The 57,671-nt window shown below is 65.6% G+C and carries 47 protein-coding genes (2 of these 47 only partly in view); 24 read left to right on the forward strand and 23 right to left on the reverse strand.

Translation table 11 applies throughout. The annotated features are described in order from the left end of the window. Window positions 1–216, forward strand: partial view of an Lrp/AsnC family transcriptional regulator gene (locus tag HGK27_RS22290; RefSeq protein WP_206245095.1) — the 3' end only. 252 nt of this gene lie to the left of the window's left edge; 216 of the gene's 468 nt are visible here — the last part of the coding sequence; its start codon lies off the left edge, out of view; the stop codon is at window positions 214–216. 80 nt (window positions 217–296) lie between these two features. Continuing rightward, on the forward strand, window positions 297–437 hold the full coding sequence (locus HGK27_RS22295) for a hypothetical protein (RefSeq protein WP_206245097.1): 141 nt from the start codon (window positions 297–299) through the stop codon (window positions 435–437). Window positions 438–529: 92 nt separating this feature from the next. Here the strand turns inward: HGK27_RS22295 and HGK27_RS22300 are convergent, their stop codons facing one another. Then, window positions 530–1,312 (reverse strand): MipA/OmpV family protein, encoded by a 783-nt coding sequence (locus HGK27_RS22300; protein ID WP_206245099.1) that lies wholly within the window; start codon window positions 1,310–1,312, stop codon window positions 530–532. Window positions 1,313–1,403: 91 nt separating this feature from the next. Further along, window positions 1,404–1,739 (reverse strand): hypothetical protein, encoded by a 336-nt coding sequence (locus HGK27_RS22305; protein WP_206245100.1) that lies wholly within the window; start codon window positions 1,737–1,739, stop codon window positions 1,404–1,406. A 218-nt stretch (window positions 1,740–1,957) separates the two neighbouring features. Between HGK27_RS22305 and HGK27_RS22310 the strand changes: the two genes are divergently transcribed. From HGK27_RS22310 to HGK27_RS22320, 3 genes are read left to right on the forward strand one after another with little or no spacing between them, the layout of a single operon-like run. Continuing rightward, window positions 1,958–2,536, forward strand: coding sequence for an RNA polymerase sigma factor (locus HGK27_RS22310; RefSeq protein WP_206245102.1), 579 nt, complete (start codon window positions 1,958–1,960; stop codon window positions 2,534–2,536). Next, window positions 2,529–3,521, forward strand: a complete 993-nt coding sequence (locus HGK27_RS22315; protein ID WP_206245104.1) for a FecR family protein — start codon at window positions 2,529–2,531, stop codon at window positions 3,519–3,521. The genes HGK27_RS22310 and HGK27_RS22315 overlap by 8 nt, the downstream gene beginning before the upstream one ends. Next, a complete protein-coding gene (locus tag HGK27_RS22320; RefSeq protein ID WP_206245106.1) occupies window positions 3,505–5,865 on the forward strand; it encodes a TonB-dependent receptor in 2,361 nt (786 codons plus the stop codon). The genes HGK27_RS22315 and HGK27_RS22320 overlap by 17 nt, the downstream gene beginning before the upstream one ends. A gap of 78 nt (window positions 5,866–5,943) precedes the next feature. Here the strand turns inward: HGK27_RS22320 and HGK27_RS22325 are convergent, their stop codons facing one another. Further along, window positions 5,944–6,795 (reverse strand): LysR family transcriptional regulator, encoded by an 852-nt coding sequence (locus HGK27_RS22325; protein WP_206245490.1) that lies wholly within the window; start codon window positions 6,793–6,795, stop codon window positions 5,944–5,946. After that, window positions 6,795–7,700 carry a LysR substrate-binding domain-containing protein gene (locus tag HGK27_RS22330; RefSeq protein ID WP_206245108.1) on the reverse strand — a complete coding sequence of 302 codons (906 nt, stop codon included), beginning with the start codon at window positions 7,698–7,700 and terminating at the stop codon, window positions 6,795–6,797. The genes HGK27_RS22325 and HGK27_RS22330 overlap by 1 nt, the downstream gene beginning before the upstream one ends. A 96-nt stretch (window positions 7,701–7,796) precedes the next feature. On the opposite strand from HGK27_RS22330, the gene HGK27_RS22335 reads away from it, so the two are divergent. After that, complete coding sequence (locus HGK27_RS22335) at window positions 7,797–8,615, forward strand: SDR family NAD(P)-dependent oxidoreductase (RefSeq protein ID WP_206245111.1); 819 nt, start codon at window positions 7,797–7,799, stop codon at window positions 8,613–8,615. 39 nt (window positions 8,616–8,654) lie between these two features. Here the strand turns inward: HGK27_RS22335 and HGK27_RS22340 are convergent, their stop codons facing one another. Both HGK27_RS22340 and HGK27_RS22345 read right to left on the reverse strand, forming a co-directional pair. Further along, a complete protein-coding gene (locus HGK27_RS22340; RefSeq protein ID WP_206245112.1) occupies window positions 8,655–9,221 on the reverse strand; it encodes a YceI family protein in 567 nt (188 codons plus the stop codon). 28 nt (window positions 9,222–9,249) lie between these two features. Continuing rightward, complete coding sequence (locus tag HGK27_RS22345; RefSeq protein ID WP_206245113.1) at window positions 9,250–9,810, reverse strand: cytochrome b; 561 nt, start codon at window positions 9,808–9,810, stop codon at window positions 9,250–9,252. A 428-nt stretch (window positions 9,811–10,238) separates the two neighbouring features. On the opposite strand from HGK27_RS22345, the gene HGK27_RS22350 reads away from it, so the two are divergent. The 8 genes from HGK27_RS22350 (at window position 10,239) to HGK27_RS22385 (ending at window position 21,149) form a co-directional block, all read left to right on the forward strand. Further along, window positions 10,239–13,064: a TonB-dependent receptor plug domain-containing protein gene (locus HGK27_RS22350; RefSeq protein ID WP_206245114.1), complete on the forward strand. Its 2,826-nt coding sequence runs from the start codon at window positions 10,239–10,241 to the stop codon at window positions 13,062–13,064. A 131-nt stretch (window positions 13,065–13,195) separates the two neighbouring features. Further along, window positions 13,196–14,083 carry a LysR family transcriptional regulator gene (locus HGK27_RS22355; protein WP_206245115.1) on the forward strand — a complete coding sequence of 296 codons (888 nt, stop codon included), beginning with the start codon at window positions 13,196–13,198 and terminating at the stop codon, window positions 14,081–14,083. Between the two features lie 2 nt (window positions 14,084–14,085). Continuing rightward, window positions 14,086–15,399 (forward strand): CitMHS family transporter, encoded by a 1,314-nt coding sequence (locus HGK27_RS22360; RefSeq protein ID WP_206245116.1) that lies wholly within the window; start codon window positions 14,086–14,088, stop codon window positions 15,397–15,399. A 14-nt stretch (window positions 15,400–15,413) separates the two neighbouring features. Next, a complete protein-coding gene (locus tag HGK27_RS22365; RefSeq protein WP_206245117.1) occupies window positions 15,414–16,739 on the forward strand; it encodes an acyclic terpene utilization AtuA family protein in 1,326 nt (441 codons plus the stop codon). Further along, complete coding sequence (locus HGK27_RS22370) at window positions 16,739–17,047, forward strand: AtuA-related protein (RefSeq protein WP_206245118.1); 309 nt, start codon at window positions 16,739–16,741, stop codon at window positions 17,045–17,047. The genes HGK27_RS22365 and HGK27_RS22370 overlap by 1 nt, the downstream gene beginning before the upstream one ends. Further along, window positions 17,040–19,016: an alpha/beta hydrolase domain-containing protein gene (locus HGK27_RS22375; RefSeq protein WP_206245119.1), complete on the forward strand. Its 1,977-nt coding sequence runs from the start codon at window positions 17,040–17,042 to the stop codon at window positions 19,014–19,016. Before HGK27_RS22370 ends, HGK27_RS22375 begins: the two co-directional genes overlap by 8 nt. A gap of 85 nt (window positions 19,017–19,101) precedes the next feature. Next, complete coding sequence (locus tag HGK27_RS22380; RefSeq protein ID WP_206245120.1) at window positions 19,102–20,772, forward strand: GH39 family glycosyl hydrolase; 1,671 nt, start codon at window positions 19,102–19,104, stop codon at window positions 20,770–20,772. 197 nt (window positions 20,773–20,969) lie between these two features. Continuing rightward, a complete protein-coding gene (locus HGK27_RS22385) occupies window positions 20,970–21,149 on the forward strand; it encodes a hypothetical protein (RefSeq protein WP_206245121.1) in 180 nt (59 codons plus the stop codon). Window positions 21,150–21,160: 11 nt separating this feature from the next. Here the strand turns inward: HGK27_RS22385 and HGK27_RS22390 are convergent, their stop codons facing one another. Next, window positions 21,161–22,513, reverse strand: coding sequence for a sensor histidine kinase (locus HGK27_RS22390; RefSeq protein ID WP_206245122.1), 1,353 nt, complete (start codon window positions 22,511–22,513; stop codon window positions 21,161–21,163). Between the two features lie 396 nt (window positions 22,514–22,909). Between HGK27_RS22390 and HGK27_RS22395 the strand changes: the two genes are divergently transcribed. After that, a complete protein-coding gene (locus HGK27_RS22395) occupies window positions 22,910–23,584 on the forward strand; it encodes a hypothetical protein (RefSeq protein ID WP_206245123.1) in 675 nt (224 codons plus the stop codon). Between the two features lie 121 nt (window positions 23,585–23,705). Here the strand turns inward: HGK27_RS22395 and HGK27_RS22400 are convergent, their stop codons facing one another. The 4 genes from HGK27_RS22400 to HGK27_RS22415 all read right to left on the reverse strand — a co-directional run bounded on the left by HGK27_RS22400 (window position 23,706) and on the right by HGK27_RS22415 (window position 28,212). Continuing rightward, a complete protein-coding gene (locus HGK27_RS22400; RefSeq protein ID WP_206245124.1) occupies window positions 23,706–24,728 on the reverse strand; it encodes a MucR family transcriptional regulator in 1,023 nt (340 codons plus the stop codon). A gap of 810 nt (window positions 24,729–25,538) precedes the next feature. Next, window positions 25,539–26,132, reverse strand: coding sequence for a response regulator transcription factor (locus tag HGK27_RS22405; RefSeq protein ID WP_206245125.1), 594 nt, complete (start codon window positions 26,130–26,132; stop codon window positions 25,539–25,541). Next, window positions 26,129–27,766: an ATP-binding protein gene (locus HGK27_RS22410; RefSeq protein WP_206245126.1), complete on the reverse strand. Its 1,638-nt coding sequence runs from the start codon at window positions 27,764–27,766 to the stop codon at window positions 26,129–26,131. The genes HGK27_RS22405 and HGK27_RS22410 overlap by 4 nt, the downstream gene beginning before the upstream one ends. Window positions 27,767–27,966: 200 nt before the next feature. After that, complete coding sequence (locus tag HGK27_RS22415) at window positions 27,967–28,212, reverse strand: hypothetical protein (RefSeq protein WP_206245127.1); 246 nt, start codon at window positions 28,210–28,212, stop codon at window positions 27,967–27,969. Between the two features lie 219 nt (window positions 28,213–28,431). Here HGK27_RS22415 and HGK27_RS22420 point away from each other — a divergent pair, with 219 nt between their 5' ends. After that, on the forward strand, window positions 28,432–28,692 hold the full coding sequence (locus HGK27_RS22420) for a GCG_CRPN prefix-to-repeats domain-containing protein (protein WP_206245128.1): 261 nt from the start codon (window positions 28,432–28,434) through the stop codon (window positions 28,690–28,692). Between the two features lie 119 nt (window positions 28,693–28,811). On the opposite strand, the gene HGK27_RS22425 is transcribed toward HGK27_RS22420, so the two are convergent. The 3 genes from HGK27_RS22425 to pdxR form a co-directional block, all read right to left on the reverse strand. Next, a complete protein-coding gene (locus HGK27_RS22425; protein WP_206245129.1) occupies window positions 28,812–31,943 on the reverse strand; it encodes an amidohydrolase family protein in 3,132 nt (1,043 codons plus the stop codon). Beyond that, the gene (locus tag HGK27_RS22430; RefSeq protein WP_206245130.1) at window positions 31,940–32,539 is read right to left on the reverse strand and encodes an FMN-binding negative transcriptional regulator; all 600 of its coding nucleotides are present in this window, start codon (window positions 32,537–32,539) and stop codon (window positions 31,940–31,942) included. The genes HGK27_RS22425 and HGK27_RS22430 overlap by 4 nt, the downstream gene beginning before the upstream one ends. Before the next feature lie 364 nt (window positions 32,540–32,903). Next, complete coding sequence (pdxR, locus tag HGK27_RS22435; RefSeq protein ID WP_206245131.1) at window positions 32,904–34,373, reverse strand: MocR-like pyridoxine biosynthesis transcription factor PdxR; 1,470 nt, start codon at window positions 34,371–34,373, stop codon at window positions 32,904–32,906. Between the two features lie 327 nt (window positions 34,374–34,700). On the opposite strand from pdxR, the gene HGK27_RS22440 reads away from it, so the two are divergent. Further along, complete coding sequence (locus tag HGK27_RS22440; protein ID WP_206245132.1) at window positions 34,701–36,881, forward strand: TonB-dependent receptor; 2,181 nt, start codon at window positions 34,701–34,703, stop codon at window positions 36,879–36,881. A 161-nt stretch (window positions 36,882–37,042) separates the two neighbouring features. After that, window positions 37,043–38,716 (forward strand): amidohydrolase, encoded by a 1,674-nt coding sequence (locus HGK27_RS22445; protein WP_206245133.1) that lies wholly within the window; start codon window positions 37,043–37,045, stop codon window positions 38,714–38,716. Between the two features lie 12 nt (window positions 38,717–38,728). Here HGK27_RS22445 and HGK27_RS22450 read toward each other — a convergent pair whose 3' ends face one another. After that, window positions 38,729–38,998, reverse strand: a complete 270-nt coding sequence (locus HGK27_RS22450; protein WP_206245134.1) for a hypothetical protein — start codon at window positions 38,996–38,998, stop codon at window positions 38,729–38,731. Between the two features lie 104 nt (window positions 38,999–39,102). After that, the gene (locus HGK27_RS22455) at window positions 39,103–40,551 is read right to left on the reverse strand and encodes a glycosyltransferase family 2 protein (protein WP_206245135.1); all 1,449 of its coding nucleotides are present in this window, start codon (window positions 40,549–40,551) and stop codon (window positions 39,103–39,105) included. A 60-nt stretch (window positions 40,552–40,611) separates the two neighbouring features. Here HGK27_RS22455 and HGK27_RS22460 point away from each other — a divergent pair, with 60 nt between their 5' ends. Continuing rightward, window positions 40,612–41,175, forward strand: a complete 564-nt coding sequence (locus HGK27_RS22460) for a cytochrome b (protein ID WP_206245136.1) — start codon at window positions 40,612–40,614, stop codon at window positions 41,173–41,175. 105 nt (window positions 41,176–41,280) lie between these two features. Continuing rightward, window positions 41,281–42,111: an aldo/keto reductase gene (locus HGK27_RS22465; RefSeq protein WP_206245137.1), complete on the forward strand. Its 831-nt coding sequence runs from the start codon at window positions 41,281–41,283 to the stop codon at window positions 42,109–42,111. Window positions 42,112–42,115: 4 nt separating this feature from the next. On the opposite strand, the gene HGK27_RS22470 is transcribed toward HGK27_RS22465, so the two are convergent. Genes HGK27_RS22470 through HGK27_RS22480 form a run of 3 tightly spaced genes read right to left on the reverse strand, consistent with a single transcriptional unit; the run spans window position 42,116 to window position 46,364 of the window. Beyond that, window positions 42,116–43,180, reverse strand: a complete 1,065-nt coding sequence (locus HGK27_RS22470) for a lipocalin-like domain-containing protein (protein WP_206245138.1) — start codon at window positions 43,178–43,180, stop codon at window positions 42,116–42,118. Next, window positions 43,180–45,693 carry an FtsX-like permease family protein gene (locus HGK27_RS22475; protein WP_206245139.1) on the reverse strand — a complete coding sequence of 838 codons (2,514 nt, stop codon included), beginning with the start codon at window positions 45,691–45,693 and terminating at the stop codon, window positions 43,180–43,182. The genes HGK27_RS22470 and HGK27_RS22475 overlap by 1 nt, the downstream gene beginning before the upstream one ends. Further along, window positions 45,690–46,364, reverse strand: coding sequence for an ABC transporter ATP-binding protein (locus HGK27_RS22480; RefSeq protein WP_241127746.1), 675 nt, complete (start codon window positions 46,362–46,364; stop codon window positions 45,690–45,692). The genes HGK27_RS22475 and HGK27_RS22480 overlap by 4 nt, the downstream gene beginning before the upstream one ends. Window positions 46,365–46,648: 284 nt before the next feature. On the opposite strand from HGK27_RS22480, the gene HGK27_RS22485 reads away from it, so the two are divergent. From HGK27_RS22485 to HGK27_RS22500, 4 genes are all read left to right on the forward strand, one after another. Then, on the forward strand, window positions 46,649–48,778 hold the full coding sequence (locus HGK27_RS22485) for a beta-galactosidase (protein ID WP_407674698.1): 2,130 nt from the start codon (window positions 46,649–46,651) through the stop codon (window positions 48,776–48,778). Between the two features lie 154 nt (window positions 48,779–48,932). Next, the gene (locus tag HGK27_RS22490; RefSeq protein ID WP_206245492.1) at window positions 48,933–50,639 is read left to right on the forward strand and encodes an Hsp70 family protein; all 1,707 of its coding nucleotides are present in this window, start codon (window positions 48,933–48,935) and stop codon (window positions 50,637–50,639) included. Next, window positions 50,636–52,375, forward strand: coding sequence for a hypothetical protein (locus HGK27_RS22495; RefSeq protein ID WP_206245141.1), 1,740 nt, complete (start codon window positions 50,636–50,638; stop codon window positions 52,373–52,375). The genes HGK27_RS22490 and HGK27_RS22495 overlap by 4 nt, the downstream gene beginning before the upstream one ends. A 50-nt stretch (window positions 52,376–52,425) precedes the next feature. Continuing rightward, window positions 52,426–52,806 carry a hypothetical protein gene (locus HGK27_RS22500; protein ID WP_206245142.1) on the forward strand — a complete coding sequence of 127 codons (381 nt, stop codon included), beginning with the start codon at window positions 52,426–52,428 and terminating at the stop codon, window positions 52,804–52,806. A 140-nt stretch (window positions 52,807–52,946) separates the two neighbouring features. On the opposite strand, the gene HGK27_RS22505 is transcribed toward HGK27_RS22500, so the two are convergent. From HGK27_RS22505 to HGK27_RS22520, 4 genes are all read right to left on the reverse strand, one after another. Continuing rightward, complete coding sequence (locus HGK27_RS22505; RefSeq protein WP_206245143.1) at window positions 52,947–53,963, reverse strand: extracellular catalytic domain type 2 short-chain-length polyhydroxyalkanoate depolymerase; 1,017 nt, start codon at window positions 53,961–53,963, stop codon at window positions 52,947–52,949. Window positions 53,964–54,227: 264 nt separating this feature from the next. Further along, entirely contained in the window at window positions 54,228–55,664 is a 1,437-nt protein-coding gene (locus HGK27_RS22510; protein ID WP_206245144.1) for an efflux transporter outer membrane subunit, read from the reverse strand. Between the two features lies 1 nt (window position 55,665). Next, on the reverse strand, window positions 55,666–57,207 hold the full coding sequence (locus HGK27_RS22515; protein ID WP_206245145.1) for a DHA2 family efflux MFS transporter permease subunit: 1,542 nt from the start codon (window positions 57,205–57,207) through the stop codon (window positions 55,666–55,668). After that, window positions 57,204–57,671, reverse strand: partial view of an HlyD family secretion protein gene (locus tag HGK27_RS22520; RefSeq protein ID WP_206245146.1) — the end only. Its footprint extends 621 nt past the window's final position; 468 of the gene's 1,089 nt are visible here — the last part of the coding sequence; its start codon lies off the right edge, out of view — the gene reads right to left on this strand; it ends in the stop codon at window positions 57,204–57,206. The genes HGK27_RS22515 and HGK27_RS22520 overlap by 4 nt, the downstream gene beginning before the upstream one ends.

The raw sequence follows: 57,671 nt of genomic DNA on the forward strand, positions 1-57,671 counted from the left end.
TCCCGCTTCGAACATGCCGTGAGACAGTGCCCGGAAGTGCGTGAATGCTTCCTGATGACCGGCGATGTCGATTACTGGCTGCGCCTGCGCATGGACAGCGTGGCCGCCTATGAGGAAATCCATGGCGAGGTTCTTTCACGCCTGCCGGGGGTGACACGGATCAGCTCCAGCTTCGCCATGCGCGATGCGTTGCGGCCCAAACGGGGGCGCAAATAAGACTTCTCCCGGAAGATCAGGCATCGATCCAGCCGGCGCCACGCCTCAACCTGTCGGCCGAAAACAGCCATGTCTCGCGCATGGACGATCACAATGCGGTCTATCATGGCGGCACCTCGCTGGCCTATGCAGGCACGCAGAATATGCGCGGCAGTTCTGTTGGAGACGTCTGGCGCAACGACGGCGGAAAGAGGCGGCTGGAGCACGCGATCGCGTCCTGATTGGGGGGATGACCCGATCGGCGCTCCAGCCTACGCAGACGGCGCTCCGCAGCACGGGGAGGACAGCCCGGCGCATGCGAAGAGCCGGGCGATCAGAAGCGGTAAGCCACGGAGACAAAGCCCGATGGCTGAGTCTTGTGAACCACCAGCGGGCTGCGGCCATCGGCACCCAGCACCGTGGTCACCACGCCCGAGGCGCTCAGAATGATGTTGTCGGTGATGCGATAGCTGGCGGTCAGGCTGCCGCTGGCATCCTTGAAGCCTGCACCGGGGGCATAGGTGTTCAGGCCCGAGGCTGCGGCCTGCACCGTGTCGATCCCGAAATAGCGGTTGTTGAATTTGGCATTGGCCCAGGTCGTGCCCACACTGGGGATGATCGTCAGGCGGCGGGTGACCGAGACGGGATAGGACAGGCTGGCATCGGCAACCAGACCTTTGGTGCCGCCGACAAAGCCCTGCGTCGCCCCCAGAGTCAGCATCACGCCCTTTTCATGGACCGACACGAAACCGCGCGCGCCCGCGCCGAAATTGACCGCGCCGACACCGGCGGGCACATCCTTGGAACGATAGCCCTGCGTGTAGGTGATGCTGGCGCCCACCGTCACCAGATCGGTGTCGATCAGATTGGCACCGATGCCATCGCGCAAATTGGCGAAGAAGCGGCCCTGTTTGATGTCGATGGCGGGCAGAGGCAGGGCGCGGTACTTGTCGCCGCCCTCATAGGCCGGGGCGTAGAGCGCGCCCATGCCGACGATGATATGGTCGGTGTTGCGCACCGTATCGCGCTGGGCAGCAGCATCGACATCCTGTGCCCGCGCCCCGGAAACAGTGAGCAGGGACATAGCGGCGCAAACGGTGGTGATGGCAATCTTCATGCGTGGTCTCTCTGGGGATTGGGCAGGCTTCGCCCTCCACCGGAAGCGTGGATCGGCTGAGGCTTGCAGGGGATGGTAAGGGGGGAGCCGATCAGGCGGCGGTGTGCAGATCCGTCAGCATGCGAACCTCAAGGATCTGGCCGGGGCTGAAGCCGCAGGTCAGCAGGGTGGTGGCGTCATCCTCCACAGGCTGGCCGTGGCGCAGCAGGATGACGAAGCGGCGCAGGCGCTCCAGCCGGGGATTGGCCAGTTGCAGCCACGCGACATCTGGCCGGCTGACATGAAACCAGCGACGGGGGTGCGGCGCACGCCACGTCGGCACACTCCACAGGGGATCGCGCAGGGCCAACGCAACCACGGTCCGTTCCAGCGGCGCCAGCACTGGCGCGGCATGGGAAGCAAGCAGTTCAGGATCGTCGGGGGGCATGGATCTCGTCCTTTCATGGCTGAGACACCGCGGCCTTGCCCGATCCTCACGGAAAATCGCCCCGGCGGAGGAAAAATCACATAAGCTTTTGCAAATAATCAGTTTTAATTCTGATTTTGCAGATTTTCTCCGCTGTTGACGCCGTCCGGAACGGTTTTATCCTCACGCGTACACACGCCTGATGCCCCTTCCCTTCCTCGAAACGCCATAGCTATCCCATGTCCGACAGCGGTCTGTTACAGGCCTTCCTCAACGCCCGTCCCGAGCTGCTGCGCTTCCTGCGGCTGCGCGGCGCCATGCCCGACGAAGCCGAGGATGTGCTCCAGACCGTAGGGCTGAAACTGGCCGGCCAGGAGACAGGCCAGGGAACGGGGCCAATCGATCAGCCACGCGCCTATCTCTACCGCATGGCGACCAACGAATTCCTGCTGCACCGCAGGGGCGACACCAGACGGCGCCTGCGCGACGAAGGCTGGGTCGATGCGCAAAGCGGTTTTGCGCGCGAGGTGGACCCCCAGCCCTCGGCGGAAAGCGCGCTGATCGCCAGCCAGCATCTGCATCTGCTGCAAGGCGTGATCGATGCCATGCCTGAGCGCACGGCCACCATCTTCCGCCTGTTCCGGCTGGAAAGCGTGCCGCAAAAGACCATCGCCGCCGATCTGGGGATCAGCGTCAGCGCGGTGGAGAAGCATCTGGCGCGCGCCTATCTCGACATTCTGAACGCGCGCAAAAAATTTGATGAGGAAAGCGGGCCTGTGCGGCATCCTGCTCATGAACAGGGCCATCACCATGACTGAGACCGCATCCGACCTGACCCGAACCGCCCTGAGCTGGCATATCCGCCTGCGGGATGGCGGCGGTGCGGCCAGTGACGCCGATTGGGATGCCTTCGCCGACTGGCTGGCGCAGCACCCGAGCCACGCCGAGGCCTATGCCGAAATCGAGGCGATGGATCATGCCCTCGATCCTGCCTTGCCCGATCTGCATTTCCCGGTGCCTCAGCCTGCAGAACCGCAGCCGATTGCGGCCAATGACGATGCCCCTTCCCCCTCACGCCGCTGGCGCTGGGCGGCGGGCGCGGGCGGAGCGCTGGCGGCGGGATTGGCTCTGGCGCTGTTCACGGGGTCAAACACGGTGCCGGGCTCCAGCCGCTACCAGATCGCGACCACGCCGGGCGAAAGCCGGACCGTCCAGCTCGATGCGGACACCCAGATCACGCTCAACGGCGACACGCAGATGGTGTTCGACCATAAGGATGCCCGCTTCGCCCGGCTCGATCATGGCGAGGCGCTGTTGGCCGTGAAGCATGATGCCCAGCACCCCTTCACGCTGGAGATGAGCAGCGGCAAGGTGGTCGATGTCGGCACGCTGTTCAATGTGGTGAGCCTGCCCGATCAGACGCGCATCGCCGTGGCCGAGGGTGCCGTCGATTACCGGCCCGAGGGGCAATCCATTCCCCTCCACGCCGGGCAGCAGATGCTGGCGGAAACGGGTACGGCCAAGGTCTCGCCCGTGGACCGTGAGGCGGTCGGTGGCTGGCGGCACCGGCGGCTGAGCTATGACGGCAACCCGCTGGAGCAGGTGGCACAGGATCTGGGGCGGGTGCTGGGCGCCGCCTTCAAGGTGGATGCCGCCATCGCGCGCCAGCCGGTCTTCGGCACGATCGATGTGCAGGACGTGACGCCCGCCCGCATCCCGCTGCTCGCCTCGGCCCTCAATGTACGGGTGGTGAAGAAGGGCAAGATCTGGATTCTGAAGCCCGCCCATGGCCCCACGCCCTGACGGCCTGCGGCGGGGTGTATCGGCCATCCTGCTGTGCGCCCCCCTGCTTCTGGCCAGCCCAGCGGCAAGAGCCGGCAGCTATGAGGTGCCCGCCGGGCCGCTGGGGCAGGTGCTGGCGCGCATCGGCGCGTTGGGCCATGCCACCATTCTGGTCACCGATCCGGTGCTGGGCACCAGGCCCTCGCGCGGGGTGCATGATGCCCATTCGCTGCATGGCGCGCTGCGTCAGGCGATCAAGGGCATCGACGCCCGGGCACAATTCATCGATCCGCACACCATTCGCGTCTCGGCCACCCCGCGCCCTGTTCTGCCGCCTCCTTCCATGGTTGCGCCGATCGCGCTGGCCCAGAGCGACATTCTGGTCACCGCCAGCAAGCAGGCCGTGGGGCTGGACCATTACCCCGGCTCGGCCAAGATCATCGCCACAGACCGGGGCTGGCTGGCGGAAAACGCCGCCTCGGGCACCGGGGCCATCGCGCGGCTGCTGCCCATTCTGGCCTCCACCAATCTGGGCGACGGGCGCGACAAGCTGTTCATCCGCGGCATCGCCGACAGCAGCTTCAACGGCCCCACCCAATCCACCGTGGGCGAGTATCTCGGCGATATCCGCCTGAACTACAATGCGCCCGATCCCAATCTCAACCTCTATGACATGGACCGGGTCGAGGTGCTGGTGGGCCCGCAAGGCACGCTTTATGGTGCAGGCACGCTGGGCGGCATCATCCGCTTCGTACCCAATGCGCCCGACAGCCATGCTATCGCCGCCACCGCCTCGGCAGGGCTGAGCACGACCTGGTCGGGCGCCGTGGGCGAGGATGGGGCAGCGATGGTCAATCTGCCGCTGGCGCATGATAAGGCGGCGGTGCGGATGGTGGCCTATGGCAGCCAGTCGGGCGGCTATATCGACGATCCCTCGCGCGGGCTGAAGAACATCAACCGCAGCTCCAGCTATGGCCAGCGCCTTTCGCTGCGGCTGGACGATCTGGGCGGCTGGCGGCTCGATCTGGGCATGGTGTTCCAGAACCTCTACAGCGCGGACGGGCAATATACGTTGCTGGGCACACCCGAACTGACCCGCAACAGCGCCATCGCCCAGCCGTTCCACAACAATGAGCGGATGGGCTATCTCTCGGCCCGGCGCGCGCTGAGTTGGGCCGATCTCAACGGCAGTCTGGGCTTTGTGAAGCAGGATCTCAGCACGGTCTTCGACGCCACCGGCTATGACGGCACCGCCACCCCGGCCCGCTACACCGAACTGAACGACATCACCCTCTTCACCGGCGAGTTCCGCCTGAGCGGGCACAGCCGCCGCCATCCATGGGTGCTGGGTGCCTCGACCCTCTACAATGCCAGCGCCCTGATGCGCAGGCTGGGGCCCCTCAACGATGAGACTCCCCTGACGACCGTGGTCAACACACGCGGCGAAGGCGCGCTGTTCGGAGAGGTGTCCTTCCCTCTGGGCCGCCGCCTCACCGCCACAGTGGGGGAGCGGCTGACCGTCGCCAGCAGCTCCGGCTTTCTGGTCGATACGCAGGGGGTCTTCTCCAGCCGGGTCACCCATCTGTCGGCGCGGCTGTCGCACACGCTGGCCTTCGACTGGCATCCCGGTGGCCCGGTTTCGGCGTTCTTCCATTACCAGCAGGGCTATCGCCCCGGTGGCCTTTCGGTGGCGGCATCGGGCAATGGCGTGCAGAGCCAGCGCTTCGAAACCGACAATCTGAGCATGGACGAACTGGGCCTGCGTTATGGCAGGCAGGATCATGATCGCCTGTGGCTGCGCGGCGCATTGTTCTTTGCCGATTGGGCCAACATTCAGGCCGATCTGGTGGGCAGCAATGGCCTGATCACCACAGCCAACATCGGCCATGGCTTCATCTATGGACTGGATGGCGAGATCGGCTGGCATCCCGCCCCGTCATGGACGCTGAGCGCCGCTGCCTTTCTCAACGACAGTCGCCTGAGCGATCCGGCCCCCGCCTATGCCTCCAGCCTGTCGCAAACGCTGCCCAATGTCGCGCGGGGCGGCATACGCGGCGAGGCGCGGTGGAACGGGCAATGGCGCGGGCAATGGCCGGTGAGCGCAGGCGCCACGCTGCGCTATATCGGCCGGTCGGTGCTGGGCGTGGGCGCGGATCAGGGGGTGACGCAAGGCGGTTATGTCGTGCTGGGCGCCAATGCCCGCATCCAGATCGGCCGCCTTGGCCTCTCGGTGATGGCCGACAATCTGGGCAATGTTCGGGCCAACACCTTTTCCTTCGGCAATCCTTTCGGCCTTGCCCAAGGCAATCAGATCACGCCGGTGCGGCCCCGCACCATCCGGCTCGGGCTCGATACCAGGTTCTGAAAGAGCCAACAAAGCGGTCATGCCGCCAAGGGGGCCTGCCATTCCGGGATATTGCCCCGATCACGCTTTACACCACCTTCAGTGAGCCAGACGCTGCACCACCAGATCGAGCAGCGCCCTCATTCGCGCCAATCTCCGCAAATCCTTATGATACCCCACGAAAGTGTCGCGCCCCGGCGGCCCTTCGCCGAGATCGATGGCGGCGATGCCGGGCGTGGCATCGCCAAGCAAGCGGGGCAGCACGGCAAGCCCGGCGCCATCGGCGCAAAGACGCGCCTGAACCTGCCGGTTGTTGCTGCGGAAGGCCACCGTCGCCTCGGGCAGTCTCTGCCTTAGCCAGACGGCATCGGCCATCTGCGCAAAGCCGGTGTCCATGGTGATGAGGCGCGCGCCCTGCCCCTCGCCCAGTCCCGCAGGATCGAAACCGGGCGGGGCGTAGACCGCATAGGGAAGATGCAGCAAGCGGCGCGAGATAACCTCCGGCTCATCGAAAGGCTTGATGCGGAACACCATATCGGCCTCCCGCCGCGGCAGGCTGTAAAGCCGCGCATCGGTCAGCAATTCCACGCAAACGCCGGGATGGCGCGCGCCGAACTCGGCCAGCACCGGCGCCAGCAGGCAGGCACCGAACCATTCCGAGCAGGAGAGGCGCAGCATGCCCTCCAACTGCCCCTCGCTGCCATTGAGTTCGCGCTGGAAGGCCAGAGCCTCCTCCTCGATCCGCTCGGCATGGGCCAGCACCAGGCTGCCCTCATCGGTCAGGACAAAACCCTCGGCGGTGCGCTGGAACAGGATATGGCCGACGGCCTCCTCCAGCGCGCGCAGGCGGCGGCCCATGGTCGGTTGCGTCTGGCCCAGAGCGCGCGCCGCCGCGCCCAGTGTGCCCGTTCGGGCGATGGCCAGAAAGACCCGCAGATCGCTCCATTCCATCACGCTGCTGCCCCCGCCTTTTCGATCAGCCCCTCGATCAGATCATGGATCAGGCCGGAGGTCTCATCCCGGCGCCAGAAGATATGCACCGCCAGCGGCGGCAAGCCATCCAGCACCCGGTAAACGCAGTTCTGCCGCGCCGCGCCAAAGACATAATCCGCGCCGATCATCAGCCCCGCACCTTCCCCGGCCATGGTCAGGCCGATCTGGGGCTGGGTGGTTTCATAGACGAAATTGGGCTCGACGCCCTGTTTGCGGAAGCTCTCGATCACCTGATCATAGAGCGGCGGGTTCATGCTGCGCGCAAAGATCATCAGCGCCTCGCGGGCAAGATCCTTCGGCGTCAGGCGCTCCATCGCGGCCAGAGGATGGCCCAGCGGCACGGCCACCAGCCACTGCCCCTCCAGCAAGGGCCTTGTGGCGATGCCCTGCGTGGCATCCTCCTGCCCCAGCAGCACGCCCATGCCGATGTCGATCTCACCGGCCAGCAAAGCCTTCACCTGCTGCGGCGACACCATCTCCCGGCGCAGCACCTTGATCGCCGGATAGAGCTGCCGCAGATCGGCCAGCGCGGGCAGCAGGAAAGGCAGGTTCGTCGCCTCGACCATGGCGATCGTGACGCGGGCATCGCAGTGGCGCGCGACGCGTCGGGTGGTCTCGACCAGCGCATCGATCCTTTGCAGCAGATCCTGAGCACCGGCCAGAAAGGCCTCGCCCGCCTCGGTGATCGCCACATTGCGGCGGTCGCGGATCAGCAATTGCACGCCCAGAATGGCTTCCAGCGCGGAAATCTGCTGGCTGAGCGCGGGCTGGGTGATCGCCAGCCTGACCGCCGCGCGCCCGAAATGCCGCTCCTGCGCCACGGCGGCGAAATAGCGCAGATGTCTGACATCGACCGCGTTCATTAGTGGAACTTATCACAGGCCGCAAACAGGTCAATTGGAGCGCCCCGCCGCCCGGCGGTAATCAGCATGCATCACTCAGCATCAAGGAGAAGGTCCATGGCAAACTGGTTTATCACGGGTATTTCTCGCGGTTTCGGGCGGATTATGGCCGAGGAACTGCTGGCACAGGGGCACACTGTGATCGGCACCACCCGCGATGGCCGCGCCCCGATCCTGCATGACCGGCTAACCGTGTTCAAACTCGATGTGCGCGATGCCGATCAGGCCCGCGCCGTGCTGGAGGAAGCGGTGGCCAGCACCGGCGGCATTGATGTGCTGGTCAACAATGCGGGCTACGGGCTGGTGGGCGCGGTGGAGGAAGTCTCCCCCGCCGAGGCCGAGGCGGTGATCGCCACCAATCTGATCGGCACCCATAATGTGATCCGCGCCGCGCTTCCTTCCATGCGGGCGCAACGGCGCGGCCATATCGTCAATTTTTCCTCGGTGGGGGGCTTTGCGGGGTCCGTCGGTTTCGGGCTCTACAATGCCTCGAAATTCGCGGTGGAGGGGCTGTCCGAGGCTCTGGCGCTGGAACTCAAGCCCTTCGGCATCGGCGTCACCATCGTCGAGCCCGGCTATTTCCGCACCGAATTCCTTTCGGCAGACTCCGCCGTGAAGGCCGCTCACAGCATCGAGGCCTATGCCCAAAGCGCGGGCCAGACCCGCAGCAATGTCTCGGCCCATGACGGGAGTCAGGCGGGCGATCCCGCCAAGGGGGTGCGGGCGATCATCGCGGCGGTCGAAAGCCCTGAACCACCGCTGCGGCTGCCGCTGGGGGCGGATTGCATCGCCCGGATGGAGGCCAAAATCGCTCAGCTTCAGGCCGATATCGCGACATGGCGCGATGTGGCGACGGCCACCGCCTTTGACAGCTGAAGGACAGGCCCGGACCACCGGGGTCCGGGCCTGCGATCCTCAGGGATGGGTCGCGTTGATGCTGACGTTGATCTGCACATTGGCGGCGACCATCTCGGTGCCCTTCCACTGCCCTTGCCCAACGCCGAACATGCCGCGGTTGATCGTCAGGCTGCCCTGCATCTGGGCGCTCTTGCCATTGATCTTCAGCGTGAAGGGCAACACCACGGGATGACGCACACCGCGAATGGTGAGATCACCGATGGCCTGATAGCGCCCGCCGCCCAGATCCTTGAAATTGCTGGCGGTGAAGGTCGCGCGGGGGAAGGCGGCGGTGTTGAACCAGTCTGCGGTGGGCAGGCTCTGGTCGCGGGTGGCCTCGCCGGTGACGGCGCTGCCCATCTCGATGGTGGCGGAAACGCGGGACTGGTTCAGCGCCTTGGGATCGAAGGCGATCTGCGCGTCCCAGCGGCGGAACTCGCCCTTCACGCCCTGATTGTTGACCGCCACGCCAAAGCCGAGATGTGAGCTGGCCTTGTTGACGCTCCAGACCGGGGTTCCGGCATGGGCGGGGGCGCTGATGGCGGTGGCGCCGAGCGCCAGAGCGGCGAAGAGATTGTTACGCATGGGGATTATCCTTGAAGCTGAAGGGGGATCAGTTGGCGCGGCCGAAGCGCGGCAGCATGCGGGAGAGAACCTTGTCACGCGCGACGATCTGATGCTTGAGCGCTGCGCCGATATGCAGCGCCACCAGCCCAGCCGTGCCAAAAGCCAGCGCCTTATGCGCGCCCTCGGAGAGGTGGTTGACCTGCATGCGGGCGTCCACCGGCCAGTCATGCACCGGCAGATGCGGCCAGGGCACGGTGTGGAACAGCAAGGTGGGCAGTTTGAAAGCGCTGGTCGAAACCAGCAGCCAGCCGGTCAGCGGCATGCCGATCATGATGGCATAGAGCAGCCAATGCACCGATGATGCCGCCAGCTTTTCCCATGGTTTCATCGTTTCGGGATAGGGCGGGGCCTGATGCGTCAGGCGCCAGGCCAGCCGCAACACGCTGAGCAGCAGAACCAGAATGCCGATGCTCTTGTGGAGCTGATACTTCTCGAACTGGGCCAGCCCTTCAAGCGTCTGCATCCACCAGCCCAGCGCCAGATTGGTGAGGATCAGGGCGGCGATCAGCCAGTGCAGCAGGATGGCGACAGCGGAATAGCGGGGCATGGACGCTCCTTGAAAGGCAGACGCAATGGCGCGCTCTCACCCTCGCGATGCGGGGGCGGCTGGCCATGTCGGGAAGCGGGATGGAGGGCGGTGGGGTGTCTGAGCCCTCTCCTAGCGGGGCACAGCCGTGCATGGAATTGGCGAAATGTTGCTTCCCGCTATGCGTTTTCGGATAGATCGATGAACGGGCGAGATCGCCGAACGCCAGGCGCCATGGCGGAAAAGCCTGCAAGGTGAAGGCCCTGCCTCACTTATCAACCCGGGTTATAAGAGCATAGGCCAATTGTATTTCACTTGATCTCTGCCACGCGCCATCACGCCGCCAGACAAGAAAACCACCAAGGTGGAGAGGGGGAACAATCCGGCTCGGAACGTATGGGTGCGTTCCGAAAGGGCATCTCTCCGCCAATGGTCTGGAGGAGGTGCGCATGACGGGGGTATACGGAGCAAAACACTGGCTGATGGCAGGCACGGCGCTGACCATCGGCCTCGCGGGACTGCAGGGGCAGGCCTGCGCGCAGGCCACGCCTGCCGCCGATCAGGCGCAGGCCAGCGAGCCCAAGCCGCAGGACATCGTGGTCACCGGCTCCTATCTCGGCAACATCCGGCAGGAGAACCGCGCCTCGCCCATTCTGGCGGTGGACAATGCCGCCATCGAGCGCACTGGTTCGTCGTCCATCGGCGATCTCACGCGGTTTATCCCGCAGAATGTCGGCAGCACGGGCGGTTTGCAGGACCTCTCCAAGGGCGGTGCGGATTCGCGTGACACGCGTTCGGCCAATCTGCGCGGTCTTGGCTCGGGATCGACGCTGGTGCTGCTGAACGGGCGCCGCGTCACGCCTCAGGCGGGCGACGATTACGTCAACCTCAACAGCCTGACGCCCGATATCGCCATCCAGCGCGTGGAGGTGCTGCTGGATGGCGCGTCCTCCACCTATGGCGCGGACGCGGTGGCGGGCGTGTTCAACGTGCTGACCGATACCAAGTTCAAGGGGTTCAAGACCTCGGCCCAGTTCACCAGTATCGACAAGTCGCCAGCCTGGAATGTGCAGGCCATGCTGGGTCTGGGCAGTGACAGGTTCCACACCGTGCTCTCGGCCTCGTACCGCTTTCAGGACAATCTGCAGAATTCGGACCGCGCGGTCACCAACTTCGTCAACAACACCGCCAGCGGCTATCCGGGCAGCTATCTGCTGACGGGCCGCCCGCTGACCTCCACCGGCGGCCATGTCGTGATCGGCGGCAATGACTACACCGCGCTTTACGATGCCAACAAGGCGGCCAATGGCACGCTCAAGGTGGTGGACCCCAATTGCGGCGCTTCAGGCACCAACAGCGTCTATGCGCCCACGGGCAATGCGACCTTCGGCCTTGGCAACTGCCTCTACAATTTCCAGCCCAAGAACCCGATCCGCCCCCGCGCGCGCAGCATCAACATCCACGATGACAGCACCTTCGAGATCAACGACGCCAACACGATCTTCTCGGAAATCAGCTATTACCATCAGGATTCAGAGCGTTTCGGCGTGCCCTCCTATGCCCAGAACGCGGGCAATGCGACGATGCCCGCCTCCAACCCCTACAACCCCTTCGGCGTGGATGTGCTGTTCTATGGCCGCGCCATTGGCGCTCAGGGTTTTCCGGGCGGTTATGACTATCGCGTGATGCGCGATACGGTGAACCAGCAGCATTATGTGCTGGGCGGGCGCGGCAGCCTGATCGGCCGCTGGAAGTATCTGGCGACGCTGACCTATTCGGCCTCGCAGACCATCGCCCGTGACCGTGACACCGATATGAACCTGTTCCAGGCCGCGCTGCGCGGTTACGGCGGGCCCAACTGCAACACCAATTTCCTTGGCGGCGCCAGCGGCGCGGTGGCGGGGCAAGGCAGCTGCCTCTATTACAGCCCCTTGCAGGCCAATCTGGCGCAGATGAACCCCTCGCTGATCTACAATCTGCAGAGCGACGTCTTCACCGATTACAAGCGCCAGTATTACATCGCAGAGGCTGTCGCCAACGGCCCGCTTGCCAGCATCAATGGCCATGAGATCGCCGTGGCCGTGGGCGCGCAATACCGCCGCGAAACCTCCACCACCACCTATTCGGACCTGCTGCTCTCGGGCTATGGCGGCTTCCTTGGCAAGCATCTCAACACCAGCTTCGCGCGTGAGGTGAAGAGCGTCTTTGCCGAAGCCAATTACGAACCCATCGACAGCCTGACCCTCAACGCCGCCGCGCGTTACGAGGATGCGGGCGGCTACAGCAAGCTGGTGCCCAAGGTGGCGGTGAATTTCCGCCCGATAGCGTGGTTCTCGCTGCGTGGTTCCTACAGCAAGGCGTTTCAGGCGCCGACCTTGGCCAATGGCTCGGCCTCGCTGATCGGCACCAATGTGGTCAATGTCACCGATCCGGTCGACGGCACCACCAGCTTCCGCACGATCCAGACCTATGGCAACCCCAATCTGAAGCCGCAGTCCTCCACCGTCTACAACATCGGCGCCACCTTTGTGCCGACGCGGCGGGCGCGGATCTCGCTCGATTACTGGAACTATCAGTTTAACAACCAGATCTCGACACAGAACCCACAGCAGGTGGTCAACACCGCGCCCAACGGCAGCGCGGTGGTGCGCGATCCGCTGACCGGGGCGCTGCAATCGGTGCTGGTCTCCAGCTTCAACGCGCCCAGCGGCACCAAGACGGCGGGTCTCGACCTGCAGGGGCAATATGGCTTCGATGCCGGGCCGGTGAAGCTGACCCTGCGTGACACGCTGACCTGGCTGCTGACCTATGATGTCGACACCGGCGTGCTGCTGCGCGATGGCAGCGGCAATGTGACGGGATCGGTGGTCTACAACGGCGTGGGCTATCGCAATGCCTTCAACCAGTCGCCCACGTCATCGTCCGCCGCGCCGCGCTGGCGCAGCGTGGCCGGGGTGGATGCCAGCTATGGCCGCCACACGCTCTCGCTGACATGGCGCTACACCTCGGGCGTCAAGGATGATTACGGGCAGAATCTGAACACCAGCGGCACCGGCACGGTGTTGCCCAATGTGACGGCGAAAGTGGCATCCTTCTCGGTGTTCGATGCGCAATACAGCCTGAATTTCGGCAAGGGCAACCGCTATGACCTGACGCTGGGGATGATCAACATCTTCGACAAGGCTCCGGGCGCCGCGCTTTACAACGGCTACCTGCCCTCGATCGCCGATCCGTTCGGGCGGCAGATGTACGCCCGCGTTTCGGCCAAGTTCTGATGTTGGCTGGCGAGGCCATGGCATCGGCATCTCCAAAGGGCATCTGCCTGCTGGACGCCGCGCCTGCGCCTCGCCACCATGCGCCTTTCCTCCGGCCCGATGGTCGGCTTCCTCTGGCGCACAGGTTCCGTATGCCCCGCACTCCCAGCCTTTCCGTCTTGCGCCAGTTCCGCATGCTGGCCCAGACCGTCAATTTCAGCCGCGCGGCGGAGATGAGCTGCGTCTCGCAACCGGCCCTCTCGCGCACGATCCGCCTGCTGGAGGAAGACCTTGGCGGCCGCCTGTTCGACCGCAACCGCCGCCATGTCTCGCTGACCCCGGCGGGCGAGGATCTGCTGCGCCTCACCGAACGCCTGATCGCCGATTTCGACGAGGCCTTCGATCAGCTGGGCCAGACGCTGTCCGGCCAGCGCGGGCGGGTGGTGCTGGGCGTGCTGCCTTCCTATGCGGTGGGCGACCTGCCGCAAGTTCTCAGCCGCTTTCGCGATCAGTGGCCGGGGGTGGATGTGACCGTGCGCGAGGGGCTGGCGGGCACCATCTACCAACATTTGCGCGAAAGGCTGATCGATCTGGCCGTGATGACCCCGCCTGAGGACACGGAAGAGGATTTCACCTTCCTGCCCCTGTTCTCAGACCCCTGCGCGCTAGTCTGCCGCGCCGGAGAAGCGCCGCCGCAACCCAATTGGGACAGCTTCACGCAAAGCCCCTTTATCGCCATGGCCCCCTCCAGCAGCGTGCGCCAGATCACCGATGCGGCCTTTGCCCGCGCCGGCCTTGCCCCGCGCCCGCTCTATGAATGCACCCAGCCTGCCACGCTGGGGGCCTTTATCGCGGCAGGTCTGGGGATCAGCGCTCTGCCGCTGTCCTGCCGCCCGATGGTGGGCGCGCATGATCTGGCATGGCATAGGCTGGACGATCCGCAATCGGAGCGGCTGATCGGCATCGCCCATCTTTCGGGCCGCAGCCTGTCACCCGCCGCGCAGAACATGATGGCGGCCCTCTCCGCCGGGGAGGCCTGAGCATGCTGGCACCCACTGTTCTGGCGCTGGGCGCATTGGCCATCGTTGGCGTGATGCTGGCGGTGATCCTCACCAACCGACTGTCACCTCTGGCGGCGATGATCCTGATCCCGGTGGCGGGTGCTCTGCTGCTGGGCCAAGGCGCAGGCGTGCCGGGCTGGATCATCGCGGGGGTGACGAAGATCGCGCCCGTGGCAGGCATGTTCGTCTTTGCCATCCTGTTTTTCGGCGTGGTCAGCGATGCGGGCCTGCTGGCGCCCTTGGTGAACGGCGTGCTGAAGCTGGTGGGGCGGCGCCCCTCGCGTATCACGGTGGGCACCTCGCTGCTCGCGCTGCTGATCCATCTCGACGGATCGGGAGCGGTGTGTTTCCTCATCACCGTGCCCGCCATGCTGCCGCTCTATGACCAGCTGGGCATGGACCGGCGCATTCTGGCCTGTTGCGCCTCGCTGGCGGCGGGCGTCAACTTCCTGCCGTGGACGGGGCCGACCTTGCGCGCCAGCGCGGCACTGCATATCCCCACGGCACAGATTTTCGCGCCCATGCTGCCGGTGCAGATCGTGGGCCTGATCTTCGTTTTCGGCGCAGCATGGTGGATGGGGCGGCGCGAGGAAAAGCGCCTTGCCGCCCTGCCGACCATCACCCCTGACATCGAGCCGTTTACCGCCGATCTGCAGGCCCCCGATCCGCTGCACCGCCCGCGCCTGTTCTGGCTCAATCTGGCAATCACACTGGCAGTTATCGCGCTGATGGTCACCGGCAAGGCCGAGCCTGCCGTGGTCTTCATGGTCGCCACCGCGCTGGTGCTGGCGATCAACTACCCACGCGCCGAAGACCAGCGCGCCCGCATCGAGGCGCATGCCCGCCCCGCCATGATGATGGCCGGCATCCTCTTCGCCGCCGGGGCCTTCACCGGCATCATGAATGGCGCGGGGCTCATCCACGCTCTGGCGCAGTCCAGCGTCGCTCTGGTGCCCCCGGGCATGGGCGGACGCATTCCGCTGCTGGTGGCCCTGACCGGCATGCCGCTGAGCATGCTGTTCGATCCCGACAGCTTCTATTTCGGCGTGCTGCCGGTGGTGGCGCAGGTGGCCGGGCATTTCGGCGTGGCGCCGGTGCAGGTGGCGCAGGCCGCGCTGCTGGGCATGCACACCGTCGGCTTTCCCGTCAGCCCGCTGACGCCCGCCACCTTCCTTGTCGCAGGCCTCAGCCGCATCGAGCTGGGTGCGCATCAGCGCTTCGCCTTCCCATGGCTGTTTGCCGCCACGCTGGTGATGACGCTGGCGGCGCTGGCCCTCGGCCTGATCGGATTATAAGTGAGAGCAACCGCATGACACGCATTCTCATTGGTGCCGGAGCCGGTTTTGCCGGAGATCGCATCGAACCGGCGGTGGAACTGATCGAGAAGGGCGATCTCGACTATCTGTGCTTCGAATGCCTGGCCGAGCGGACCATTGCTCTGGCCCAGCTGGCGCGGCAGCGCGATCCGGCTGCGGGCTATGATCCAAGGCTGGAAAAGCGGATGCGCGCGGTGCTGCGCCCGGCCATGGAGCGCGGGGTGCGGATCGTCTCGAACATGGGGGCCGCCAATCCTTTGGCTGCGATGCAGGCGGCGTTGGGCGTGGCGCGCGAACTGGGCCTGAAAGGCATCCGCATGGCCGCCGTGCTGGGCGATAATGTTTTAAGCGCCATCAGCGGTCAGGATCATCCGCTGATCGACCGTGACGGCGCGCTGGCCGATCTGAACCCCATTTCCGCCAATGCCTATCTGGGCGCCTTTCCCATCGCCCGCGCGCTGGATGAGGGCGCTCAGGTGATCTTTACCGGGCGCGTCTGCGATCCGGCGCTGTTTCTGGGGCCCATGATCCATGCTTTCGGTTGGGCAGAGGATGACTGGACAAGGTTGGCGCGCGGCACGGTGGTGGGCCATCTGCTGGAATGCGCCGGGCAACTGACGGGCGGTTACTTCGCCGATCCGGGTGTGAAGGATGTGCCCGATCTGGCACGCCTCGGTTTCCCTCTGGCCGAGGTCTCCGAGGATGGCGATGCCGTGCTGACCAAGGTGGCGGGCTCGGGCGGGCGGCTGTCTCTGGCCAGCGCGCGTGAGCAGGCGATGTATGAAATCCTCGATCCCGCGCGTTATCTGCAGGCCGATGTGGTGGCCGATTTCACCAGCCTGAGCCTGACCGAACTCGGCCCCGATCGCATCGCGGTGTCCGGCGCGCAGGGCCATCCCCGGCCCGAAAAGCTGAAGGTCTCGGTCGGCTATCGCGACGGCTTTATCGGTGAGGGGCAGATCACCTATGCCGGACCGGGCGCGGTGGCGCGCGGGCAGCTGGCGCTGGAGATCGTGAAGGAACGCATCGCCATGCTGGGCCTGCCGGTTGAGGATATCCGCTACGATCTGATCGGCGTGAACTCCGCCAATGTCACCGCGCAGATGGGAGATCCCGCCGAGGTGCGCGCCCGCGTCGCCGCCCGCGCACCTGACGCCGCCACCGCCGCCGAAATCGGCGCGGAGGTGGAGGCGCTTTATCTTAACGGCCCCTCGGGCGGGGGCGGGGTGACCACCTCGCTGCGTGAGGTCGTCGCCGTCGCCTCGGTGCTGATCGGGCGTGACGCGGTTTCCCCCTCCATCCTCCATGAGGTGAGCTGATGCGCCTGCGCGACATCGCCCATGCCCGCACCGGCGACAAGGGCGACACATCCCAGATCTGCGTCTTCGCGCGCGAAGCCGATCACTTCCCCCTGCTGGAACGCGCCCTGACGGCCCAGCGCGTGGCCGATCACCTCGCCATGCTGAAGCCCCGAAGGATCGAGCGCCATGTGCTGCCCAATCTGGGGGCGGTGAATTTCGTGCTGCATGGCGCGCTGTCAGGCGGGGTCACGCGGTCGCTGGCGCTCGATGCCCATGGCAAGACGCTGGGCGCGCAACTGCTGGATATGGAGATGGGCGATGCGTAAGATCTTCCTGCTGGGCGGCGCGCTGCTGGCGCTGGCCTCGGGCGCGCAGGGCCGCGTCACCGCGATCCATATCGAGAGCCGCACCCCGGCCCCGGTCAAACCGGGCGAGCGTCCCTATGAGATCATCACCGGCACGTTTGATGGCGATCTCAGCCCCGCGCGCGATGCCATCATCACCGATATCGCCCATGCCCCGCGCAATGCGAAAGGCCGTGTAAGCTACAGCGCCACCTTCGCCATCGCCCGCCCGCTGGAGCGCGGCAGCGGCATGCTGTTCTACGATGTGCCCAACCGCGGCAACGGCAAGGTCGGCCCCGATGAGGACGGCCATATCCGCGTCATCAGCGGCTGGCAAGGCGATCTCACCCCGGCGCCCGGCGTGCAGAGCGCCCAAGTCCCGGTCGCCAGGGGGCTGACCGGCATGGCGCTGGCCCGCGTCACCGATCTGTCCGGCAGCACATGGGGCCTGACGGGCGGCATCGGTCGCCCGGTGGCGCGGCCCTTGCCGGTGGATCTGGATACCGCCCATGCCCACCTCTACCACCAGAGCAGCGATGACGCCGCGCTGGAACCCATCCCCGCCGACCAATGGGCCTTCGCCGATTGTCGCAGCGCGCCGTTCCCCGGCACGCCCGATCCGGCGCGCATCTGCCTGAAGGGCGGTTTCGATGCCACGCAGGCCTATACGCTGGCCTATACGGCGCGCGATCCGCTGGTGCTGGGCATCGGCTTTGCCGCCACGCGCGATCTGGTGAGCTTTCTGCGCCACGCCAAAGCCGATGATGAGGGCACGCCCAACCCTCTGGCGGGCCAAGTGCGCTGGAGCGTGGTGAGCGGCACCTCGCAATCGGGCAATTTCGTCAAGAGCTTCATCAATCTGGGCTTCAACCGTGATGAAGCGGGCACCCGCGTCTTTGATGGCGCCAACCCCAACATCGCCGCGCGGCAGGTGCCGCTCAACCTGCGCTTCGCCGTGCCGGGAGGCGCCGCCACCCTCTTCGAGCCCGGCAGCGAGGGCACGCTGTGGTGGACGCGCTACAATGACACCACGCGCGGACGCGGCACCCACAGCCTGCTCGACCGCTGCACGGCCACCGGCACCTGCCCGAAGATCATGGAGACCTTCGGCTCGACCGAATTGTGGGGCCTGCGCCTCTCGCCCGCGCTGGTGGGGACGGATGCCAGAGCCGATGTCCCCATCGCGCCGAATGTGCGCCGCTATTACTTCCCGGGCGTGACGCATGGCGGGTCGATCACCGGCGGCATCTCGCTCGATGGCGACAAGCCATGGCCCGGCGCACCGGTCTGCGTGCTGGCCAGCAATCCCAACCCCTCGCTGCCCACCATGCGCGCCTTGCTGAAGCGACTTGTCGACTGGGTCAGCACCGGGCGCGCGCCGCCGCCCAGCCAGTATCCCACGCTGGCCAAGGGCGATCTGGTGGCGCCCACCGCCGCCGCGATGCATTGGCCCAGGATCCCCGGCGCGCCCGTGCCCGATGGCAAGATCAATGGCCTGCTGGATTACGATTACGGCCCCGGTTTCGACTATCCCGACCTCTCGGGCGTGATCACGCAGCAGCCGCCCAAAATCCGCCGCGCGATCCCCTCGCTGGTGCCGCGCGTCGATGCCGATGGCAATGAGCTGGGCGGCGGCGTGCCATCGGTGCAGCATCTGGTGCCGCTGGGCACCTATCTGGGCTGGAATGTGCTGGCCAAAGGCTATGGCGCGGGCACGGATTGCGGCTTTGCGGGCGGCTTTATCCCCTTTGCCGCCACCAAAGCCGACAGGCTGGCCAAGGGCGATCCGCGTCTCTCGCTGGAGGAACGCTATGGCTCGCATGCCGGTTTCGTGGCCCGGGTGAAGGCCGTGGCGGACCGGCGCGTGAAGGAAGGCTGGCTGCTGCCCGACGATGCCGCGAAGCTGGTGGCCGGGGCCGAAGCCAGCGGAGTGCTGAAAACAGGGCAGTAAAATCCGGCTCCCTCTGGCCTCCGCGCGTTTCCCGCGCGATAGCATGCGCTGCAAAAGCATGTTCGCCATCTTGAGAGGATGCCCGATGACACCGCTTCGCGTGCTTGCCGCCCTGTCGCTGCTCACCGCCCTGCCCTCTGCGCTTCAGGCGCAGGAGGCCCCGCGCCCCGTTTCCATCAGCGTGGACGCCGGGCAGACCAAGGGCACACTGCCCCCCGTCTGGCGCTTCTTCGGCGCGGATGAGCCCAATTACGCCACCATGAAGGACGGGCGCAAACTGCTGCTCGAACTGGGCGAGTTGAAGCCGGGCGAGGTCTATTTCCGCGCTCACAATCTGCTGAGCAGCGGCGATGGGACCGCCGCCTTCAAATGGGGCAGCACCAATGCCTATCGCGAGGGGCCCGATGGCAAGCCGGTCTATGACTGGACCATCGTCGATCACATCATCGACACCTATCGCGCGCGCGGCATCCGGCCCTATCTCCAGATCGGCTTTATGCCAGAGGCTTTGTCCAGCGCGCCGCCGGGCACGCCCTATCAGCACAGCTGGCGCCCCGGCTTCGACTATCGCCTGATCGCCACCGGCTGGACCTATCCGCCCAAGGATTACGCCAAATGGGGCGAGCTGGTCTATCAATGGACGCGTCACAACATCGAACGCTATGGCCGCGCCGAGGTCGAAAGCTGGTATTTCGAGGTGTGGAACGAGCCCAACTCCCCCTTCTACTGGCAGGGCAGCGCCGAGGATTTCTACAAGCTGCATGATTACGCCATCGCCGCCATCCGCCGCGCCTTGCCCAGGGCGCGCGTGGGCGGGCCGGATGTGGCGGGATCGGGCGGGGCCTTTATGGACGGCTTTCTCAAGCATGTCTCCTCGGGCACCAATTACGCCACCGGCCAAACCGGCACGCCCACCGATTTCCTCTCCTTCCACGCCAAGGGCCGGCCCGGCTTTGTCGATGGGCATGTCCGCATGGGGATCGCCACCCACCTGCAGGAGGCTGATCGCGGCTTTGCCAAGGTGCTGTCGGTCCCGTCTCTGGCGGGCAAGCCGGTGGTGATCGGGGAGAGTGATCCGGAGGGCTGCGCCGCCTGCCCCGGCCCTCAGAACGCCTATCGCAACGGCACGATGTATTCCAGCTACACCGCCGCCAGCTTTGCCCGCCTGTGGGATCTGGCCGCCCGGCGCCATATCCATCTGGAGGGTGCGGTTTCATGGTCCTTCGAGTTCGAGGATCAACCATGGTTCGCCGGCTATCGCCAGTTGGCCACCAATGGCATCGATCTTCCGGTCCTGAACGTGTTCCGCCTTTTCGCCAAGCTGGGCACCACGCAACTGGCCTCCACCAGCGATGCGCAACTGCCGCTGGAAGAGGTCATGGCCAGAGGCGTGCAGGGCGAGGCCGATGTCGGCTCCATCGCCACCCGCACTGCCGACGGGCATCTGGCGCTGTTGCTCTGGCATTATCACGATGACGATGTGGCCGGGCCCGATGCGCAGATCAGCATCAGCCTGAAGGGCCTGAAGGCCTCGCCCGGCACCGCCACCCTGTGGCGTGTCGACAAGACCCACGCCAATGCCTTTGCCGCATGGCAGGCCATGGGATCGCCCCAGTCGCCGGACCAAAACCAGTATGCTCTGCTGGAAAAGGCCTCGCAGCTTCAGGGGGAGGCTGTCAGTGTTGCGCCGGGGGCGCCGGTCAGCCTGCGTCTGCCACGACAGGGGGTGGCTTTGTTGGTGTTCGATGGGCGATAAGGTGGAAGTCATGCCTCCGGCGGGCAAAGGGCCAACACCCTTTGCAATCCCTTTTTTGTCAGCCTCGCGCGGGGGCATCGATCCTGGTTTTTGATGGCTCTGATGCAGGTCTGATGCCTGCGGTGCCGGATATCGGGGGAACCTTCCCTTTCGCCCGGCCCTTCCTTCTGTGCACAGGCATGGAAAAGGACAGCATCATGGCACAGCATCAGCGCGCCGGCGTTCAGGATCCGCTGGACAAGGTCGAAAAGGTCATGCGTATCTCCGGCGAGGCCGATGAGCGTGACAACCCCGGCCATGAGCGCGAGGCAGGCGAGGACGGCATCGGTCGATCCCCGGTCGGCGCGCCCCGGCAAAGCACACCTCGCGATAAATAGTGTGACAGCACTCAGACGGGGATCAGGCCCGGCGCTGCTGCGCAAGGGATCGCCACGACATTGACCGCCAGCGGCAGGGTGACATCGACCCTCGCTCCGCCTCCCGGTGCGCGGCTCCGCCGCATGGTGCCATCATGGCGTTCGACCACCGTGCGGCTGATCGACAGGCCCAGCCCCATGCCGTTCTTCTTGGTGGTGAAGAAGCTGTCGAAGTCCTGCTGTGTGCCCGGATCGGCCCAGCCCGGCCCTTGATCGCAAACGCTGACCGTCGCTTGCCCATCCCTTGCATCCAGCGCCAGAGTGACAATCCGGCGACCCGGTGCCGTGCTCTCCATCGCCTGAATGGCGTTGAGGATCAGATTGGCAAAGACCTGCTTCAACAGAATGGCATCGCCCAGCACCATCACCGGCTCGGCTGGCGACGAGAAAAGAGTCAGGCGGGTCTGGCTCTCGGCGGCCTCGCGCCCCATCAGGGTGACGGTGCCGGCAAGGACATCGGCAAGATCGATCTCGGCCCGATCGATCCGCGCCTCGCCGATCAGCGAGCGCACGCGCTGCATCACCAGACGCGCATGGTCCACGCCCCGGGTCAAGCCCTGCAGCGCCTGCTGCACCTCCTCAAGATCGGGCGGCACGCGCGCCAGCCAGCGCTGCGCGGCATTGGCGTAATTATGGATCACCGCCATCGGCTGGTTCAGCTCATGCGCGATCGAGGCGGACATCGCCGCCAGCGCGCCGGTGCGCTGCACCTCGGCCAGCTCCTCACGGGCGTGCTGGATCTGCCCTTCCAGCGCCTTGCTGCGCGAGATGTCGAGAATGCTGCCCGGCACCCGATCAAGCGAGGCCTGAGGGCCCAGCCCAAAGCTGATGGTGATCTGCCGGGGCGCCCCATCGCGCGGGATGACCACCGCTTCGGTATGGAACAGCGGGCGGCGCTCATCGATGGCGATGATGCATTCGGCAAAGCTTTTGTCACCCTCGGGCAGGAAGTCGCCAAGATAATCGAAGAAATCCTCCTTGCGCTCGAAGCCCATCATGGTGAGCGCCGTGGCATTCACATCGGTGATCCGCACCAGCTTGCGCATGGCAATCACGATGTCGGGATGGGTCTCTATATGGCGCCTGATATCGCTGATACCCTCTTCGCGCAGCCGCGCCAGTTGCGCAACGATGGGAGAGAAATCATGCTCCCAGATCGCGATCGTCAGGGAATCGAAGAGGAGACGATAGCGGCGCTCGCTCTGCCGGGCGGCGTGGTTCATGCGGCGGCAGCGCAGAAGGATTGCCGTGACCGCCAGCAGCATGATCAGCCGACAAAGCGCCGCCATGGCCAGATGCGCCGGATTGTCTGCCCCTGAAACCATGAGGGCAGTCTATAAAATCCTGTAAAACAAACATGCCCCGAACGGGGGAGTTTACCAGCCTCCTTCGGGGGCATGCGGCTTGCACGTCCTCGCCTTGCCCATTCAGGCAGGGCTTCAATCTGGCGGCCACCGGCTTCCAGCCGGTAGTATCGCTGGCGGGACAGAGCAGCGCAAAGGTGAAATCCCGCCCCTCTCTTGGTCAAGCCTTGTCGCCAATATGGCAAGGTCACATCATAAAGCCATCAGCATCCCGCTCCATCTTCAAGATCGGATATCGAAAACTACACCCGCCCCACGCTGTACTTGCCGCCCGACATATGCTGCATAGGACGCATGCAAAACAGGCTCTTGCCGTTCCGGACGAGTCTGCCCCCCGTGCTGAAGGATCTTTACCTTATGAAATGTCTCAAGGGCGTGCTGCTCTCGGTGCTTTTCGCCAATGCTGCCACCGCCCAGCCCGTCGCCGTGGTCAGCCCTGACAATTTCACCGCCGATCCGCTGTTTCAGCAATATATCTCCGACGAATATCAGTTGAGCCGCGCCCTTCAGGCCACCATGGTCAAGATGATGGACAGCAGCATCCCGCCAGAGGTCAAGGCCGCGGCTCCGGCCCTGCCCGGCTGCACGGATGAAATGCGCAAGGTTCTGGGCGACGGCGTCTTTATCACCCCGCTGATGAGCAAGCTGCAGAGCCTCAGCCCCGATGAGCGCAAGCAATTCGCCGCTTTCGCGCAATTTCTGCACAGTGCTGATGGTGGTCGCCTGATCGCGCTCAATCATGAGGCCATGGCTGTGTCGGACAAGCCCGATGACAATGGCATGCCGCAACTCGCGAGTGACCGTGACAGCAAGCTGGATCAGATCAAGACCTTGCTGCAAAACCAGCCTCAGCCCAATGAATTGCCGCAGGCCCTTTTCGGTCTGGGCATCTACATGCAGGGCATCGCCGAGCAATTCGCCAATGGCGGCGGGATCGAAGAGGCGCAGAAGAAGGTCTTCGCCAGCCCGGCCTGCACCGCTCTGCAGCAGCAGATGGACGCCTATGACAAGGCCCACCCGCAAAAGAAGTAAAGTGCTGCGCCAACCCCCGGGAGCAAGGTCAATATAGCCTTGCTTGCGGGGCGAAGGCCCTCAATAAAAACGCCGCCCGTTCCGTGAGGAGCGGGCGGCGTTCCTATGAGGAAGACTGTCCTCAGCCCTCTGCGGGAGTGGTCGCCGCAGGAGTCGGAGCAGCGGGAGCTGCCGGAGCCGCAGCGCTCTTCTTCGCAGGCGCGCGCTTGGCGGCCGCAGGCTTGGCCGCAGCAGCCTTGGCGTCAGCGGGCTTGGCCTCAGCCTTGGGCTTGGCGGCAGCCTTCGCCTTGGGTTCAGCCTTGGCCGTGGTCTTGGGCGCGGCGTCAGCCTTCACCTTGGGGGCAGCCTTCGCCTTGGGCTCGGCCTTGGGCTTCGGTTCAGCCTTGACCGCAGCCTTGGCGGGAGCCGTCACGGCGGCAACCGCAACCTCAGCCTTGGGATCGCGGGCCATACGGCGCGGCTTGGCGGCGGCGGCAGCCTTGGGCGCGGCAGCGGGCTTGGCCTCGGCAGCGGGCGTCTTGGCAGGAGCCGCCTCGGTGGCGGGGGTCACAGCCTTGGCGACGGCTTCCGTCTTGGGCTTGGCAGCAGCCTGCTTCGGCTTGGCGGCAGCAGCCGGAGCCTTCTCAGCCTTGGGGGCGGCGGCCTTTGCGGCCTTGGGCGCAGCAGCCTTGGCGACGGCAGCCTTGGGCGCGGCAGCGGCCTTGGCGGCGGGTGCAGCAGCGGCTTCGGGGCGCTTGCGGCCAAGGCCCAGCTTCTGGGCGATATCGCGGCGCTGCGCGGCGTAATCGGCGGCGACCATCGGATAATCCGGCTTCAGGCCATAGCGCTCACGGTATTCGGCAGGCGTCAGACCATGCAGCGCAAGATGACGCTTGAGCGTCTTGTACTTCTTGCCGTCGATCAGGCTGACAAGATGGTCATGCTTCACCGAAGCACGGGGCGAAACCGCCGGTTCATAGGTCACGACTTCGGCTTCGGGCGCCTTGTCCGTGTTGAGCTCGGTGATCGCCGCATGCATATCCTTCAGGAAGGAATGCACGTCCTGCGCCCCAGGGTTCACATTGGGGTTCTGCAGCCAGGCGATGGTGATTTCACCGGCCAGCTCGATCAGGCTTGCGACGTTCTCGGTATTGTTATCGGCCATGATTGTCCCTCTTCTCGTCAGGGAACCGAGGACTACGCGTCTGGTTCCCTTTCGTCAAATAAACTCGAAGACTTCCGTGCCGGAAGTCATTTTTCTCGCGGTGCGATCCGTCGGAAAGCTTCTGAACGATCGTTCATCAAAGCCATCCATCTTTCAAATTCCTGTAACCGACCCGATGCTCTCGACCCGGTTAACATATTGACTGTTCTTGAAAACTTGCAACCCTTCCGCCAGACTTGAACCACCTCTGCCCAACAGGTCAAAGCAGCGCTTCCGCCAGAATTGTTGCCATGATTTTATCTGCACCTGACACCGGAGAAACCGGCTCATAGCCCCAAAATGTTACTGAAGTCTGTTATCATCGACACTGTGACAAACGGTATAGCGGCAGACTTACTTCCTCTTGGCCTTGTGATGGAAGTCTTGGCCAGCGGCAACGCGCGATGACATGATCCTCAGCAGGCCGCCTGCCCACGCTGCCCGGTGAACCGTTCCCGCCCCCGTCCATGGTCCCTGCAAAGCATCGGCAGGACACAGTTGATCCCATGAATGTCATCATGATCGGCAGAGCCCATATCGCGATCATGGCAGGCAACGCAGCACCACGCATGCGTAGATCCTCTACCCCGGAAAGAGCATTCTCAAGAACACGATCCCGGAAGAGCAAGTCATCATAGCCCAAGCCGAACGGATCGGGCCTCTTCAACACACACTCATCTCATGGAAGATCAAAGATCACGCCACGAACCCGACCTCTTGGTCTTACCCCCAAGTCATCGCGCGGTCATGCCCTGCGGCCCCTGGCCCGTCTCAACCCTCACCGCGGCTGAGCGCGACAAGCTGGGCCAGGCCATTGGCACGGGTCTTGGCAACAATCGCGGCGCGATGATCCTCGACCGTCCGCACGGAAATCCCCAGCAACTCGGCGATCTCCTTGTTGCTGTGCCCCTTGACCAGCCAATCGAACACCTCGCGCTCGCGGCGGGTGAAGGCGCCGGTGGCCTGCTCGACCTGCCACTTGCGTGCCGACCATGCCAGCCCCTCGCGCACGGCAGCAATCAGGCGCGCCTCATCCAGCGGCTTTTCCAGATAGTCCAGCCCGCCATGGCGGCGCACCGCATCCACGGCATGGGCGGTGGTGGGCCAGGCGGTCATGAACACCAGTGCCACGCCGGGGTCACGGGCGCGCAGATGCTCGGCCAAGGTGAAGCCATCGGTTTCGGCCATCTGGATATCGCTGACGACACAGCTGAACCTTCTGGCCATCATCTCGCCCAGCAGGGCGGCGGGCTTCGTGAAGAAGCTGGCCTCGAAACCCTGCCGCACCAGCAATCGCGCCACCGCCGCCGCGAAATCGGCATCGTCATCAAGCACGGCCACGCAGGAAGAGGGCTGGATGGTCATGCACTGGCTCCGACGATGGGCAGGAAAAGAAGGAAGCGCACCTGCCCGGGGGCGTCCCTGCGTGACAGCCTGCCGCCATGGGCCTCGACGATGGTCCGCGCGATGGCGAGCCCCACACCCATGCCCCCACGACCGCTGCCATCGCCACCCGCGCCGCTGGCCGTGGCGGCGTTCACGATTTCGAGGCAGACCTCGCCGCCCTCGACATGCACATCGAGCCGCATGTCGGTCTCGGCCTGAGCCACCTGCGCATGGGCTGCCATGGCATTGCGCAACAGATTGACCAGCGCCTGAGTCAGCTCAACCTCCTGCGCCTGCACAAAGATGTCCTCCGCCACCGGATCGGTGCCAAGCCAGGCCCCCATCGCGCGCAGTTCGGGCGCCACGATCTGGCGGGCGGTCTGCACCAGCAGAGCCACCTGCACGGGGGAGGGTTCATCTACATCGCGGCCGCCAAAGCGGCGCAGACGCCGCACCATATCGGACAGTTCCCGCGCCTTGCGATCGACCAGCGCCGCGCTCGCCGCGATTTCGGCGGGGGCATCGCCGCAGCTCTCATTCAGATGCCGCGCCTCGATCGCCAGCGTGGAGAGCGGCTGGCTGATCTCATGGATCACCGCGACCGACATCGCCCGCAAGGTCTTGAGCCGCTCGGCCTGAAAGAGCATGCGGTTGCGCCGATCGAGACTGGCCTGCGCCCAGATCTGCGCATCGCAATAGCTGCCCGCCAGCCATGTCACCACAACGGTGGAGGCCAGCCCGAGATGCAGGCCCAGACGTTGCGTATAGGTCACCGCCTGCGCGGAATAGGGCAGCAGCATCACCACCTGCACGAAGATCGCCAGCCATGCGCCCCGCCGCCCGAAACGCAGCCCGATCCATGCGCCCGCCAGCAGCCCCGGGGCCGGCTGCACGCCCATGCCCGCGCGCCACAGAAACCATGCCACCAGCGTGCTGACCGCCAGAGCCCCGCCGCCTTCCAGCAAGGCCAGCGGCTTGAGGCGCGGCAGCGTCAGGCCGACTTTGCGCTGGATCACCTCATCCAGAAACAGCAGCACGGGGGCCAGCACCAGAATGCCCAGCAGATCCCCCACCACCAGACTGCTCAGCGCGATGACGAGATCGATGCCCTGACCGAAGGTCGGCTGCGTGCGCGGCAGGATCAGCTGGATCGGCTGAACCAGCAAGGCGTTGAGGATCGGGGCGCCGACAGCCGCCAGACCGAAGATCATCGGCGGCAGAAGGTTGGGCGCGCCACGCCGCACCGCCAGCCTCTGCAACACGGTGAGAACAAGGCCACAGGTCAGCGCCGGACGCATCACACCCAGAGCATCGTGCCATGCATCCGGCCCGGCCAGATCGACCAGCCCTGTCAACGCATCCACCGCCAGTTCTACGGCCATAAGCCATGGCGTCAGCCGGGGGCCCCAACGCCACAAGACGGCAAAGCGCAAGCCCGCCGCCGGATACCACAGCGAGAAGAAGCCCTCCCCGCCCCAGGGCCGCGCGATCCAGTGCAGCAGGGCAAAGCCGGCGGCATAGGCCGGTAACAGGAAGACATCCGTCCGGCGGCAGGCGAAAGCCCGCAGCGTGGTTTCAAGCTGCTGAAAACGGTGAGGATCTGGCGTTGACATGCCAGCCTGTGCTTGCCCGATCCGTCACCGGATCGATACCCGTAAAATTCACGGATCGACCCGGATGTGCGATCCTCCCATTGTGGCCTTGCGACCAGAAGGCCTGTCCGTTTCCGACGGGCAAGCCTGACACTGGCCGGTGGAAGGGATATCCCCTCCACCGGCCCTTTATGCGGCCTCAACTCCGGCCCGAACATCCATCAAAGCGGGCAGGAGAACGTACCGCCGGGGCGATAGATCAGATCCGTGCGCGGATCGTAATGCGGGTAATGCCGTTCGCAACGGGCCACATGGCGCCCCCAGCTTTCGCCGCGCCAGCCCGGAGGCGGAGGCGATGCCGGATAATAGGTGGTGCAGGCGCCGAGCAGGCTGCTCGCAAGCGGCACGAAGGCCAGCAGGATTGCCCGGCGGTTCAACGAAAAGGGGAAGGGTCGGGTCAAGGCCATGATGCGCTCCTGTGAGAATAACTCCGAGACTCAAAGCGCTTGAACGGGGCAGCAGCGAAAAGCCGTCGCGGCGGCTGCGCTTTTTTCCGGTTGATCCTCTCAGCCCCCTCTCCCCGATCCGGCACAAAAACTTTCGAAGCGCGCGACGGGAATTCCTGCACGCCCCGTTTAACCCGGGTCGGCCAGAACAACGGGCCGGTGCAACATTGGAGAGATCCTATGAAGAAGACCATCCTGCTGGCGGCGCTTGCTGTCAGCGCCGCGCTCTCATCCATCACGCCCGCTCAGGCCGCCGGTGGGTGCGGGCCCGGTTTCCATCGCGGCCCCTACGGCGCCTGCCGCCCCAACTATGGGCCGGGGCCAGCCGTCGTCGCTCCCGGACTGGCCGTGGGCGTGTTCTATCCCGGCCACGGCTATTGGGACGGTCACCGCTATTGGGGCCATCGCTATGGCTGGCATGGCGGCTGGCGCTATCGTTAAGCCATGGGATGAGCGGGGCCTTCACGATGGTCCCGCTCATCCAGCCTCAGCGAGCGATCGGCGGCTTGCCCGCTGACCATCTCATTTCCGGATGATCGCGTTTTCAACGCATGGCGGAGTCAGGGGTGCCGCTGCCACCATGGAGCCGGCAGCGCAGCGCCATCGTCCCGGGTCAGCGTCAGCGGATCGAAGCCGATCCCGCCGCGCATCACCAGCACCGTCTTGCGGGCATTGGCGATATCCAGCCGGGGATCGCCCTCCAGCACCAGCAGATCGGCCAGCTTGCCCACGCTCACCGTGCCGATGTCGGCGGGGCGACCGATGATGGTGGCATTGTCACGCGTGGCCATGGCCAGCGCCTCGATCGGCTTGGCGCCGCCCGCCACCATGGCGGCCATTTCCCAATGCATGCCGATGCCCTGCATCTCGCCATGGCTGCCAATGCCGACCAGACCGCCCATACGATGCAGACGCGTGGCATCCGCCGCGAAACGGGTGGCGCTCAGCCATTCCTCCGGGGTCCAATGGCGGCTGCGCAGCTTGGCCATCATCACCTCGGGCGGCATGAAGGCTTTCAGACGCGCCTCATCCTCGGGCCGCTGGGTCTGGATGGCGGTGGGCAGCATCGGCTGGCCGCCATACAGCACCGTCAGCGTGGGGTTGTAGGAAATCCCGCTGGCCACGAAGAGCCGCAGCACATCGTCATGCAGCGGCGTGACGGGGATGTTGTGCTCATTGCCGGAAAAGCCATCCACGGCATGAGTCATTTCCAGAATATAATCCGCCGCGCCCTCGGTGGTGGGCATCATGCCCAGCTTGCGCGAGGCCGCCACCATCGCCTGCCGCGCGGCGCGATCGCCCACCATATAGCTCTTGATGTTGCGGGTGCGGTAGGCCTCGCGATAGCGGGTCAGCACAGTCTCCGCGACCTTCTCGGAGGTGATCGCGCTGTTGACGAAAACCCCCGGCCCGGTGCTGAAGATGCGCGGGCCCACCTCGCGCCCGGCATCGATGCGGTCGCCATAGGCAAAGATGTCCGGCGTGAAGGCCTGCACCTCCAGCACCGAGGTCACGCCGTAAGCCAGATCGGCATGAAACTGCCAGTCCTGCGCATCCTGCACCGGGCGGCGCAGCGCGAAGAAATGGGCATGAGCATCGATCAGCCCGGGGGTGATGAATTTGCCCGTCTCATCGAGGATGCGCGTGTCTTTGGGGAGCGCAAAGGAACCACGCGGGCCAAGGGCGGCAATCCTGTCGCCCACCACCAGCAGGTCGGCATCTTCGATGGCCTTGTCGCCCTGCTCCATGGTCAGCACGGTGGCGCCGCGCAGCAGGGTAGGCGCGCTCGGCATCGCGCGCGGCAGGGTGATCGAGAGATCGCGCTTCTGCGCCGAGGCCTCAGGATCGGCAGCGGCGCGCAGGGTGGCCAGCGCAGCATGGCGCCATGCTGCACCCACCGTCCATGACAGGCCATCGCCATCCCAGCGCATCGTATCGGCGCCGATGGCCGTCACCTGCCGCTGCCCGGACGCGGGATCGGCCAGATCGGCCAAAGGCTTGCCTGCAGGCGGCATGGGCAGGATATGCAGCTCGAAAGCGGTGCGCGCCGCCAGCATCGTGCCATCGGGCGAAATGCGCAGCTCATCCACCGGGCGCTGTCCCGCGACATATTGCCCCATCGGTTTTGCCACCACCGAGGCGCGCTCGGTCAGCCTGCCATCGGCAAGCTGGGACAGACCTTCGGCGGTCTGCACAAAGATGCGGCCATCGGTGGTCTGCTGCAGATGGCGCAGCGCCATGCCATGGCCGATGGTGCTCACCGTGCCATCCGGGCTGACCTTCACCACATCGGTCGGCCCCGCCGGAGCGATCTCCTCATTGCGCATCAGCCGGTCGAATTGCGAGGACCACAGCGCGATCACGCTGCCATCAGCCTGCATCACCGGCTCGCGCCAATAGCCGTCGCGCGCGGTCAGGCGGCGCGGCGCGCCACCCTTCGCCGGGATCGACCACAGGCCCCCGCCCTGCTGGTTCCAGCGGATCAAGGCGATGCTCTTGCCGTCATGGCTCCATGCGGGCTGGAAAGCATCGCCATCGAGCAGCAGCCGCGGGGCGCCGCCTTTGGCATCGGCCACATAGAGGCGCCCCAAAGCGGTAAAGGCGATGCTTTTGCCATCGGGCGAGCGCGTGGCGGCTTCGGCCAGATGGCTGCGCACCGGGCCTTCCTCCACCCGCTGCACCACCCGGCTTTGCGGCGCCAGCGCAAGGTTCACCGGCGCCGTGAAGGGGATCGGCGTGCGGGCACCCGTGGCAAGATCCACCCGGGCAAAGCCGCCATCCACGCTCATCACGATGCTTTTGCCGTCGGGCGTGAATTGATAGCGCGGCAGCAGGTCGATGTAATAGGCGCCTTCCTGCCCGTCGCGATCCACGGGCCAGGTCAGCCAGCGGTCCTCTCCGGTGGTCAGGTCGCGCAAGCGCAGCCCCGTCTGCCCGCCCGCCTTGCGCGCGGCATAGGCCAGCAGCTTGCCATCGGGCGACAGCACCGGGCGCATGCCGCCGGGGATCACCGGCTCACTGGCGCCCGTGGCATTGTCGCGGCGGACGATCGTCCAGTTGGGAGGATCGGCCTCGGTCCAGGTGTGGCCGGGCTTGGTGGCGTAATAGACCGCCTTGCCATCCGGCGTGGGCACAGCGCCCAGCGCGTTGATCCTTTCGTCCCAGCCCTCATTGCCATGGGGCTGGGCGGCGACCAGGCGCTGCGGCTTGCCGCCATCGAGCGCCACGCGCCACAGTTCGAAGGCCAGAATGGAATGGACCGCGCGGCTGTAGGTCAGGCTCTTGCCGTCGGGCGCCCATTCCGGCGAGGTGTAGAGCGCCAGCGAGGTGTCCGGCGTCAGTTGCCGCGCCTGAGTCCCATCGCTGCGCGCGATCCAGAGATTGTCCGCCCCCGAACGGTCCGAGATATAGGCCACCCATTGCCCATCGGGCGAGATCACCGGATTGCGCTCATAGGCCGTGCCGGTCAGCACCGGGGTCGCCGTGCCGCCGCTGGCGGGCATGCGGTAGATATCGCCCAGCAGATCGAACCAGATCCACTGGCCATCGGGCGAAAGCGAGAGATGCGACCATGTCGCCTCATGCGCCTTGTAGCTCAGCGTATGGGGCGCGGCGGTGTCCTGCGCCTGCACGGCGGGGATCGCGGCGATCAGCGCCAGCGCGGCACCGGCCCACAGCAGGGAGCGCTTCATGCCTCGCGCCCCGGATTGAGGCGGCGCATCCAGTCGACCATCACCTTGTCCTCATGGCGTTCAAGGATATCAGCGTAAGAGACGGGGTCTTCATCCTGCCCCATCTTGAAACTGGCTTCCCCTGACAGGATCGTGGCACGGAAACCGATCACGCGGGCGATCAGCGGCTCCAGCCTTTCGCCTGCCTGCTCGATGGCCCAGGGCGCGGGCTGGGTTTCTTCCATCAGATTGGTCAGGCGGCGCACCGCCTCAATGGTGGAAATAGCTTCGAAATCGACGCTGACCTGAAAGCTGGCGACGGCATAATTCCATGTCGGCGCCCAGCCCGCGCGCGTGATGATCCCCGGCGACACATAGGCCTGCGGCCCTATGAACTGCACCATCGCCAGCGGATTGGCCCGCAGCGATGCCACCTGCGGATTGGCCCGCGAGCAGTGGCCGATCAGCGCTGTAAGCCGCCCCTCCGCATCGGTCTCGGCGATCAGCGGCAGCGGCGTGGCGGCAAAGCCCGCCGCATCATGGCTGGTAAGCCAGGCCAGCGGATAGCTGCGGATCAGGGCGAGGAGATCGTCGGGCGTGCCTTGGGGGAATTTCATAAGACTACTGTGCCTTGCAGCAGGGCGATGCGCCAAGCGCCAGATCAGGAAATGCAGGGGGGCCAGAAGGGGAGAAAGGGACGATGCGAGGGAGACTCTTTGTGGGTCGCATGTCTCAAGAGACATGCTCCAGGCCCTCACGCTCCCATGACGTGTCCCGACGCGCGGACAGAGGCGCCGCAATGATACGCCCAACCTCTCGACCTGTGCAACCTATGGCGCCGCAGGCTTGAAATCCGATAGCAATGCCTTGGGAAGACTGCCTGCGACGCAGCGACGTTGCTCCAAGGTCGAACCCGAAGCACAACGCAGACATGAACGGGAGCGCGAGGGTGTAACACCCTCGCATATCACCTTCTTCTCCCTAACCTTCCCCCCGCCCGATCCGCGCCAGAATGCCCACCGCCTCCACCGCCCGATCGCTGCGATGGCTGGCGAAACCCAGCCGCAGCCCATAGGACGCCGTATCGTCCAGCCGGTAGCTCTCGGAGGGCGCGAAACTGATCCCCGCGCCTTCCGCCCCCGCCTCGATGGCGCGCAGGGCGGCCAGATCGTGGAACTCCAGCCACATCGCCAAGCCGCCCTCGGGCAGGCGCGCGCTGGCCATGTCGGCGAATTGCTCGTTCACCGCCTGAGCCAGAACATCGCGGCGCTCGGCATAGATGCGGGTGGCCTTGCGCAGGTGGCGGCGCACCTCGCCCTCCTCGATCAGCATGGCGACAGCATCCTCGGTGAGGCGGTTGCCCATGCCGTCACTGACCGAAACCAGATGCGCCGCCGAGGCAATCACCTGAGCCGGCGCCACCAGATAACCGACGCGCAACGCCGGCAGCAGCAGCTTGGAAAGCGATCCCACATAGATCACCACATCGGGGGCATAGGCCGCCATGGGCAGCAGCGGCTGCGAACCAAGGCGGAATTCGTGATCGTAATCATCCTCGATGATGGCGAAGCCGAACTGCCGGGCCAGATCGATCAACCGCAGCCGCTTTTGCGGCTCCAGCGAGATTGTCGTGGGGAACTGGTGATGCGGCGTGAGGAACAGCGCGGCCACGGTGTGGCGGCGGCAGGCATGCTCCACGGCGTCAACGTCGATGCCGTCCGGCCCCATGCCCACCGGCAGCACCGGCATGCCCGCGCCGCGCAGTGCGGCCACAGCAGGCTCATAGGTCAGGGATTCCGCCAGAGCCACGGCGCCGGGGCGGGCCAACAGCCGCGCCGCGATGGAGATCGCCATCTGGCTGCCGCGCGTGATGCAGATGGTCTCCGCATCGGCGACCATGCCGCGTTCCTCGCGCAGCATGGTGACAAGGCTTTCGCGTAATTTCTCGCTGCCGCGCGGGTCGCCATAGCCCAGCTGCTGGCGGCGTGCGGAGAACAGGGCTGCTGTGCGATAGGCGCGCGCCAGCACCTCGGGCGGGAAGAGGCTGCCGTCGGGGCTGCCCTCGTCGAGCTTGATACGGCGGCCGCTGGGCACGGCGATGGGGCGCTCGGGCGGGGGCGCGAAGCGATAGATCGGGGCGCGGTCGATGGGGGCCTGAATGTCAATGGCGCGCGGGGGGCCATCGGGCAGATTGGTGGCGACCATCGTGCCGCGCCGCCCAGAGGTTTCCAGCCAGCCTTGTGAAACCAGCTCCTCGTAAGCCGAAAGCACTGTCTTGCGGTTGAGGCCAAGCTCCCCCGCCAGATCGCGCGTGCTGGGCAGCGGCGAGCCGGGGCGCAGCCGTCCGCGCTCGATCTCATGGATCAGCGCATGGACCAGCTGAAGGTAGAGCGGGCTGGCAAGGTCAGGGTCCAGCTTGTGCTGGAGAACGAGATTCCACGGGCGCCGCACTGGACCCTCCTTGATGGGTGATGACTGCCGATCGAAGGGGCCAATAGCGGGTCTATCCCCCGGGCTGTCAACCACCGGATTTGTGGCTTCTGCGCTGCACATACGTTGTTTGACGTAGGTTTTGGCCCCTTTGCGGCAGAATTTCCGCTTGTGTCATAAAACCGCCTTGGCCCCCTCGGGCTTTACGATTTGGCTGTTTCGGATTGCCGCGCGCTGATGTGGTTTGGCAGCCATCGGGGGGGGGGCTGGATGGGGCCCTCTTTCGGCACAGGGACATTCAGGCGGGGCAACCAAAGCCCGGCCAGCCAGACAATGAGGGACAAGATCATGCGCAAAGCTTTTCTGACGGGTGGGGGCCTGCTGGCACTGACAATGGCCGCACCGGCTTTCGCGGCGGATGCCGCTGAGGGGGCGACCGCCCCGGGTGACATCGTCGTTACCGCCACCAAGCGCGCCACCAGCATCAACCAGATCGGCGCGCCGATCAGCGCGGTCTCGGGCGATGAACTGGCGCGCATGAACGCCAACAGCCTTTCGGACTACATCACCCGCCTGCCCGGCGTGGTGTTCAACGATTATCAGCCCGGCGTGTCCGAAGTGGTGATCCGCGGCATCGCGGCCACCACCTATCACGAGCAGGGCCAGACCACCGTCGGCTATTACCTCAACGAAATCAGCATCGTGGAGCCCGGCTTCCCGATCGGCATCCCCGATATCGACACGTTCGATCTCGACCGGGTGGAAGTGCTGCGCGGGCCTCAGGGCACGCTGTTCGGCTCCTCCACGCTGGGCGGTCTGGTCAATTATGTCGCCAAGACGGCCGATGCCAGCAAGCTGGATGCCGCAGCAGAAACGCTGATCGGCAGCACCGCGCACAGCAATGGCGAGGCGAATTACGCGGGCAAGCTGATGGTCAACATCCCCATCATCACCGACAGGCTGGCCGTGCGCCTGATGGCGCTGCAGCGCTTCGATGCGGGCTATATCGACAACATCGGCATCGGCAAGAAGGGCGCCAATGATTTCCGCACACGCGGACTGCGCGGGTCGGTCGTCTGGACGCCGATGGACGGCACCAAGCTGACCTATATGCTCTCCGCGCAGGACACGCGGCTGGACGATGGCACCTACATCACCACCGCCCACACCTATGACCGCGTGACCCAGCGCGCCGAGCCGCAGACCACCGGCATGCTGCTCAACAGCCTGCGGCTCGATCAGGATCTGGGCAAGATCGCCACGCTGACGGTGATCGGCTCGACCGACCGCAAGGACAACACCACCACCTTCAGCGATCCCTATGGCTATGTCACGGGCATCACCACCGGGCCGAATGCGGCATGGGACACGGCTGTCGCCAATGCCAACATCAAGACCATCGAGGCGCGCGTCGCCAGCAAGGACAATGGCAGTGCATGGCGCTGGCTGATCGGCACCAGCTACATGCATGCCACCAAATATTCCTATGACCAGATGTGGGCGCCGGGCGCTCAGGCGATCATCGGCTCGGTGCTGGCGCCCAATGACCGTATCTATGGCTATCGCTCGAACACGCTGAACGAGGATCTGGGCATCTTCGGCGAAGTCACCTGGAAACCGGTGCCCATGCTGGAGGTGACCGGCGGCGGGCGTTGGTTCCACACCCGCGCGGCGGGCGATGTGCTCAATCAGGCCAGCTTCCTCTCGGGCAGCACCACCGATCTTTCCGGCCATGTCGACCAGCGCGAGAACGGCTTCACCCCCAAGGCCAACATCACCCTGCATGCCGACAGGAACACGCTGTTCTACGCCACATGGTCGCGCGGCTATCGCGTGGGCGGGATCAATCCCAATGCCGGGCTGCTGCCCGCCATCCCCGCCGCCTATGGCAGCGACAAGGTGACCAACTATGAAGTCGGCGCCAAGAGCCAGCTGTTCCAGAAGCGTCTGTCACTCGACCTGACGCTGTTCGATATGGAATGGAGCAACATTCAGGCCCGCGAATTCGGGCCCGGGCCGTCCTATTACTCCTATGTCGTGAATGCCTCGGGCGCGCGGGTGCGCGGTGTGGAGTTCTCCGGCGCGGCCACGCTGATGAAAGGCCTGAGCGCCACCACCAGCGTGACCTATCAGGATGCCCATCTCACCTCCTTCCTGCCTTATGAATATGCGGTGGGTGGCGGTTATGCCTCGGGCAGCACGCTGCCGGGCTCGTCCAAGTGGTCGATCTCGAACAGCCTGCGCTATGAGGCCAATGATCTGCCCGGCAAGCCCGCGCTGGAGATCGCGCATCGCTATCTCTCCAAGGCGCCGGTCGCCTTCGGGTCGGACAGCACGCGCGGCGGTTTCAACATCGTGGACGCCAGACTTTCGGCGCAATTGCCGCATCATGTGCGGGCCACCGCCTTCATCAACAATCTGTTCAACACCTATGGCATTTTGAGCGGGCCTTTCACCGCCCAGACGGCGCCTGCCTATTCGATCGTGCGCCCGCGCACCATCGGCCTGCGTCTGGACTGGAGCCTCTAACCAGTGCCGGGGGTTCTGGCCCCCGGCGAAAAGCCGGTCTGGAGGGTGTTTCTGCCTTCCAGACCGGCATGCTACCGATAAAGACCCTTCGTTGTCGCATCGTTTTGCGCGAAAAACCGGTTCCCACTTTTTCGCACGATGCTCTGGATCAGGATAGACCTATGCTTGACCGCCGTTTGTTCATGGGAGGCGCCGCCGCCCTGATCGCCAGCCAGAACCGCCTGATGGCCGCGCAGAATGGATCTGGGGCCGGCCTGGACATTGCGCTGGTCAACGGCAGTTTCTGGACGGGCGTGCCGGGCGCGGCGCGCGTCAACGCCATCGGCATCCGGGGCGACCGCATCGCCGCTCTGGGCGCCGATCAGGTGAAGGCTATGGCCACGCGCGGAACGCAGATCGTGGATCTGAATGGTGCCTTCGGCATGCCCGCCTTTGCCGATGGGCATACGCATTTCCTGAAAGGCTCGGCGGAGCTGACCCAGCCCGATCTGCTTTCGGCCACCAGCCGCGCGGATTTCGCGGCGCGGCTGGGCGCGGCGGCACGGGCCCGCCCCGGCAAATGGATTCTGGGCGGATCGTGGGATGAGCAGCGCATGGGCGGCCAGTTGCCGACCCATGAGTGGATCGATGCCGTCACCCCTGACACGCCCGTCGCCGTGCCGCGCACCGATCTCCATTCCTATCTGCTCAACAGCGTGGCGCTGAAGCTGGCGGGCATCACGCGTGACACGCCCGATCCGGCAGGCGGCATGATCATCCGCGATGCGCAGGGCAACCCCACCGGCGTGCTGAAAGACAATGCCAAGGCGCTGGTCGAGCGGGTGATCCCGCCCATGTCGGAGGAGGATACCGATGCCACGATGCTCAAGGGCATCCAGCATGGCCTCTCCAAAGGTTTTGCCCGCATCCACAATCCGGAAATCAGCTGGGAGGTGCTGCCCGCGCTGCGCCGCCTGCATGCGCGCGGTCTGGTCGATCAGCGCTTCTATTGCTTCGTGCCGATCCAGGATCAGGGCAAATTGCTCGACATCATCAAGAGCGACGGTCGCGGCGACGACTGGCTGCGCTGGGGCGGTGTGAAGGCGCTGGCCGATGGCTCGCTGGGCGCGCGCACGGCAGCCTTTTTCGAGGCCTATGCCGATGCGCCCGAGCAGAAAGGCCTGTGGGTCACCCAGCCCGACGAATTGCACCATCTGATTGCCGAGGCTGATGCCCATGGCCTGCATGTCGCCACCCATGCCATCGGCGACCGCGCCAATGAGGTGGTGCTGGACATCATGCGCGATGTGGCGGCGGCCAATGGCCCGCGCGACCGCCGCTTCCGCATCGAACATGCCCAGCATGTGCGCCTGTCCGACATTCCGCGTTTCGCGCAGCAGAATGTCATCGCCTCGGTCCAGCCCTTCCATGCCATCGATGACGGGCGCTGGGCGGTGAAGCGCATCGGGCAGCAGCGTCTGGCGGGCACCTATGCCTTCCGCTCCTTCTTCGATGCCGGGGTGAAGGTGGCCTTCGGCTCGGACTGGCCGGTGGCGCCGCTCGATCCCTTCATCGGCATCAGCGCCGCCGTGCTGCGCCAGACCATCGATGGCGCCAATCCCGGCGGCTGGCTGCCGAACCAGAAGGTGACGGTCGAGCAATCCATGCATGCCTACACCTGGGGCAATGCCTATTCCAGCTTTATGGAGGACCGCGCCGGTCTGCTGGCGCCCGGCTATTACGCCGACATCGCCATTCTCGACACCGATCTGCTGGCCGTGGCGCCCGAAAAGATCGCGGCGACGCAGGTGCTCAAAACCATCGTGGGCGGCAAGACGCGCTATCAGGCCGGGTGATCCCGGCGCTGATCAGCGCCGCCTGCGCCATAGCACGATGAGCGAGGCCACGCTCCATCGCGCCACGGTGAAGGCCCCGACCGTCAGCAAGGCGGCGGTGACAAAGCCGCTCAATGTCCCCGCATGGGCCAGCGGGACAGCGATCAGGACGATGAGGGTGAGCAGCTTGACCAGCGGCGGCAGCTGATCCCGGTTGCTCCAGCTTTTGATCACCCCGCGCTTGCCGCTTTCGACAAGCACACCCGCCATGCCGCCCAAACTGATGGCTTCGATCAAGACCATGCCTACTCCATCGGGCAATCCGGCCCGCCTCAAAAACCCTGACGCGGGCCATCCTGCTTCAAGACGGCGGTATGCGCAATCGCCGGAAAGGCAGCTTGAAGGCCTTACACCTGCTCGGCCAGCAGGGGGATGGCGGTGCGATGCTGCTTCACCCAGCTCTCCCGCCCCGAGAGAAAGGCACCCCAGCCCCAGAGCGCCCCGGCATGGCGCAGCAGCTGAAAGGTAAAGGGCTCGGCAAAGGAGACCAGCACGGCCACGCCCAGCCCCAGCCCGTCGGTCTGCCCCGTCCAGCGGCGGTAGAGCGTGATCGACCACAGATGGAAGCTGAGATCCAGCGCCACCTTGGCCACCATCACCGAAAGGATCGGCACGGCCAGCGCGATGCCATGCGTCAGGAACAGGCTGATCAGCACGGCAAAGGCCGTCAGCCCATAGATCGGCTGGAAGGTGTCCACCGCCTTGACCGGCAGCATGCGCGTGCCCAGCTTGCCGAAGCTTGCATTGCCCACCATGTCGCGGTTCCAGTGCTGGGTCTGCAGGAAGCCGCCGAACCAGCGCCGCCGCTGGCGCAGAAAGGCCAGCGGGCTGGCCGGAGCATCGGTGCTGGCGATGGCATCGCCGATCACGCGGGTCCGCCAGCCGCGCCCGGTTTCGGCAGAATGGCGGTAGAGGCGGTGGATCAGCTCATAATCCTCGACCATGCATTCGGGGTCGAAACCGCCGACCTCCAGCACCGCATCGCGGCGAAAACCGGCAAAGGCGCCCGAGATCAGGAGCAGCCCGTCCTGCCGCATCCAGGCATAGCGCGAGAGGAAATTGCGGACATATTCGTAGCGCTGAAACGTCTCGAAAATCCGCCCCGAAAGCTGCGGCCCGCAGATCGGCCTGATCACGCCGGTGGCCGCCACCAGTTCCGGCTCGACGGCAAAGGCACGGCGCATCGCGGACAGCGAGCCGGGCGCCAGCAGCGTATCGGCATCCACCGTCAGCATCAGATCGGTGTCGACATGAATGATCGCGGCATTGAGCGCCCGCGCCTTGCCGCCATGGGGCAGCCGCAGCCAGCGCAAGGCGGGCATGCCCGGCGCCGGGCCGCTGATCTCGCCAGGCGCGGGCATGGTCAGGCCGTAAAGCTCTTTCAGCACGCGGGCGCTGTCATCATTCGAGCCGTCATCGGCCAGCAGGATCAGTTCGGGCGGGTCCTCCTGTTTTGCCAGACGGTCGATGGTGACGCCCAGCACCGGCGCCTCATTGCGCGCCGCGATGATCACGCCCAGCGTGGGGCGGGTCGCAGGCAACGGGGGCGTTACCGGGCGCGCGGCATGGCGCAGCGGCAGGATGCTCCATGCGGTGAAGAGCAGCAGCGCCGTGTCATAGAGGATATAGGCGATCCCCACGCTCCAGCCCCACAGGTTGGCGCGCAGGAACACCTGAAGCGTCAGCGTGAGAAACAGGATCGGCGAAATCAGCCCGATCACCCGGCTGACCAGCGGCACCGGGCGGGGCGCGAGACGCGGCGACTGAAGATCGAAAGCGTGCTGAAGCATGGTCATTGCGTTGTTACCGGCGTTGGACGATGAATAGGGCGACCGCGCTGCGGAAGGAACAGAAGAATGGTAAAGCGTTACACGCATGCGGCCATAGCATTGCACTGGCTGATTGCGATCATGATCATTGCCAATATAGCGCTGGCCTGGATCTGGCCGCATGCCGCCGACGAGCAGGTGCGCCCGATGATCAACGCGCATAAATCCATCGGCATCACCGTGCTGGGGCTGGCCATCATGCGGTTGCTGTGGCGCTTCACCCATCGCCCGCCCGCCTATCCGCCCTCCTATCAGGGCTGGGAAAGGGCCGCATCGCATGGCGTGCATGGGCTGCTTTATGCGGTGATGTTCGTGATGCCGCTGACGGGCTGGATCATGGATTCGGCGTGGAAGGATGCCGGCACGCATCCGATGTTCTGGTTCGGCCTGTTCGAATGGCCACGCATTGCCTGGTTCCAGCACCTCGATCCGGCGCTGCGCGACCGTCTGCATGACGGTTTTGGCGCGGCCCATGGGCTGGCCGCCTATGCGCTTTATGCGCTGTTTCTGCTGCATGTGGGCGGGGCGCTCAAGCACCAGTTCCTTGACCGCGAGCGCGAGTTGCAGCGCATGTGGCCCGGGCGGGACTGAGCGCGATATCGGCAGAAGCGGCGCTGATCAGCGCTCAGGCAGCCTCAGACCGTTTCGACACATTTGCAGCGTGAACCATCCCGTTGATGGCGCGTGGGAGCCAGCATGAAGACGATCGCCTTTCCCGATGGCACGCAGCTGCCCGCCCTTGGTCTCGGCACATGGATGATGGCCGAAACCCCCGCCCGCCGCGCGCAGGAGATCGCCGCCCTGCGTGAGGGGATCGCGCTGGGCATGGTGTTGATCGACACGGCGGAAATGTATGGCGAAGGCGAGGCCGAAAGGCTGGTGGGCGAGGCCATGGCAGGGCTGCGCGATCAGGTCTTTCTGGTCAGCAAGGCCTATCCGCAGAATGCCTCGACCAGCCGCTTGCGGCGCGCCTGCGAGGCGAGCCTGAGGCGTCTGGGCACCGACCATCTCGATCTCTATCTGCTGCATTGGCGCGGCAACGTGCCGCTGGCCGAAACCGTCGAGGCGATGGAGGGGCTGGTTGCGGCGGGGCTGATCGCCCGCTGGGGCGTCAGCAATCTCGACACCGACGATATGGCGGAGCTGGTCGCGGCAGGCGGAGACGCATGCGCAACAAACCAGATCCTCTACAATCTCACGCGGCGGGGGCCTGAATGCGATCTGCTGCCATGGCTGGGGCGGCGTTCGATCCCGGTGATGGCCTATAGTCCGGTCGAACAGGGCCGGCTGCTTGGCCATCGCGGTCTGGCCGAGGTGGCCGGACGGCATCAGGCCAGCACGGCGCAGGTGGCGCTGGCATGGCTGCTGCGGCAGGATGGCGTGCTGCCCATCCCCAAGGCCGGTTCGGTGGAGCATGTGCGCGACAATCGCGTCGCCGCCGATCTTGTGCTGAGCGAGGCGGATCTGGCCGATCTCGAACGCCTGTTCCCCAGACCTGCCAAACGTGGCCCGCTGGAGATGCTGTAAGCTGTCACAAATGCAGTTGGCTCGCATAGCCCGTCAGTTCGAGATAGCCACGCCCGCTAGGCACGCTGACGGCGCCCTCCCAATAGACCGGACTGCCAGCGGCCCGCCCGTCCAGTTCCTGATCATCGAACAGCGGCGCCATCGGCAGTTCTCGCAGTCCGCCGGGCAGCCGCACGCGCAGCACGGGATCGACCGGATAGAGCCCCCCGGTGCGCGCCGACCGCCAATGCCGCCGCGCCGTAAAGCTGACATCCTGCGGCGCCAGCACGGCGATCTGGCCCGCAGGCGCGCGATAGCTGCCCCCGGCCCACAGCGCGCTGCCATCCTTGCGGCGGATGCGGAAGGCCATCAGGGCGCCGCCATCGTCGAAATTGAGGCCTGTCCAGTCCCAGCCCACGGCGCCCTCGGGCAGATAGCTGGAGGACCATTCGCGGTCGAGCCAGGCTTCACCGCCGACAGATTGCGCATGCCCCTGCTCGCTCACCGTTCCGCTCACGGCCAGATGGGGCATGCTGTAATAGCGGCTGGCCGCGCCCGCGTCCGGCCCCTTGCGGCTGAAACCATGATCGCCCTCGGGCAGGATGGGCTGGGCGGGGCGAAAGGTGAGGTCCAGCGCAAAACCCTGCCCCGCCACATGGGCCACGAAACGCCCATCCGGCAGGCGGCGCAGATGCCAGTCGTCCAGCACCACATCGGTGTCGCTGCGTGAGGCCTGCGCCAGCCCCAGCCCCTCACGCGCGATGCGTTCGCCATGGAGCAGATGGCCCAGCGCCGGGTCCGACAGCGCGGCATGGGCCAGCAGGATCTGGCGTGGGGCAAAGGCGCTGCGGCTCTCGCCCCCCAGCCCCGTCGCCGAGCGGAAGAAGGTGATCTGGAAACCGCGATGCCTGCCGCCCGGCCCATCCAGCCAGCCGGTGAGATACCACCATTCGGTGCGATACTCGGGATGGGCCCCGTGATCGCGCGGGAAGCTCAAAGCCACGCCGGGCTTCACCGAGGCAAAGCGACGGTCCGCAGGCGAGGCCGCGATCAGCGCGATCATGGCCAGCAGGGCGATCCACCGCCGCATCACCAATCCTCCCTCACCGCGCGCACGGCATTGAGCGAGGTGGCGCGGCGCCCGGCGATCATGGCCGTCAGCGAGGAGGCCGCCACAAGTGCCAGCGCAACCCCGGCCAGCAGCCCCAGAGGGAAGCGCGTCTCCATCGTCCAGTTGAAGGATTGCGGATTGACCACATGGATCAGCACCTGCGCCAGCACGCAGCCCAGCGCCACCCCCGCCACACCGCCGACCAGCCCCAACAAGGCGCCCTCCATCCCCAGCATCGCCACGATTTGCCGCCGCGTGACGCCCAGATGGCGCAGCATGCCGAATTCGCGGGATCGCGCGATGGTCTGGGCCGAGGTGGTGGCTGCCACCCCCGCCAGCCCGACCAGCACGGCGATGATCTCCAGCCCATAGGTGATGGCGAAACTGCGGTCGAAAATCGCCAGCGCGCGGGCCTTGAGCGCGCGCGTCGGCACGATCTCCAGCTCCTGCGCCAGAGCGGGCGGCAGGGCGGAGCGCAGTGCCTGCATCACGGCGGCAGGGTCGGCACCGGGGGCCAGATGCACGGCGGCTTCGCCGCGGGCGCTGTCTCCGGTAAGGCTGGTGTAGGCGCCGCCCTCCAGCGCGATGGTGCCATCCTGCCGGCCATAATCGCGATAGATGCCCGCCACGAACACCGGAACCCGCCGCGCCCCCAAAGGCAAGGCCAGCGTGGCGCCCGGCGCCAGATGATAGAGCCGTGCCGCCGGTTCCGACAGACGCACCGCCAGCCGTCCCTGTGGTGCGGGCAAGGCGGGAGCCAGCGTGGCGGGTTGGGCATCCTGACCATCGCGCAGCACCAGCATGAGGGGCGGGCGATCGGGCGCGAGGGTCAGGCGATGCTGCGCCCCGAAGGTGATCGCGGCCACGCCCGGCAGATGCAGCAGGCTGGCCTGCTCCGCGCGGTCGAAAGGGGTATCGCCCTGAGCGGTGGCGTAGATATCGGCGGTCAGGATGGCGTCCAGCCATGTCTCGACCGAGCTGCGAAAGCTGGCGACCATCACCGCCATGGCAATCATCAGCCCCACGCTGGCCACGATGCCCGACAGCGCCACCGCCGCCTGACTGGGCGCGCCCCACAGCCGCGCGATGGCCAGCTGCACGGCCGGCGAGGTGAAAGACCGCCTCGCCAAAGGCGCCAGCAGCGTGCGGGCCAGCCATGGCATGGCCATGATGCCTGCCGTCAGCAGCAGGGCGATCGCGCCATAGCCGAACAGGGCAATCCCGCCCACGGCAGGCAGCAGGGCGCAGCCCGCGCCCAGCAGCGCCAGCAGCAGCGCAGGCATGATGCGCGGCCGGTGCCCCGGATCGACCGCATCGCCCGGATTGCGCAGCGCCACCGCCGGCGCGATCCGCGACACATGCCATGCCGGCACCAGACTGCCGACCAGCGCCGCCCCCAGCCCCAGCAGCGAGAAGCCCAGCGCCGCGCCGGGCGTAAAGCGCAGCGCCGGAGCGCCCTCACCGGAAAAATAGCCGCTGCCCAGATCGCCGCCCACCAGATGCAGCACGCCCATCGCGATCAGCAGCCCCAAAGCGATCCCCAAAGCCGCGCCGACGCAGCCCAGCAACAACCCCTCGGCCACCAACTGCCCCAGCAGCAGGCGCCGCGAGGCCCCCATCACCCGCAGCAGCGCGAAATGCGCCCTGCGCCGCGCAATCGACAGGGCCTGCGCCGAATAGACCAGAAAGCCGCCCGTCAGCAGCGCCACCAAAGCCAGCATATCGAGATTGACGCGATAGGCGCGCGACAGGGCATCGCTGCGGCTCTGATCGTCCTGAGCATCGGCCAGCACCGCATCGCCGGGCAGCATCGGGGCCATCGCCGCCCTCACCCGCGCCGTATCGGCGCCCGGCGCCAGTTTGAGATCGATCCTGTCGAGGCGGCCCAGACGCCCGAAACGGTCCTGCGCGGCGGCGATATCGATCACCGCCAAAGCCCGCCCGCTCACGCCGGGAAGCGTGCCCGCAAGGCGAAAGCGCTGTTCCCGGCCATTGGCGACCAGCGGCACATGGTCTCCAACAGAGTGGCGAGGCATCCAGTCCTGCGGCAAAAAGACCGAGTCCGGCGCGAAGGCCGCGCTCTCATCGCCTTGCGCCGGGCGGGGCAGCAATGCGGGTGTCACCACGCCTGCGCGCAGCACATCAAGGCCCAGCACATCCACCAGGCGGCCATCCAGTCGGGCCCGCAGCACCACGACCGGGCTGGCCCCGGCGATCCCCGGCAGGCGGGCGAGGCGTGGATAAAGCGCCTCGTCAAAGCCCTGAGTTCCGGCGGCCTGAATGCGCAGATCCGCGCCGCCATTCACCGAAGCCAGCCCGCGCGCAAAGCGATCAAGCGCCGAGGCATTGACCAGATGCACCGCAAAGCCCAGCGCCACGCCGATGGCAATCGCCATCACCGCCGTGACGATCCGCCAGGGATGCGCCCGCCACTCGCCAAGGATCATCCAGCGCGGGATGACCGTGGCGCGCGCGGCGGGCAGGCGCTTCATCCCGGCACCAGTCCGGCAGAGGTGAGGCGCAGGATGCGGTCCGCCGAGGCCGCCGCCACATCCGAATGGGTGACCAGCAGCGCGCCCGCGCCAGCCTCACGCAGTTGCGCCACCAGCAGGGCCAGCACGCGCGCGGCGGTCTCGGGGTCGAGGTTGCCGGTGGGTTCGTCAGCCAGAATCAGCGCGGGGCGGTGGATCAGCGCGCGGGCGATCGCCACGCGCTGCAGCTCTCCGCCCGAAAGCGCCGCCGGATAATCCGCAGCCCGCCCCTCGAGCCCGACCGAGGCCAGAAGCTGCGCCGCCCGGGCCATGTTCTGCGCGGGATCTTCGCGCAGCAGGGCCAGCGGCAAAGCGACATTCTGCCCCAAAGTGAGATGCGGCAGGATATGAAAGGCTTGAAACACAAAGCCGATCATCCGGCTGCGCAGGGCGGCGCGGGCATCCTCATCCAGCGCGGCCAGATCGGTGCCCTCCAGCAGCACCTGTCCGGCATCGGGCACATCGAGCCCCGCCGCCAGATTGAGCAGCGTGGATTTGCCGACGCCCGATTCCCCCATGATCGCCACCACCTCGCCCGGCGCGACATGCAGGGACAGGCCATCGAACAGCACGCGCCCGTTGGGCAGGCTCTTGCGCAGATCGGCAAGGGAGAGAAGGGGTTGCGTCGTCACAGCCCGGGGTAAACCACGCTTGCGCCCTTTGTGTAAGCCCTTTCCAAAGCATGGGCTCAAGGAGGGTCGGCGTGCGGGGAGGCGTTGTCGGCATATGGCCAGATAAGGCACCAGCCACAGCGCTGAAAAGTATAACCAGACATCATCGAAAAGATGGCTCATCCGGCGCCATAAAGAGAGATCATGCCCTTGATTTCTGGTCATCCAGGGTCGGACATTGCTATCATCCCAGACACGCATTACTCCAAGCAATACATCAAAAAAGCGAGGGGTGCTGGTCTGCCATGGCATTGTCTTTTCCTGAAAAAGCCTTCTGCGCCGGTCTCCTGTCCAGCGCCATGGCCCTGATGGCTCCGGCGGCGACAGCCGCCCCCGCGCCCTCGGCAACCGGATTTCACTGGCCTGACACCATCCTGTTCGGCGCCGCCTATTACGACGAATACGCCCCCGCCGACCGGCTCGATGAAGACGTGCGGATGATGAAAGCGGCCCATATCACCGTGGTCCGCATCGCCGAATCCACCTGGGGCACGATGGAACCCCAGCCCGGCACCTTCGACTTCCATCATATCGACCGCGTGCTTACCGCCATGGACAAGGCCGGGATCAAGGTGATTGTCGGCACGCCCACCTATGCCGTGCCGACATGGCTGGCGCGCGAACATCCCGATGTGCTGGCGATTACCCCTCAGGGCCCCGGGCAATATGGCCGCCGCCAGAACATGGACATCACCAACCCGGAGTTCCGCGCCGCCGCTCGGCGCGCGATCATCGCGCTGGTCGACCATGTGAAGGACAATCCGGCGGTCATCGGCTATCAGCTCGACAATGAGACCAAGGCCTATGGCACCAGCGGCCCCAATGTGCAGGCCGCCTTTGTCGAGCATATGAAGGCGAAATTCCACGGCGATCTCGATGCGCTCAACAAGGCCTATGGCCTCAATTACTGGAGCAACCGCATCAACCGCTGGGAGGATTTTCCTTCCACCAACGGTTCGATCAACGCCAGCCTGTCCGCCGCTTTTGCCGAATTCCAGCGCGGGCTGGTAACCGACTATCTGGCCTGGCAGGCCGATCTGGTACGCGCCCATGCCCGCAAGACCCAGTTCATGACCCAGAATTTCGATCTCGACTGGCGCGGTTCGTCCTATGGCATCCAGACCGAGGTCAATCATTGGGATGCGGCCAGAGCGCTCGATGTGGCGGGGATCGACATCTATCACCCCGGCCAGAGCCTGCTGACCGGCAACGAAATCGCGCTGGGCGGCGATCTGGCCCGCTCGATCAAATATGGCCAGAACTATCTGGTGCTGGAGACCACCGCTCAGGGCTTTCCGGAATGGACACCCTATCCCGGGCAGTTGCGGCTTCAGGCTTTCAGCCATCTGGCCTCGGGCGCGAACATGGTGGAATATTGGCATTGGGGCACCACGGCCAACGCCATCGAGACCTATTGGCGCGGGCTGCTTTCGCAGGATTTCAAGCCCAATGCCACCTATCGCGAAGCCATGACCATTGGCGCCGATCTGGCGCGGCTGGGGCCCAAGCTGGCCAATCTGACCAAGCGCAACAAGGTGGCGATCTATGTCAGCAACAATGCGCTGACCGCCTTCGACAGCTTCAAGCCCAAGGCCGATGGCCAGTCGATCGCCTACAATGATGTGATGCGCGGCTATTACGATGCGCTGTACCGCATGAATGTGGAGGTGGATTTTATCACGCCCTCCACGCCGACGCCTTTGGCCAAGTACAATCTGGTGGTGGTGCCCGCGCTTTATGCCGCCAGCGATGCCGAGATCGGGCGGCTTAACGATTACGCCAGGGCAGGCGGCCATCTGCTCTACAGCTTCAAGAGCGGCTTTTCGGACGAAAATGTGAAGGTGCGCTATGCCGACCAGCCCGGCGCCATCGCCGAGGCTGCAGGCGTGCATTATTCGCAATTCGCCGCGCCTCAGGGGGTGAGCCTTGAGGGCGATCCCTTCAAGGTGGGCGACAAGGCCAACACCGTGCGCTGGTGGATGGAGTTTCTGGAGCCGACCACCGCCCGCGTGCTGGCACGCTATCACCACCCCTCATGGCCCGCCTATGCCGCCGTCACACGCAACAGTTGGGGCAAGGGCGATGTCACCTATGTCGGCTTCATGCCCGGCGCCGAGATGATGGCGGCTCTGCTGAAGGACACGCTGGAGGATGCCGGTGTGGCTCAGGAAGAAAGCGCGCGTTTCCCGTTGATCGTGCGCGGCGGCGTGCTGAAGAACGGGCATCATGTCCGCTATGTGCTGAATTATTCGGCCAGCCCGGCGCGCTATGCGGCTCCGGCAGCCGCGCAGGAGTTGCTGTCCGGCCATGCCGTCGCCAAAGGTGCTCCGGTCGAGCTGGAGCCATGGGGCGCGGCCATCCTCGAAGAGCCATAAGGGAAGCGGCAGAATTCAGGCTGCCGTTCTTCCCGCCTCCCCCGTGCCGGTCCCGGCTGCTTTGATGTGGCCCGGTATTTGATTTGACAATGCCTTTGAAACATCAAATGCATTTGCCCCAAACGCTGGCTCCATGGCACCGGACAAGAATAACATGCTGATCGGCATCGATTTGGGAACGACGAACAGCGCCGTCGCGCTGTGGCGGGATGGCCAGGCGCAGCTGGTGCCCAACGCTCTGGGCGAGCTGCTCACCCCTTCCGCGATCAGCATCGATGGCGAGGGCATGGTCCATGTCGGCACCCCCGCGCTCGACCGGATGAGCAGCGATCCGGCCAACACCGCCGCCAGCTTCAAGCGGCTGATGGGCACCTCCCGCGTGACAAGGCTGCGCGGCAAGGATTACAAGGCCGAAGACCTCTCCGCCCTGATCCTGCGCGCGCTGCGCGACGATGTGCAGGCCCTGACCGGCGAGGCCCCGCGTGAGGCGGTGATCACCGTGCCCGCCTATTTCAACGACCGCCAGCGCAAGGCCACCCGCCGCGCGGGCGAGCTGGCCGGGCTGGACGTGCGGCGGCTGATCAACGAGCCCACGGCAGCAGCGCTGGCCTTTGGCCTGAGCGACAGGCAGGATCACGAGCCCTTTCTGGTCTTCGATCTGGGCGGCGGCACCTTCGATGTCTCGATCGTCGAACTCTTCGACGGCATTGTCGAGGTGCGCGCATCCTCGGGCGACAACCGTCTGGGCGGCGATGATTTCAACGCCGCGCTGGCGCAGGCGGTGCTGGGCAGGCTCGATCCGCTGGGGCGGCTGGGGCAATGCCCGCCCGAACAGCGCGAGGCCCTGCTGGCGCGCGCCGCCGAAAGAGCCCGCCGCCAGCTTTCGCACAATGCTGAGGCCGATTTCGCCCTGACTCTGGACGATGAGCGCCTGTCGGCCCGGGTCACCGAGACCGATCTGGAAGAGGCCTGTGAGACCCTGCTGGCCCGGCTGCGCGATCCGGTGATCCGCTCCCTGCGTGACAGCGAGGTCGATCTGGCCAGCCTGAGCGAGATCGTGCTGGTGGGCGGGGCCACCCGCATGCCGATCGTGCGGCGGGCGATCACGCGCATGTTCGGGCGCTTCCCCAACAGCACCGTCCATCCCGACCATGCCGTGGCGCTGGGCGCGGCGATGCAGGCCGGTCTGCTGGCGCGGGACAGCGCGCTGGACGAAATCCGCCTCACCGATGTCTGCCCCTATACGCTGGGCATCGATGTGGCCGAACGCGATGGCCATGGCGGGTTGCAACAGGGCCTGTTCTCGCCGATCATCGAGCGCAACACGCCCGTGCCGGTCAGCCGCGTCAAAAGCTATCACACACTGTCGGATCAGCAGAAGCGCTTCTCGCTGGGGGTGTTTCAGGGGGAATCGCGGCGCGTGGCGGATAACATCCAGCTGGGATCGCTCGATATTCCAGTGCCGCCCCGCCCGGCGGGAGAGGTCGGCATCGAGGTGCGCTTCAGCTATGACAGCAGCGGCTTGCTGGAGGTGGATGTCACCGTTGCCGAAACCGGCCTTACCCATAATCTGGTGATCCTCGACGAGGAGGACCGGCCCAGCCAGCAGGAGATCGACAAGCGCCGCGAGGCGCTGGCCCGCCTCAAATTCCACCCGCGGGAGGCGGCTGAGCATGTGGCGCTGATGGCCCGCGCCGAAAGGTTCTATGAGGAGTTTATCGGCGAGCAGCGCGCCATGATCGGGCAGTGGATCTCCTATTTCTCCAACGCGCTGGCCTCGCAGGAGCCAAGACGCATTGCCGAGGCGCGCGAGAGCCTGACCGCCGCGCTGGACATGCTGGACGAGCAGCCGATCCTGTGAGCCAGGCCTTTCCCTGGTACGATCTGGGCATCCTGCCTACCGCCGATGCCGGTGCCATCCGCAAGGCCTATGCCGCAAGGCTCAGGGCGATGGACCCGGACCTCGATCCGGACGCCTACGCCCGCCTGCGCCAGGCCCGCGACCATGCGCTGCAGCAGGCCAAACGCCAGCCCCCGCAGGCCGAAACCCCGCTGCCCGAGCCCGATCAGGAGCCTGACGATGCGCCGGTCACCGACCCCGTCGTGCCGCCGGAGACGCATCACACCGCGCCTCTGCTGACGGGCCATGAGGCCGAGGCCGCTGGCCGCGTCTGCGTGCCTCTGCCCGTCTGGCAGGCCGATGCCCCGATCCGTCTGGCCCCCGATTGCCGGGCTTCATCGGCCCATGGCAGCGAACCGGCGCTACCGCCCGGGCCGGTGTTCGCGGTGCCGGTGCTGGATCAGGGCGAAGCGAGCCACCCGGTGCAGCGCCCGGAAGTCCGCCTGCGCAGCCTGCTGATCGACCCGAAGGATCAGCCCCTTTCCGAAGAGGATGAGGCCGAAGCGCGCGCCTGCCTGCGGGCTCTGCTCGCGCAAGCCGCCCATGGCCGGCTCGATCAGCGGGAGGGCACCGAAATCTGGCTGGCCAGTCTGTTCTCGGCCAGCTGGCCGCGTTGCGCGCCGCTGCTGGAAGAGACGGCGGAGGCGCTGGGCTGGACCCGGCTGGCCGGGCAACTGGGCGAAAGCCGCGATGTCGCCTTTCTCAATGAGCGGCTGGCGGGCTATCTGTTCCAGCGCGATGTGCAATTGCCGTCGCATCCCTTCCATAAGGCATGGCGAGAGCTGTCGCGCCCCGGTCCGGCGGGGGCGCTGCGCCATCTGCCCCCGGCCCTTCTTCCGCGCAAGCGCGAGATCCGCGACCTTTTGATGCTGATCCGCAGCCGCTATCCCGAGCTGGAAAGCCTGCTCGATGCCCAGCGTGTGGGCTCCTGGGACAGGAGCATGGCGACGCGCCGCCGCTTGCGGTTGCGGCTCAACTGGCTCGCTTTCGGGTGTCTGGTGCTGATCCGCGTGCTGATCGCCCTCAACCACGATGACGGCACACCGGCCCCGCCCATCACGCCAACGCACAGCGTGGAGGAAACGCTGGCCCTGAACAAGGCGATCGCCCTCACCTTCGGCTCCGGCATGACGCTGGACGCGCTGAGCCGGGTGCAGCCTGACCTTGCCTCCTGGATCGACCGGGAGGGCAGGCAGCAGCTTGATCCGGCGAAGCTTGATGCCAGCGCCGCCCGGCTGATCGATCACGAAGTGCGCAACCGCATCGATGACGCGATGCGTGACGCGGGCGGCCCCGGGCTGGACGATCAGGCCAGAACCCATCTGGCGCTGATCGGCCTCACCCGCCAGATGGGCGGCGATGCCTGCACCCGCTTCCTGCGCCAGAATGTGCTGCCCGCCGCAATGGTCTGGCCCAAACCCTTGCTTGAACACCAGCAGCAACTGGCCGACCGACTGGCACAGGCCGGGAAGCTTTCGGCCAAGGCGCCTCCTCCCGGCACCATCCGCGTGACCATCCCGGGCGCCATCATGGGCCGGGTGATCGCAATCACCGGTCTTGGCCGTCAGCGGGTCGAAACATCCATGCAGGATGTGAAGATCAATGCGGATCGCTGCGCGGTGCAGCAGGCCCTGTTCCATGCAACGCTGGACTGGCACGGGCCGGAGCGGGAGCAGATCCTCAAGGTCATTCTATGACGATCCGGGAGCCAGATCAGGCCCAAGCGGGAAACTTCAGGAGATGTGACATGCGCCGCCCCATCGCCATCCTTTTGATTGCGACCGCCACGCCGGCTTCGGCCGCCCCGAACCCGCAGGAGGCCGTGCCTATGTTCCTGGCATGTGCGGCAACCAGCCATGGGGCGCCAGAGGTGATCTCCATCAGGGCCCATCCCGAGACCAAAAGTGTCACCGCGCTTATCGCTCATTCGGGAGTCTATACGCTCAGGGACATGCCGGCCCAGCTTACATCCGGGACGCTGACCTTCGCGGACCGGGAGGCAAAATGGTCACTGGATCGCGCCAGCCTCAAGCTGACCAGAGTCGATGCCGACAGAAATGGCGATCCGGTCACGCAACAATGCAGTCACGTCACGGAGCAGAACGGAACGCCCAAGGCGATTTTCTGAGTGTCTGTGCCGGTGGGGCAACCAGCGCCTTCAGATGTTGCCGGAATCCCGAAGCCGGGCCGCGAGGCATGTGGGACTGTCTGCCCCACATGCCCCTGACGCATCGCCCCATCGGGCAATCCTGATCGCCTCACCGTAACCTATTGGCTGGTGAGGCGCTGGACCATGGCATGAACGGCGGAAAGCTGCAGGCCGTAATGGGTTGCGAAGGCCGGGCCCGTATAGCCGGTCCAGTCCCAGCAACCGTTGGGGTTCAGCGCATAATGGGTGTCGATCTGGGGATAGAGCATGATGATATGGTTCGTATCCGCCCATTCATTGTAGCCGAGCCGACCATAGACGGCATCCCCCACACCCGGCACCTCGGCGCTCTGCAGGCAGCCGTGAAACACGACATGCACCCCGCAGTTCGATCCGGCGGTCTGGCAGCTTGCGGGAATATAGGCATAGCCGGTCGACGCCAGCCCGCTCAACGGCGGCAGGAAGGGCGTCTGGTCAAAGGCCACCGGCTGGGCGGAGAGTGTCACCGCCCTGGGCTGGAGCGGGCCGTAAATCTGGCTCAGAATGGCCCCCGGCTGGTCATAGAGACTGCCTTTGACCTTGCACTCATTGACATAGGGGGCCTGGCTGACCGTACATTCCGCCGTGGCGTGATCCGAGATGAAAGCATGGCCGGCATCGCTCTTGTTCTCATAGATCAGGTTGGCGCCGGGCACTTTGGCCGCTTGATAGAAGCTGTGCACCGCATCCATCACGGTCTGCTTGACGACTGTATCGCTGGTTCCGCTGAACAGATAGACCTTATGCCTTGTCAGATTGGAGACGGGATCGATGGTGCCCGCCGCGCTCCACATTTGCGCCGTGGCATAGGCCAGTGTGCCGCTGGGCATGCCCTGCATGCAGAAGGCGAAATTGCCAAGATAGATCGCATCGCAGGCGAAGGGGCCGCCTGCGACAACGCCCACGCCCATCGTGTCGGCTGAATAGACGACATCATACTGAACCGCCATGAAGCCGCCCGACGACAGGCCCGAAATCGACACCTTGTCCGGCGCCGCGCCGAGCTTGGGCAAATCTCCGGCAAGGGCGGATGAGGCAAGGAGAGGTAAGGACAGTGCAAGGAAGACAAGGGATCGGATCATGCGGCGAAGTTGCATATGACCTCCTGAAGCAGGAATAACCACGTCGATTGCTCTGCCTTCGCAGTCCTCTCTTTCTTATGGCTGGACTATAGCAGCCAAGAAACATCGCTCAAGATTATTAAATTATCACGGGAAGGGCCAATACGGTTATATTGGCATCGATTTCACAAGGACGAAGTCATTGTGAATCAGATGAGGTCACGTATTTCACGCTGGGCTCTGGATGGTTTCTTTTAACTGTGTTGCAAGATGCCACAGCCTGAAACTTGCGCTCTATCCCTATCGCGCCCATCCGCCCGCCGTGGCGACATAGAGCCGCGCGACATTGATATATTGCGCCGAACGAGCCATCACCAGATCAGCGCTGGCCCGCTGATAGAGCCGCTCGGAATCCAGCACCTGCAGAATGCCGCTGTTGCCCACCTCAAAGCTGCGGCGCGAAAGCTGCAGCGAATGGCGCGCCACCGTTTCGGCCTCGTGCTGCATCGCCACCGTCCGGGCATCGGTCTGGAGCGCGCTCAGCAGATCGGCGACCTGACCAAAGGCGGTCAACACGGTGTGCTGATAGGTGGCATTGGCGGCATGGGCACGGTCCACGGCGGCGGCGCGCTGGGCTTTGAGCGTACCGCCATGGAAGATCGGCGCGGAAAGTCCGGCAAAGACATCGTAACCACGGAAGGCGTTCTCGAAGAGGTTGCCGATGCCGGGCGTGGCCTGAGTCAGCGTCGCGCCCAGCGTGATTTCGGGATAGAGCCGCGCGGTCGCCACGCCGATGGCGGCGGTGGCGGCGTGGAGATCGGCCTCTGACTGGAGGATATCGGGCCGCTTATGCACCAGCCCGGAGGGCAGCGTGACCGGCAAGGCAGAAGGCAAGGTCATCCGGTCCAGATCGACCTCGACCGGGCCCAGCTCAGCGGGGGCCACACCCACCAGAATGGCCAGCAGATGCCGCGCCTCGGCCAGTTGCTGATCCAGAGCGGGCAGAGCGGTGCGATCCGCCGTCAGCTGGCTCTGCACGTTGAGCACCTCGACCAGCGTCCCCTCGCCGCCCTGCTGGCGCTTGCGGGTGAGGTCGAGGTTGCGGGCGTCATCCTCCAGAATTGCCTGCTGCACCGCGAGGCGCGCGCGGATCGTCGCAATGCCCAGCACCTGATTGACCACCTGCCCGGCCAGAATGAGGTGAGCCGCCTCGGTCCGCCGCTGTTGCGCCTCGGCCTGAGCGGCCGCCTGCTCGACCTGACGGCGCAGCCCGCCAAACAGATCCAGATCATAGCTGATCCCGCCGCCCACCGAATAGAGCTGGAACGATGGATTGCCCGAGGCGCCCAGCGCGGCGGCGTTGAAGCCGAAAGCCGCCAGATTGACCTGCTCCTGATCGAAACGGACGCTGGCATCCACCTGCGGCGCCCGCTTTCCGGCGATGGCGCGCACATCCTGCCGGGCGGCGGAAAGCGTGGCATCGCTGGCCTCAAGGCTGCGGTTATGCGCCAGCGCCCGATCGACCAGCGCATCCATCTCGGGCGAGCCAAAGGCATGCCACCAGCCTGCCTGGGGCCCCTCACCCAGCACCGCCAGCGGCTGGCCGGGGGATGCGGGCTGCTGTTCGGCGGGGGGCGTGTAGGACGCCGCTGCCGGCGGGGCCGGGCGTTGAAAATCAGGGCCGACGGTGCAGCCCGCAAGCGCGGCGGTCAGCAGAAGGAGGCAAGGCAGGCGCATATCAGTCCAGATGCAAGGGGGCTTCGTCACGGTTTGCGGCTCTGGGCTGCGGCTTGCGCAGGAAGAGCAGCAGCGGGATCACCGCCAGCGTGACGAGAAAGAGGAACCAGAAGGCATCGATATAGCCGACCATCGACGCCTGCCGCGTGATCGCCGCATTCATCCGCGCGACCTGCGCGGGCACGTCGAAATCGAAGCCCGGCGCGGCGCTCGCCAGCAGCGGATTGTCGGGCCTCACCGCCTCGGTCAGGCGGGCGTGGACGGTGGCGGTGTTGCGGATCGTCATGGCCTGAAGCACCGAAATGCCGATGGCCGAACCGATGTTGCGGATCAGCGTGAACATCGCCGCACCCTCATTGCGATAGCGCGGCGGCAGCGTGCCAAAGGCGATGGTGGAGAGCGGCACGAAGATCATCCCCGTGCCCAGCCCCTGCACAAAGCCCGAGCCGATCATCAGCCTGGCGTCCATCCCCAGCGAAAAGCCGGCCATCGCATACATCGAGGAGGCCGCCAGAAGAAAGCCCAGCAGGATCATCAGGCGCGGGTCCATCCGCTTGATCAACATGCCCGCCAGCGTCATCGAGAGGAAGGACCCCACCCCGCGCGGCGCCGTGACCAGCCCGGTAAGCACGACAGGATAACCCATCAGCCCCTCCAGCATCGGCGGCAGCAGCGCCAGCACCGAGAAGATCAGCACGCCCAGCACGAACCCGAACAGGCTGCCCAGCGTGAAATTGACATCGGCAAACAGACCCAGATCGATGAAGGGCTGCCGCGCCGTCAGCGTATGCACCACGAAGAGATAGCCGAAGACCAGCGTGCTGCCGCCCTCGATGCAGATTTCCAGCGAGCTGAACCAGTCCTTGGTCTGGCCGCGGTCCAGCATCAGCTGAAGCGAGCCGAGCGCCAGCGCCAGCATGGCAAAACCGAAGAGATCCAGCCGGCTGCTGGCTGCCGCCCGCGTGTCGTTCAGGAACAGGCTGAGTCCCAGAAAGGCCATCGCGCCGATCGGCAGGTTGATGAAGAACACCCAGCGCCAGTCCATATTGTCGGTCAGCCAGCCGCCCAGCGCGGGGCCCACGATCGGCCCGAGCACCGCCCCCATCGCCCAGACCGACATGGCCGGGCCGTGTCGTTCGGGCGGATTGATGTCGAGCAGAATGGCCTGGCTCATCGGCACCAGCGCGGCGCCGAACACGCCCTGAAGCAGGCGAAAGCCGACGATCTGCCCCAAAGTCGAGGCCAGCCCGCACAGGCCCGAGGCCACCGTGAAGCCGACGATCGACCACAGCATCAGCCGCCGCCGCCCGAAGCGCCCGGCCAGCCAGCCGGTCAGCGGCGTGCAGATCGCCGCCGCGACGATATAGGAGGTCAGCACCCAGCTGATCTCATCCGCCGAGGCGGCCACGCTGCCCTGAATATGCGGCAGCGCGACATTGGCGATGGTGCTGTCGAGCGAGTTCATCACCGTGGCGGCCATCACCGAAACGGTGATCAGCCGCCGGATGCCCGGCTCGGGATAAGAGGCCTCAGCCGTGGTCATTGCGCCTGCGTGCCCGCGCCCCACAGATGGCGGCGAAAGCCGGTATCCACCGTGACATCGACGCTGAGCCCGGCATGCAGCGGCACATCGGCGGGGAGATTGTCGATCTCGAACTCGACCGGCAGGCGCTGCACCACCTTCACCCAATTGCCGGTGGCGTTTTCGGGGGGCAGCAGGGCAAAGCTGTTGCCGGTGCCGGGGCTGAAACTGCGCAGATGGCCGGTGAGATGCAGGCCGGGGAAGGCATCGATGGAGAAGCTGGCGCTCTGCCCGATCCGCATATGATCGAGCTGGTTTTCCTTGAAATTCGCCTCGACCCAGATATGCGCCCCGGCCAGCGAGAAGACGGGCTTCGCCGCCGTCACATTGTCTCCCGGCTGCAGCTGATTGACCTTGGTGACGATGCCATCCTGCGCGGCGCGCACCACCGTATAGCCCAGATTGAGCTTCGCCCGGTCCAGCTG

The sequence above is a fragment of the Novosphingobium terrae genome (genome assembly GCF_017163935.1).
In the GTDB taxonomy this organism is placed as follows: domain Bacteria; phylum Pseudomonadota; class Alphaproteobacteria; order Sphingomonadales; family Sphingomonadaceae; genus Novosphingobium; species Novosphingobium terrae.

What these genes read in the sequence shown, in the direction of transcription:
- HGK27_RS22300 (WP_206245099.1), bottom strand. Translation starts at nt 1,312, where the DNA reads ATGAAGATTGCCATCACCACCGTTTGCGCCGCTATGTCCCTGCTCACT.
- HGK27_RS22335 (WP_206245111.1), top strand. Translation starts at nt 7,797, where the DNA reads ATGGCAAACTGGTTTATCACGGGTATTTCTCGCGGTTTCGGGCGGATT.
- HGK27_RS22310 (WP_206245102.1), top strand. Translation starts at nt 1,958, where the DNA reads ATGTCCGACAGCGGTCTGTTACAGGCCTTCCTCAACGCCCGTCCCGAG.
- HGK27_RS22500 (WP_206245142.1), top strand. Translation starts at nt 52,426, where the DNA reads ATGCGCCGCCCCATCGCCATCCTTTTGATTGCGACCGCCACGCCGGCT.
- HGK27_RS22415 (WP_206245127.1), bottom strand. Translation starts at nt 28,212, where the DNA reads ATGGCCTTGACCCGACCCTTCCCCTTTTCGTTGAACCGCCGGGCAATC.
- HGK27_RS22320 (WP_206245106.1), top strand. Translation starts at nt 3,505, where the DNA reads ATGGCCCCACGCCCTGACGGCCTGCGGCGGGGTGTATCGGCCATCCTG.
- HGK27_RS22395 (WP_206245123.1), top strand. Translation starts at nt 22,910, where the DNA reads ATGAAATGTCTCAAGGGCGTGCTGCTCTCGGTGCTTTTCGCCAATGCT.
- HGK27_RS22450 (WP_206245134.1), bottom strand. Translation starts at nt 38,998, where the DNA reads ATGGTCTTGATCGAAGCCATCAGTTTGGGCGGCATGGCGGGTGTGCTT.
- HGK27_RS22425 (WP_206245129.1), bottom strand. Translation starts at nt 31,943, where the DNA reads ATGAAGCGCTCCCTGCTGTGGGCCGGTGCCGCGCTGGCGCTGATCGCC.
- HGK27_RS22410 (WP_206245126.1), bottom strand. Translation starts at nt 27,766, where the DNA reads ATGTCAACGCCAGATCCTCACCGTTTTCAGCAGCTTGAAACCACGCTG.
- HGK27_RS22440 (WP_206245132.1), top strand. Translation starts at nt 34,701, where the DNA reads ATGCGCAAAGCTTTTCTGACGGGTGGGGGCCTGCTGGCACTGACAATG.
- HGK27_RS22305 (WP_206245100.1), bottom strand. Translation starts at nt 1,739, where the DNA reads ATGCCCCCCGACGATCCTGAACTGCTTGCTTCCCATGCCGCGCCAGTG.
- HGK27_RS22405 (WP_206245125.1), bottom strand. Translation starts at nt 26,132, where the DNA reads ATGACCATCCAGCCCTCTTCCTGCGTGGCCGTGCTTGATGACGATGCC.
- HGK27_RS22375 (WP_206245119.1), top strand. Translation starts at nt 17,040, where the DNA reads ATGCGTAAGATCTTCCTGCTGGGCGGCGCGCTGCTGGCGCTGGCCTCG.
- HGK27_RS22330 (WP_206245108.1), bottom strand. Translation starts at nt 7,700, where the DNA reads ATGAACGCGGTCGATGTCAGACATCTGCGCTATTTCGCCGCCGTGGCG.
- HGK27_RS22365 (WP_206245117.1), top strand. Translation starts at nt 15,414, where the DNA reads ATGACACGCATTCTCATTGGTGCCGGAGCCGGTTTTGCCGGAGATCGC.
- HGK27_RS22400 (WP_206245124.1), bottom strand. Translation starts at nt 24,728, where the DNA reads ATGGCCGATAACAATACCGAGAACGTCGCAAGCCTGATCGAGCTGGCC.
- HGK27_RS22355 (WP_206245115.1), top strand. Translation starts at nt 13,196, where the DNA reads ATGCCCCGCACTCCCAGCCTTTCCGTCTTGCGCCAGTTCCGCATGCTG.
- HGK27_RS22315 (WP_206245104.1), top strand. Translation starts at nt 2,529, where the DNA reads ATGACTGAGACCGCATCCGACCTGACCCGAACCGCCCTGAGCTGGCAT.
- HGK27_RS22455 (WP_206245135.1), bottom strand. Translation starts at nt 40,551, where the DNA reads ATGACCATGCTTCAGCACGCTTTCGATCTTCAGTCGCCGCGTCTCGCG.
- HGK27_RS22370 (WP_206245118.1), top strand. Translation starts at nt 16,739, where the DNA reads ATGCGCCTGCGCGACATCGCCCATGCCCGCACCGGCGACAAGGGCGAC.
- HGK27_RS22295 (WP_206245097.1), top strand. Translation starts at nt 297, where the DNA reads ATGGACGATCACAATGCGGTCTATCATGGCGGCACCTCGCTGGCCTAT.
- HGK27_RS22485 (WP_407674698.1), top strand. Translation starts at nt 46,649, where the DNA reads ATGGCATTGTCTTTTCCTGAAAAAGCCTTCTGCGCCGGTCTCCTGTCC.
- HGK27_RS22350 (WP_206245114.1), top strand. Translation starts at nt 10,239, where the DNA reads ATGACGGGGGTATACGGAGCAAAACACTGGCTGATGGCAGGCACGGCG.
- HGK27_RS22325 (WP_206245490.1), bottom strand. Translation starts at nt 6,795, where the DNA reads ATGGAATGGAGCGATCTGCGGGTCTTTCTGGCCATCGCCCGAACGGGC.
- HGK27_RS22470 (WP_206245138.1), bottom strand. Translation starts at nt 43,180, where the DNA reads ATGCGGCGGTGGATCGCCCTGCTGGCCATGATCGCGCTGATCGCGGCC.
- HGK27_RS22515 (WP_206245145.1), bottom strand. Translation starts at nt 57,207, where the DNA reads ATGACCACGGCTGAGGCCTCTTATCCCGAGCCGGGCATCCGGCGGCTG.
- HGK27_RS22490 (WP_206245492.1), top strand. Translation starts at nt 48,933, where the DNA reads ATGCTGATCGGCATCGATTTGGGAACGACGAACAGCGCCGTCGCGCTG.
- HGK27_RS22475 (WP_206245139.1), bottom strand. Translation starts at nt 45,693, where the DNA reads ATGAAGCGCCTGCCCGCCGCGCGCGCCACGGTCATCCCGCGCTGGATG.
- HGK27_RS22510 (WP_206245144.1), bottom strand. Translation starts at nt 55,664, where the DNA reads ATGCGCCTGCCTTGCCTCCTTCTGCTGACCGCCGCGCTTGCGGGCTGC.
- HGK27_RS22380 (WP_206245120.1), top strand. Translation starts at nt 19,102, where the DNA reads ATGACACCGCTTCGCGTGCTTGCCGCCCTGTCGCTGCTCACCGCCCTG.
- HGK27_RS22420 (WP_206245128.1), top strand. Translation starts at nt 28,432, where the DNA reads ATGAAGAAGACCATCCTGCTGGCGGCGCTTGCTGTCAGCGCCGCGCTC.
- HGK27_RS22460 (WP_206245136.1), top strand. Translation starts at nt 40,612, where the DNA reads ATGGTAAAGCGTTACACGCATGCGGCCATAGCATTGCACTGGCTGATT.
- HGK27_RS22465 (WP_206245137.1), top strand. Translation starts at nt 41,281, where the DNA reads ATGAAGACGATCGCCTTTCCCGATGGCACGCAGCTGCCCGCCCTTGGT.
- HGK27_RS22385 (WP_206245121.1), top strand. Translation starts at nt 20,970, where the DNA reads ATGGCACAGCATCAGCGCGCCGGCGTTCAGGATCCGCTGGACAAGGTC.
- HGK27_RS22430 (WP_206245130.1), bottom strand. Translation starts at nt 32,539, where the DNA reads ATGAAATTCCCCCAAGGCACGCCCGACGATCTCCTCGCCCTGATCCGC.
- HGK27_RS22445 (WP_206245133.1), top strand. Translation starts at nt 37,043, where the DNA reads ATGCTTGACCGCCGTTTGTTCATGGGAGGCGCCGCCGCCCTGATCGCC.
- HGK27_RS22360 (WP_206245116.1), top strand. Translation starts at nt 14,086, where the DNA reads ATGCTGGCACCCACTGTTCTGGCGCTGGGCGCATTGGCCATCGTTGGC.
- HGK27_RS22345 (WP_206245113.1), bottom strand. Translation starts at nt 9,810, where the DNA reads ATGCCCCGCTATTCCGCTGTCGCCATCCTGCTGCACTGGCTGATCGCC.
- HGK27_RS22505 (WP_206245143.1), bottom strand. Translation starts at nt 53,963, where the DNA reads ATGCAACTTCGCCGCATGATCCGATCCCTTGTCTTCCTTGCACTGTCC.
- HGK27_RS22340 (WP_206245112.1), bottom strand. Translation starts at nt 9,221, where the DNA reads ATGCGTAACAATCTCTTCGCCGCTCTGGCGCTCGGCGCCACCGCCATC.
- HGK27_RS22390 (WP_206245122.1), bottom strand. Translation starts at nt 22,513, where the DNA reads ATGGTTTCAGGGGCAGACAATCCGGCGCATCTGGCCATGGCGGCGCTT.